The organism is Paraburkholderia panacisoli, assembly GCF_008369935.1.
In the GTDB taxonomy this organism is placed as follows: domain Bacteria; phylum Pseudomonadota; class Gammaproteobacteria; order Burkholderiales; family Burkholderiaceae; genus Paraburkholderia; species Paraburkholderia panacisoli.
Genome location: NZ_VTUZ01000017.1, coordinates 56,033 through 112,779 on the forward strand (window position 1 = coordinate 56,033; position 56,747 = coordinate 112,779).

The 56,747-nt window shown below is 64.5% G+C and carries 52 protein-coding genes (2 of these 52 running past the window's edge); 24 read left to right on the forward strand and 28 right to left on the reverse strand.

The window, feature by feature from the left end:
• The 3 genes from FVF58_RS24465 to FVF58_RS24475 all read right to left on the reverse strand — a co-directional run.
• Window positions 1-70, reverse strand: partial view of a 4Fe-4S dicluster domain-containing protein gene (locus FVF58_RS24465; RefSeq protein WP_149672407.1) — the start only. The gene continues 674 nt to the left of window position 1, outside the view; only the first 70 of its 744 coding nucleotides appear in the window; the start codon lies at window positions 68-70; its stop codon lies beyond the left edge, outside the window.
• Between the two features lie 101 nt (window positions 71-171).
• Window positions 172-3,093 carry a molybdopterin-dependent oxidoreductase gene (locus tag FVF58_RS24470; RefSeq protein WP_149672408.1) on the reverse strand — a complete coding sequence of 974 codons (2,922 nt, stop codon included), beginning with the start codon at window positions 3,091-3,093 and terminating at the stop codon, window positions 172-174.
• A gap of 278 nt (window positions 3,094-3,371) precedes the next feature.
• Window positions 3,372-4,304, reverse strand: a complete 933-nt coding sequence (locus FVF58_RS24475) for a 2-hydroxyacid dehydrogenase (protein WP_149672409.1) — start codon at window positions 4,302-4,304, stop codon at window positions 3,372-3,374.
• A gap of 253 nt (window positions 4,305-4,557) precedes the next feature.
• Between FVF58_RS24475 and FVF58_RS24480 the strand changes: the two genes are divergently transcribed.
• Complete coding sequence (locus FVF58_RS24480; protein ID WP_149672410.1) at window positions 4,558-6,090, forward strand: sensor domain-containing diguanylate cyclase; 1,533 nt, start codon at window positions 4,558-4,560, stop codon at window positions 6,088-6,090.
• 105 nt (window positions 6,091-6,195) lie between these two features.
• Here the strand turns inward: FVF58_RS24480 and FVF58_RS24485 are convergent, their stop codons facing one another.
• The 3 genes from FVF58_RS24485 to FVF58_RS24495 all read right to left on the reverse strand — a co-directional run bounded on the left by FVF58_RS24485 (window position 6,196) and on the right by FVF58_RS24495 (window position 8,705).
• The gene (locus tag FVF58_RS24485; protein WP_149672411.1) at window positions 6,196-6,498 is read right to left on the reverse strand and encodes a putative quinol monooxygenase; all 303 of its coding nucleotides are present in this window, start codon (window positions 6,496-6,498) and stop codon (window positions 6,196-6,198) included.
• 111 nt (window positions 6,499-6,609) lie between these two features.
• Window positions 6,610-8,037, reverse strand: a complete 1,428-nt coding sequence (locus tag FVF58_RS24490; protein WP_149672412.1) for a heavy metal sensor histidine kinase — start codon at window positions 8,035-8,037, stop codon at window positions 6,610-6,612.
• Window positions 8,034-8,705, reverse strand: a complete 672-nt coding sequence (locus tag FVF58_RS24495) for a heavy metal response regulator transcription factor (RefSeq protein WP_149672413.1) — start codon at window positions 8,703-8,705, stop codon at window positions 8,034-8,036. Before FVF58_RS24495 ends, FVF58_RS24490 begins: the two co-directional genes overlap by 4 nt.
• A 220-nt stretch (window positions 8,706-8,925) precedes the next feature.
• Here FVF58_RS24495 and FVF58_RS24500 point away from each other — a divergent pair, with 220 nt between their 5' ends.
• The 3 genes from FVF58_RS24500 to FVF58_RS24510 all read left to right on the forward strand — a co-directional run bounded on the left by FVF58_RS24500 (window position 8,926) and on the right by FVF58_RS24510 (window position 11,054).
• Window positions 8,926-9,555: a DUF5666 domain-containing protein gene (locus tag FVF58_RS24500; protein WP_149672414.1), complete on the forward strand. Its 630-nt coding sequence runs from the start codon at window positions 8,926-8,928 to the stop codon at window positions 9,553-9,555.
• A 96-nt stretch (window positions 9,556-9,651) separates the two neighbouring features.
• Entirely contained in the window at window positions 9,652-10,284 is a 633-nt protein-coding gene (locus tag FVF58_RS24505) for a cytochrome b/b6 domain-containing protein (protein ID WP_149672415.1), read from the forward strand.
• Window positions 10,281-11,054, forward strand: a complete 774-nt coding sequence (locus FVF58_RS24510) for a molybdopterin-dependent oxidoreductase (RefSeq protein ID WP_149672416.1) — start codon at window positions 10,281-10,283, stop codon at window positions 11,052-11,054. The genes FVF58_RS24505 and FVF58_RS24510 overlap by 4 nt, the downstream gene beginning before the upstream one ends.
• Window positions 11,055-11,088: 34 nt before the next feature.
• On the opposite strand, the gene FVF58_RS24515 is transcribed toward FVF58_RS24510, so the two are convergent.
• On the reverse strand, window positions 11,089-12,057 hold the full coding sequence (locus FVF58_RS24515) for an AraC family transcriptional regulator (RefSeq protein WP_149672417.1): 969 nt from the start codon (window positions 12,055-12,057) through the stop codon (window positions 11,089-11,091).
• Between the two features lie 331 nt (window positions 12,058-12,388).
• Here FVF58_RS24515 and FVF58_RS24520 point away from each other — a divergent pair, with 331 nt between their 5' ends.
• Window positions 12,389-13,441, forward strand: coding sequence for an NAD(P)-dependent alcohol dehydrogenase (locus FVF58_RS24520; RefSeq protein ID WP_149672418.1), 1,053 nt, complete (start codon window positions 12,389-12,391; stop codon window positions 13,439-13,441).
• Between the two features lie 792 nt (window positions 13,442-14,233).
• Entirely contained in the window at window positions 14,234-15,190 is a 957-nt protein-coding gene (locus FVF58_RS24525; protein WP_149672419.1) for a LysR family transcriptional regulator, read from the forward strand.
• A gap of 53 nt (window positions 15,191-15,243) precedes the next feature.
• Here FVF58_RS24525 and FVF58_RS24530 read toward each other — a convergent pair whose 3' ends face one another.
• Window positions 15,244-16,386 (reverse strand): nucleoside hydrolase, encoded by a 1,143-nt coding sequence (locus tag FVF58_RS24530; RefSeq protein WP_149672420.1) that lies wholly within the window; start codon window positions 16,384-16,386, stop codon window positions 15,244-15,246.
• A gap of 97 nt (window positions 16,387-16,483) precedes the next feature.
• Window positions 16,484-17,542, reverse strand: a complete 1,059-nt coding sequence (locus FVF58_RS24535; protein ID WP_149672421.1) for an SDR family oxidoreductase — start codon at window positions 17,540-17,542, stop codon at window positions 16,484-16,486.
• Between the two features lie 131 nt (window positions 17,543-17,673).
• Here FVF58_RS24535 and FVF58_RS24540 point away from each other — a divergent pair, with 131 nt between their 5' ends.
• Complete coding sequence (locus FVF58_RS24540; protein WP_149672422.1) at window positions 17,674-18,582, forward strand: LysR family transcriptional regulator; 909 nt, start codon at window positions 17,674-17,676, stop codon at window positions 18,580-18,582.
• Between the two features lie 87 nt (window positions 18,583-18,669).
• Here FVF58_RS24540 and zwf read toward each other — a convergent pair whose 3' ends face one another.
• The 5 genes from zwf to FVF58_RS24565 all read right to left on the reverse strand — a co-directional run bounded on the left by zwf (window position 18,670) and on the right by FVF58_RS24565 (window position 24,176).
• Window positions 18,670-20,151, reverse strand: coding sequence for a glucose-6-phosphate dehydrogenase (gene zwf, locus FVF58_RS24545; RefSeq protein ID WP_149672423.1), 1,482 nt, complete (start codon window positions 20,149-20,151; stop codon window positions 18,670-18,672).
• 249 nt (window positions 20,152-20,400) lie between these two features.
• Window positions 20,401-21,330, reverse strand: a complete 930-nt coding sequence (gene lhpI / locus FVF58_RS24550; protein WP_149672424.1) for a bifunctional Delta(1)-pyrroline-2-carboxylate/Delta(1)-piperideine-2-carboxylate reductase — start codon at window positions 21,328-21,330, stop codon at window positions 20,401-20,403.
• Between the two features lie 416 nt (window positions 21,331-21,746).
• Window positions 21,747-21,998 (reverse strand): hypothetical protein, encoded by a 252-nt coding sequence (locus FVF58_RS53000; RefSeq protein WP_246217193.1) that lies wholly within the window; start codon window positions 21,996-21,998, stop codon window positions 21,747-21,749.
• 166 nt (window positions 21,999-22,164) lie between these two features.
• Window positions 22,165-22,797 (reverse strand): C39 family peptidase, encoded by a 633-nt coding sequence (locus FVF58_RS24560; RefSeq protein WP_149672425.1) that lies wholly within the window; start codon window positions 22,795-22,797, stop codon window positions 22,165-22,167.
• A gap of 38 nt (window positions 22,798-22,835) precedes the next feature.
• Complete coding sequence (locus FVF58_RS24565; protein WP_149672426.1) at window positions 22,836-24,176, reverse strand: NAD(P)/FAD-dependent oxidoreductase; 1,341 nt, start codon at window positions 24,174-24,176, stop codon at window positions 22,836-22,838.
• Window positions 24,177-24,441: 265 nt separating this feature from the next.
• On the opposite strand from FVF58_RS24565, the gene FVF58_RS24570 reads away from it, so the two are divergent.
• The 3 genes from FVF58_RS24570 to FVF58_RS24580 all read left to right on the forward strand — a co-directional run bounded on the left by FVF58_RS24570 (window position 24,442) and on the right by FVF58_RS24580 (window position 27,241).
• Entirely contained in the window at window positions 24,442-24,696 is a 255-nt protein-coding gene (locus FVF58_RS24570) for a helix-turn-helix transcriptional regulator (RefSeq protein ID WP_149672427.1), read from the forward strand.
• A 2-nt stretch (window positions 24,697-24,698) separates the two neighbouring features.
• A complete protein-coding gene (locus tag FVF58_RS24575; RefSeq protein ID WP_149672428.1) occupies window positions 24,699-26,039 on the forward strand; it encodes a type II toxin-antitoxin system HipA family toxin in 1,341 nt (446 codons plus the stop codon).
• Between the two features lie 347 nt (window positions 26,040-26,386).
• Window positions 26,387-27,241, forward strand: a complete 855-nt coding sequence (locus tag FVF58_RS24580) for a helix-turn-helix domain-containing protein (protein WP_149672429.1) — start codon at window positions 26,387-26,389, stop codon at window positions 27,239-27,241.
• A 136-nt stretch (window positions 27,242-27,377) separates the two neighbouring features.
• On the opposite strand, the gene FVF58_RS24585 is transcribed toward FVF58_RS24580, so the two are convergent.
• Together FVF58_RS24585 and FVF58_RS24590 are read right to left on the reverse strand one after the other, a co-directional pair.
• On the reverse strand, window positions 27,378-29,228 hold the full coding sequence (locus tag FVF58_RS24585; protein WP_149672430.1) for an ATP-binding response regulator: 1,851 nt from the start codon (window positions 29,226-29,228) through the stop codon (window positions 27,378-27,380).
• Window positions 29,198-29,677 (reverse strand): putative pterin-binding protein, encoded by a 480-nt coding sequence (locus tag FVF58_RS24590; RefSeq protein WP_149672533.1) that lies wholly within the window; start codon window positions 29,675-29,677, stop codon window positions 29,198-29,200. The genes FVF58_RS24585 and FVF58_RS24590 overlap by 31 nt, the downstream gene beginning before the upstream one ends.
• Before the next feature lie 364 nt (window positions 29,678-30,041).
• Between FVF58_RS24590 and FVF58_RS24595 the strand changes: the two genes are divergently transcribed.
• Window positions 30,042-30,989: a phosphoribosyltransferase gene (locus FVF58_RS24595; RefSeq protein ID WP_149672431.1), complete on the forward strand. Its 948-nt coding sequence runs from the start codon at window positions 30,042-30,044 to the stop codon at window positions 30,987-30,989.
• 115 nt (window positions 30,990-31,104) lie between these two features.
• Here the strand turns inward: FVF58_RS24595 and FVF58_RS24600 are convergent, their stop codons facing one another.
• A complete protein-coding gene (locus FVF58_RS24600; RefSeq protein ID WP_149672432.1) occupies window positions 31,105-32,796 on the reverse strand; it encodes an ATP-binding domain-containing protein in 1,692 nt (563 codons plus the stop codon).
• Window positions 32,797-32,978: 182 nt separating this feature from the next.
• Between FVF58_RS24600 and FVF58_RS24605 the strand changes: the two genes are divergently transcribed.
• Window positions 32,979-33,605 carry a glutathione S-transferase family protein gene (locus FVF58_RS24605; protein ID WP_149672433.1) on the forward strand — a complete coding sequence of 209 codons (627 nt, stop codon included), beginning with the start codon at window positions 32,979-32,981 and terminating at the stop codon, window positions 33,603-33,605.
• A gap of 207 nt (window positions 33,606-33,812) precedes the next feature.
• Entirely contained in the window at window positions 33,813-34,406 is a 594-nt protein-coding gene (locus tag FVF58_RS24610; protein WP_149672434.1) for a Fur family transcriptional regulator, read from the forward strand.
• A gap of 165 nt (window positions 34,407-34,571) precedes the next feature.
• On the opposite strand, the gene FVF58_RS24615 is transcribed toward FVF58_RS24610, so the two are convergent.
• Entirely contained in the window at window positions 34,572-35,084 is a 513-nt protein-coding gene (locus FVF58_RS24615; RefSeq protein ID WP_149672435.1) for a response regulator, read from the reverse strand.
• A gap of 515 nt (window positions 35,085-35,599) precedes the next feature.
• Here FVF58_RS24615 and FVF58_RS24620 point away from each other — a divergent pair.
• Complete coding sequence (locus tag FVF58_RS24620) at window positions 35,600-36,319, forward strand: ribonuclease activity regulator RraA (protein WP_149672436.1); 720 nt, start codon at window positions 35,600-35,602, stop codon at window positions 36,317-36,319.
• 129 nt (window positions 36,320-36,448) lie between these two features.
• Here FVF58_RS24620 and FVF58_RS24625 read toward each other — a convergent pair whose 3' ends face one another.
• Window positions 36,449-37,138 (reverse strand): TetR/AcrR family transcriptional regulator, encoded by a 690-nt coding sequence (locus tag FVF58_RS24625; protein WP_425468965.1) that lies wholly within the window; start codon window positions 37,136-37,138, stop codon window positions 36,449-36,451.
• Window positions 37,139-37,302: 164 nt separating this feature from the next.
• On the opposite strand from FVF58_RS24625, the gene FVF58_RS24630 reads away from it, so the two are divergent.
• The 3 genes from FVF58_RS24630 (at window position 37,303) to FVF58_RS24640 (ending at window position 41,858) form a co-directional block, all read left to right on the forward strand.
• Window positions 37,303-38,838, forward strand: coding sequence for an MDR family MFS transporter (locus FVF58_RS24630; RefSeq protein ID WP_149672438.1), 1,536 nt, complete (start codon window positions 37,303-37,305; stop codon window positions 38,836-38,838).
• Window positions 38,839-39,233: 395 nt separating this feature from the next.
• On the forward strand, window positions 39,234-40,577 hold the full coding sequence (locus FVF58_RS24635) for a hypothetical protein (protein ID WP_149672439.1): 1,344 nt from the start codon (window positions 39,234-39,236) through the stop codon (window positions 40,575-40,577).
• Window positions 40,578-40,769: 192 nt separating this feature from the next.
• On the forward strand, window positions 40,770-41,858 hold the full coding sequence (locus FVF58_RS24640; protein ID WP_149672440.1) for a TAXI family TRAP transporter solute-binding subunit: 1,089 nt from the start codon (window positions 40,770-40,772) through the stop codon (window positions 41,856-41,858).
• 30 nt (window positions 41,859-41,888) lie between these two features.
• Here FVF58_RS24640 and FVF58_RS24645 read toward each other — a convergent pair whose 3' ends face one another.
• Entirely contained in the window at window positions 41,889-43,337 is a 1,449-nt protein-coding gene (locus FVF58_RS24645; protein WP_149672441.1) for an aminotransferase-like domain-containing protein, read from the reverse strand.
• Between the two features lie 114 nt (window positions 43,338-43,451).
• On the opposite strand from FVF58_RS24645, the gene FVF58_RS24650 reads away from it, so the two are divergent.
• The 4 genes from FVF58_RS24650 (at window position 43,452) to FVF58_RS24665 (ending at window position 46,585) form a co-directional block, all read left to right on the forward strand.
• A complete protein-coding gene (locus FVF58_RS24650; RefSeq protein WP_149672442.1) occupies window positions 43,452-44,339 on the forward strand; it encodes a DMT family transporter in 888 nt (295 codons plus the stop codon).
• A 144-nt stretch (window positions 44,340-44,483) separates the two neighbouring features.
• Window positions 44,484-45,386 (forward strand): sap1 transcriptional regulator SapR, encoded by a 903-nt coding sequence (gene sapR, locus FVF58_RS24655; RefSeq protein WP_149672443.1) that lies wholly within the window; start codon window positions 44,484-44,486, stop codon window positions 45,384-45,386.
• A 146-nt stretch (window positions 45,387-45,532) separates the two neighbouring features.
• Complete coding sequence (locus FVF58_RS24660; RefSeq protein ID WP_149672444.1) at window positions 45,533-46,180, forward strand: GNAT family N-acetyltransferase; 648 nt, start codon at window positions 45,533-45,535, stop codon at window positions 46,178-46,180.
• A gap of 207 nt (window positions 46,181-46,387) precedes the next feature.
• Window positions 46,388-46,585, forward strand: coding sequence for a hypothetical protein (locus tag FVF58_RS24665; protein WP_246217191.1), 198 nt, complete (start codon window positions 46,388-46,390; stop codon window positions 46,583-46,585).
• Here the strand turns inward: FVF58_RS24665 and FVF58_RS24670 are convergent.
• Complete coding sequence (locus FVF58_RS24670; protein ID WP_149672445.1) at window positions 46,546-47,100, reverse strand: putative glycolipid-binding domain-containing protein; 555 nt, start codon at window positions 47,098-47,100, stop codon at window positions 46,546-46,548. The two genes, FVF58_RS24665 and FVF58_RS24670, sit on opposite strands and share 40 nt — an antisense overlap.
• Window positions 47,101-47,359: 259 nt before the next feature.
• Here FVF58_RS24670 and FVF58_RS24675 point away from each other — a divergent pair, with 259 nt between their 5' ends.
• The 3 genes from FVF58_RS24675 (at window position 47,360) to FVF58_RS24685 (ending at window position 49,375) form a co-directional block, all read left to right on the forward strand.
• Window positions 47,360-48,298 carry an urea transporter gene (locus tag FVF58_RS24675; protein WP_149672446.1) on the forward strand — a complete coding sequence of 313 codons (939 nt, stop codon included), beginning with the start codon at window positions 47,360-47,362 and terminating at the stop codon, window positions 48,296-48,298.
• Between the two features lie 66 nt (window positions 48,299-48,364).
• Entirely contained in the window at window positions 48,365-49,141 is a 777-nt protein-coding gene (locus FVF58_RS24680) for a class II aldolase/adducin family protein (RefSeq protein WP_149672447.1), read from the forward strand.
• A gap of 24 nt (window positions 49,142-49,165) precedes the next feature.
• Window positions 49,166-49,375: a 4-oxalocrotonate tautomerase gene (locus FVF58_RS24685; RefSeq protein WP_281291272.1), complete on the forward strand. Its 210-nt coding sequence runs from the start codon at window positions 49,166-49,168 to the stop codon at window positions 49,373-49,375.
• A 172-nt stretch (window positions 49,376-49,547) separates the two neighbouring features.
• Here FVF58_RS24685 and FVF58_RS24690 read toward each other — a convergent pair whose 3' ends face one another.
• From FVF58_RS24690 to garD, 7 genes are all read right to left on the reverse strand, one after another.
• Window positions 49,548-50,768: a porin gene (locus tag FVF58_RS24690; RefSeq protein ID WP_149672449.1), complete on the reverse strand. Its 1,221-nt coding sequence runs from the start codon at window positions 50,766-50,768 to the stop codon at window positions 49,548-49,550.
• Window positions 50,769-50,850: 82 nt separating this feature from the next.
• The gene (locus FVF58_RS24695; RefSeq protein WP_149672450.1) at window positions 50,851-52,203 is read right to left on the reverse strand and encodes a TRAP transporter large permease; all 1,353 of its coding nucleotides are present in this window, start codon (window positions 52,201-52,203) and stop codon (window positions 50,851-50,853) included.
• On the reverse strand, window positions 52,194-52,706 hold the full coding sequence (locus FVF58_RS24700; protein ID WP_149672451.1) for a TRAP transporter small permease: 513 nt from the start codon (window positions 52,704-52,706) through the stop codon (window positions 52,194-52,196). Before FVF58_RS24700 ends, FVF58_RS24695 begins: the two co-directional genes overlap by 10 nt.
• Window positions 52,707-52,867: 161 nt before the next feature.
• Window positions 52,868-53,860, reverse strand: coding sequence for a TRAP transporter substrate-binding protein (locus tag FVF58_RS24705; RefSeq protein WP_149672452.1), 993 nt, complete (start codon window positions 53,858-53,860; stop codon window positions 52,868-52,870).
• A 592-nt stretch (window positions 53,861-54,452) separates the two neighbouring features.
• On the reverse strand, window positions 54,453-55,388 hold the full coding sequence (locus tag FVF58_RS24710; RefSeq protein WP_149672453.1) for an SMP-30/gluconolactonase/LRE family protein: 936 nt from the start codon (window positions 55,386-55,388) through the stop codon (window positions 54,453-54,455).
• Window positions 55,385-56,227 (reverse strand): NAD-dependent epimerase/dehydratase family protein, encoded by an 843-nt coding sequence (locus FVF58_RS24715; protein ID WP_149672454.1) that lies wholly within the window; start codon window positions 56,225-56,227, stop codon window positions 55,385-55,387. The genes FVF58_RS24710 and FVF58_RS24715 overlap by 4 nt, the downstream gene beginning before the upstream one ends.
• A 65-nt stretch (window positions 56,228-56,292) precedes the next feature.
• A protein-coding gene (gene garD, locus FVF58_RS24720) for a galactarate dehydratase (protein WP_149672455.1) crosses the window boundary here: on the reverse strand, window positions 56,293-56,747 show its 3' end. The gene runs 1,135 nt beyond the window's last position; only the last 455 of its 1,590 coding nucleotides appear in the window; its start codon lies beyond the right edge, outside the window; the stop codon is at window positions 56,293-56,295.

A 56,747-nucleotide genomic window follows, 5' to 3' on the forward strand; every position in this document is an offset into this window, starting at 1 on the left:
TGCAACTCGTCACGCACGCCTGGCACCCCACGCACACGTTCAGATCGATCACCAATGCCATCTGGGTCATCAAAAGCTCCTTGCTGCTGTCGACACTGACAGCGCCTGCGCCGCGATCGCTACAACCCTCGCAGCCACCTTCCCTGCAACCATCGCCGCCATCGTGCCTCGCTACTTGCGCCGGTTCGCGCCGCGCAGGCGGGCGGCGAACTCGCCGCGTCCCGCGAAGTAGGTCTGCACGATCCGCGAGATCACGCCGTTCGATCCCGGCAGCGCGGGCATCGCCGCGAACTGGGGCAGCGTGTGCCGCGCATCCGCCTCAGCCGGATAGATGCGCACGCGCACGTCGTACCACGCGGCCTGGCCGGTCACCGGATCGGAGTTCGACATCCGCGAGGCCGCCTGGTCGTGGCCGGGCAGTTCGTCGGTGATCAGGTGATTGAGCAGGAAGCCGCGCCGCGCTTCGTTCGCGCCCGGGCCGAGATTCCACGCGCCCGCCGCCTTGCCGATCGCGTTCCACGTCCACACCGTGCCCGGCTCCACGGTCTCGCTGAAGCGCGCCATGCAGCGCACGCGGCCCCATTGCGACTCGGCGTAGATCCAGCTGCCGTCGGCAATGCCGTGTTCGGCGGCCATCAGCGGATTCATGTACAGATAGTTTTCGCCGTGAATCTGCCGCAGCCATGCGTTTTGCGAGTCCCACGAGTGGTACATCGCCATCGGCCGTTGCGTCACCGCGGCGAGCGGGAAGCGCTCGAGATCGGTGGCCGCGCTTTCGAGCGGCGCGTACCAGAACGGCAGCGGGTCGAAATACTTTTCCACGCGTTCGCGCAAATGCTCCGGCGGCTGCCTGCCGCTCGTGCGCCCTTGCGCGGCGAGCCTGAACTTCTGCATCACATCGGAGTAAAGCTGGATCAGGATCGGCTCGCTGAATTTGCGAAGGCCGTTGCTGACCGCCCACTCGAGGTACGGTCCGTTGCAGTTGCGCATGTACTGCAAGGTTTCGGGCAGCCGGTAATGGAACACGCAATTGTTCTTCGCGTACTGCTCCCATTGCCGTGGATTCGGCTCGCCCACCAGCGCCTTGTCGCCGTCCTTGCCGCGCCAGCCCATCAGAAAGCCCACGCCGGAGTCCGGCGCGGTCGTGTGATTGATGATGAAGTCGGGATAGTCGCGAAAGCGCCGCGCGCCGTCGGCCGTGGTGAACGCGGGGAACTTCAGCCGCGACGCGAGTTCGATCAGCACTTCCTGGAACGGCTTGCACTCGCCCGTGGGCGGCACGACCGGCACACGCACCGAATCCACCGGGCCGTCGAATTCGGAGATCGGCCGGTCGAGCATCGACATCGCATCGTGCCGTTCGAGGTAGGTCGTGTCCGGCAGGATCAGATCGGCGAACGCGGTCATCTCCGACTGGAACGCGTCGCACACCACCAGAAACGGGATCTTGTACTCGCCGTTCGCGTGCCTGTCGGCCAGCATCTCGCGCACTTTCATCGTATTCATCGACGAATTCCACGCCATGTTGGCCATGAAAATCATCAGCGTGTCGATCGGATACGGATCGCCGCGCCACGCGTTGGTGATCACGCTGTGCATCAGGCCGTGCACGGCGAGCGGATATTCCCACGAGAACGCCTTGTCGATTCGCACCGGGCCGCCGTGTTCGTCGATGAACAGATCCTCGGGCGCGGCGGGCCAGCCGAGCGGACCGGTGGCGAGCGGCGTGTTCGGCTTGACGGCATTGGGGCTGTTCGGCGGCTTGGCCGACGGCGGCACTGCGCGCGGGAACGGCGACTTGTGGCGAAAGCCGCCGGGACGATCGATCGTGCCGAGCAGCGACATCAGCACGGCGAGCGCGCGGATCGACTGGAAGCCGTTGGAGTGCGCGGCGAGTCCGCGCATCGCGTGAAAGGCGACCGGGTTGCCGCTGACCGTTTCGTGCGTCTCGCCCCACGCGTCGGTCCAGCGGATCGGCAGCGTGATGCGATGCTCGCGGCTCGTCTGGATCATTTCGCCGGCGAGGCGGCGAATCGTGTCCGCCGCGATGCCGGTGATGGCGGCGGCCCACTCGGGCGTGCAGTCGGCCACGCGCTCGCGCAGCAACGCGAACGACGGCGTGACGGGCGTGCCGTCGTCGAGCGTATAGCGGCCGTCGAGCGCGGGCGTCACGCCGCTCGCGTGATGCGGCACCGCGCGCCCGGCTTGCGCATCCCACCACAGATGATTCTGCGGAAACAGCGGATTGCCGGCCGGCCGCTGCGGATCGCGCACGAACAGCCCGAAGTTTTCGCTGGCCTCGTCGAGATCGACGAGTTCCGCCGCGTTCGTATAGCGGCGCACGAACTCGTGATCCCACGCGTCGGCGGCAATCAGTTCGTGCAGGAACGCCATGAACAGCGCGCCGTCGGTGCCGGGTTTGATCGGCACCCACTCGTCGGCAATCGCCGCGTAGCCGGTACGGATCGGATTGATCGCGATGAACCGGCCGCCCGCGCGCTTGAACTTCGAGATTGCGATTTTCAGCGGATTCGAATGATGGTCCTCCGCCGTGCCGATCATGAAGAACAGTTTGGCGCTGTCCAGATCCGGGCCGCCGAATTCCCAGAACGAGCCGCCTATCGTGTAGATCATGCCGGCCGCCATGTTGGCCGAGCAGAAGCCGCCGTGCGCGGCGTAGTTAGGCGTACCGAACTGCTTCGCGAAGAGGCCGGTCAGCGCCTGCATCTGGTCGCGGCCGGTGAAGAGTGCGAATTTTTTCGGATCGGTGCTGCGGATCGCGCCGAGGCGCTTTTCGAGTACGTCGAAAGCGACTTCCCACGACACCGGCTCGAACTGTGCGCTGCCGCGTTCAGCGCCGGGCTTGCGCATCAGCGGCTGGGTCAGGCGCGCGGGCGAGTACTGCTTCATGATGCCCGAGGCGCCCTTCGCGCAAATCACGCCCTGGTTCAGCGGATGCTCCGGGTTGCCGTCGATGTAGCGCACCTCGCCGTCACGCAGATGCACGCGAATGCCGCAGCGGCAGGCGCACATGTAGCAGGTGGTGGTCTTGATGTCGAGCCGTTCGTTCTGCGTGCGGGGGTGGTGTTCCATACGGAATCTCCGTCACTGCTGGGAGGGTGTCAAAGCGGGATGCAATGACGACCATCCTATGCGCACCGGCCTCAGAAGAGAAATCGCGATTTGCGAGAGAAACTATAGGCGGCGCTGATAGTTTCTGACTGGCTTTCAGTTGGAGGCTTTTTTTCAACCAGCTGTTTTCGAGCCGCGCGCCTTCAATCGCGTCTTCGGAGATCGGCTTGCCGTCACGCAGTGGCGAGCCGACTGCCACAGCAACGCGCGCGCGGCCGGCGTCGCACGCATCGCATGCATCAGATCGGTGTCAACACGGGCTCGCCCGCGAAATGCCGCTTCGCGTTGCTGATGAAGTTGTCGACCGAGGCCTTGATCGCCTCCGGCGAGCGGCCGCCCACATGCGGCGTCAACACCACGTTGCGCAGCGCCAGCAAGGCCTCGGGCGGATGCGGCTCGCCTTCGTACACATCGAGCGCCGCGCCGGCGATCGTCTGCGCGCTCAGCGCCCGCGCCAACGCAGCGGTATCGACCACGCTGCCGCGCGACACGTTGACGACGAACCCCTGCGGACCGAGCGCGTCGAGCACGCGCTCGCCGATCAGATGCCGCGTGCCCGCTCCGCCGGGCGTCGATACCACCAGAAAGTCGCACCAGTGCGCGAGTGCTTCCACGCTGTCGAAGTAACGCAGCGGCGAGCCTTCACGCGGCTTGCGATTGTGATAGCCGATCTCCATGTCGAAGCCCGCGCCGCGCCGCGCGACCTTCTCGCCGATATTGCCGAGTCCGACGATCCCCAAACGTTTGTTCGAAACGTTCGGGTGCAGCGGCAGCGCATCGCGCCAGACGCCGGCGCGTGTGGCCTGGTCGAGTTGCGGCACATCGCGCACGACCGCGAGCAGGAGCGCGAACGCATGATCGGCGACGCAGTGATCGTTGGTCCCCGCGCCGTTGACGACTACGATGGCGCGCGCACGGGCGTGGTCGACGGCGAGATTTTCATAGCCTGCGCCCAACGCGCCGATCAGTTCGAGTTGCGGCATCCGGTCGATTTCCGCGGCGCTCAGCCCGGTCGTGCCGTTGGTCAGCACGGCGCGGATCGTGGCGCCGTGCGCGGCGATCGCAGCGTCGCGCAGCGAGGCATCGGGCGCGTACACGATGTCGAACGCCGTCGCGATGCCGGCGCGGCTGTCGTCGTTCAAGTGGATCAAGACCAGCAGGGATGGCTTCATGGTGAGGTTGGTGTCGGTGGCGTGGATGGTCGGGCTTCAAGGCTTTCGAGTGTAGCAAGGCCCATGCAGGCTCGCAGCCACGACCACGCCTAAGCGCTGACGCGCCGAGCGCAACGCCGCACGCGCCTCAAGTCCATTCAGGCCGGGCCGTTATCCTGTTGGACGGCCCTGCGAAAAGAGGCGTGGTGCCTTTTCTTTTCTGTCGCCGCCGAAATCGTCTTAACATAGCCGCAACTTCGACTCAGAGAAACCCATGCTGGATACCCTCCCGCGCGGCCCTGCGCCCATCAAAGACGCCCCGAAGGAAGTCCCCTTGCGGGACGCCCCGAAGCACGTCGCCCTAGGGGACGACTCCGAGATGTTCGAACTCGCGCCGGTCTCGCTCTGGCTCGAAGACTTCAGCGGCGTGCGTGCGCTGTTCGATGCATGGCGAGCCGAAGGCGTGACCGACCTGCGCGCGCATTTCGCCGAAGATCCGAGCCGGGTCGCCCAATGCGCGCACAGCATCCGCGTGATCAAGGTCAATCAGAAGACCCTCACGCAATTCGAGGCCGCCGATTTCGATGCGCTGACCAGCAATCTCGAGTCGGTGTTCCGCGACGATATGCTCAAGACACACCTCGAAGAGCTTTGCCAGCTGTGGGCCGGCAAAGCGCAGTTCACGAGCCAGACCGTCAACTACACGCTCGGCGGCCGCCGGCTCGACGTGCTGCTCAAGGGCGCGGTGCTGCCCGGCCACGAAGCGAACTGGGACCGCGTGCTGGTGTCGGTCGAGGACATCACCGAACTCGAAGGCGCGCGGCATCGCGTGACGCTCGCCGAGCAGTACGTACGCGGCCTGTTCGAGCATTCGCCGGTGTCGCTGTGGGTGGAGGATTTCAGCGCGGTCAAGCGCCTGCTCGACGGTGCGCGCGCGGCCGGCATCGACGATTTTCGCGTGTTCACCGACGTGCATCCCGAGTTCGTCGAGCGCTGCATGCAGGAGATCCACGTGCTCGACGTGAATCAGCACACGCTCGACATGTTCGCCGCGAAGGACAAGAAAACGCTGCTCGCGCACCTGCCCGACGTGTTCCGCGACGACATGCGCCCGCATTTCCGCGAGCAGCTGATCGATCTGTGGGACGGCAAGCTGTTCCAGCAGCGCGAAGTGCTCAACTATTCGCTCGACGGCAGCGAGGTGCACGTGCACCTGCAATTCTCCGTGCTACCCGGCCATGAGCGCGATTGGGACCTGGTGCTGGTGGCGCTCACGGACATCACGGCGCGCAAGAAGGCCGAGGCCTACCTGGAGTTCCTCGGCAAGCATGACGTGCTGACCAAGCTGCGCAACCGCTCGTTCTATGTGGATGAGCTGAACCGTCTCGAACGCAAGGGTCCGTGGCCGGTGACGATCATCATGGCCGATCTGAACGGTCTGAAGCGCGTGAACGACCAGCTCGGCCACGCCGCCGGCGACGCGCTGCTGCGGCGCGCGGGCGAAGTCCTCGCGAAGGCGATGGAAACGCCGTTTCACGCGGCGCGCATTGGCGGCGACGAGTTCGCGATCCTGATGCCGGACACCGACGAGCGCGGCGGCGCCGCGATGGTCGATGCGATCCGGCAACTGGTGGAGATGAACAACCAGTTTTACCCGGGTTCGCCGCTGAGCTTTTCGATGGGCGCGGCGACGTGCCAGCGCGGCGACCGGCTCGAAGCGGGCGTGCGGCGCGCCGACCTGCTGATGTACGACGAAAAACGCGCGCACTACGCGAATCAGCCGGCGGCGGACGCGGGCGGCAATTGACGGGCGATCGAACGTCGAGAAGTGCTGAAAGGCGCTACAGGTCCGCGCGGCCTGGCTGCAATGCCGCGCCGTGTCAGCACACTGCAAGCCCATCCACCCGCCCGATCAACCCGGCAACTTCGCCGCCAGCACATCCACCTTGTTGATGCTCGGCGGCGACGCGAGCAGCTCGCCGGCCTTCGCCATCAACGCTGCTGCGACCTTGCCGTTCAGATGCGCGTCGCGCCCGGCTTCATCGTCGAAGGCGTCGAAAATGCCGAAGGCGGACGGCCCCAGCTTCAGCGCAAACCACGCTGCGGTGGCCGGCTCCTGCTCCACCAGCGGCAGGCCGCCGAGCAGAAAATCCTCGACCTCCTGTTCCTTGCCGGGTTTGGCTTCGAGATGAACGTACAGAGCGAGTTTGACCATGACACGACTCCCGATGTGAGACGCAGACCGTGGATACGCTTTGCGAGCCTTCGCAAAGCGCGACGAAACGGCCGGGACCGTTTCGCCATCAAACGAGTATAGGCCGCGGCTTCATTGCGGGCGCAGCTCGTGGCGCGCATCGGCGCGAGGAAAACGCAATTCGAAGCGCACCACCCCTTGCGCCGGACACACCACGCGCGCCGTGCCGCCATGCAGGTGCATGATCGCCTTGACGATCGCAAGCCCCAGTCCGCTCGATTCGGTGAACGCGCTGCGCGCCGCGTCCGCGCGATAAAAACGATCGAATAGCCGGTTCAGTTGCGCCTCGGGAATCGGCTCGCCGTCGTTTTCAACCGCCACAGTCGCGCCCTCTGCGTCCTGCGTGCCGCGCAAACGCACGACCGTGTCGCTCGCGCCGTAACGCACCGCGTTGACCACCAGGTTGTTGATCGCGCGCCGGCACAGCAGCGGATTGACCGAAACTATGCCTTCGGCTTCGACTTCGAAGCGCATCCCGCGTTCGTCGGCAGGGCCTTCGAAATAGTCAGCGATCCTGACGAGTTCCGCACGCAGATCGACCGGCTCCCGCTCGACGGACAATGCCGCGTGATCCGCATGGGCCAGAAACAGAATGTTCTCCGCGATATGGCTCAGGCGGTTCAGCTCTTCGAGATTCGATTCGAGCAACTGCTGGTATTCGTCGGGTTCGCGCGGCTTGGCGAGCGTCACCTGGGTCTGCCCGATCAGCGCGCCGACGGGCGTGCGAATCTCATGCGCGAGATCGGCGGCAAACTGCGAGAGCCGCTGATAGCCGTCGGCGAGACGGTCGAGCATCGCGTTGAATGCGTGCGTGAGCTGCCGCAATTCGACCGGCGCCGCGTCGCTGTCGAGGCGCACCGACAGGCTCGCCGGGCTGATCTGAGCGGCCCGCGCGGCAATCGCGCGCACCGGCCGCAACGCGCGACGCAGCACGTACCAGGCGAGCAGCGTCGCGGCCAGCATGCCGGTCAGCGTCGCGAGCACGATCCGATTGCGGTACGCGGCCAGCATCCGCACTTCCTGCGTCATCGGGTGGCCGGCGATCACTTCGACCTCGCTGCCGTTCTCACGCGCTCGCGCGGTGGCAATCGCCCAATGCACCGGCACGCCGTCCGGCAAGCGCGTCTGATGAATGTCGGCAAGGCTTGGCGGGCGGTCCACGGTGCCGGCGGGTAATGCAGGCACCTCCACGTGAGCCGGGTTCACATCGACGAACGGCACTTCGCCGGGCCGGCGAAACAGCAGCACGTCCTGCTCCGCGCCGAGCATGGTCTCGAACAGCAGCGGCCGCTTCTTCAACTCGCTCACCGAATAAAGATCGTGCACGATCCGGCTGAAATGCTCGACGCGGCCCGTGAGCACGACATCGGCGCGGCGTTGCAGCGACACCTGCGCGGAGTGGTAAAAATACGCGCCGAGCGTGCCGATCACCACGCACGCGATCAACGCGAACAGCAGCGTGGTGCGCACGGTCAGCGAGCGTTCGGTCCAGAGTTTCATGCGCCGTCGCCGAACGTGTAGCCGATGCTGCGCACCGTATGGATCAGCTTCTTTTCAAACGGATGATCGACCTTGGCGCGCAGTCGTTTGATCGCGACGTCGACCACGTTGGTGTCGCTGTCGAAATTCATGTCCCACACTTCCGAGGCGATCTGCGAACGCGAGAGCGCTTCGCCCTGCCGGCGCACCAGCAGATGCAGCAGCATGAACTCCTTGTTGGTCAGCGGAATCTCGACGCCTTCGCGTGTCACCTTGCGGCGCAGCACGTCGAGCTTGAGGTCGGCGACCTCGAACAGGTCGCTCTCGCGGATCACGCCGCGGCGCAACAGCGTGCGAATGCGCAGCACCAGTTCGGTAAACGAAAACGGCTTGACGAGATAATCGTCCGCGCCGAGTTCGAGGCCGCGAATGCGGTCGCTGACCTGATCGCGCGCGGTCAGGAAAATCACCGGCAGATCGCGCCGCGCGCGCAACGTACGCATGATTTCCCAGCCGTCGATGCCGGGCAGCATCACGTCCAGCACCACGAGGTCATAGGCGTGTTCGAGCGCCATGTGCAGGCCGTCCGTGCCGGTGCGCGCGAGATCGACTGCATAGCCGCTCTCGCGCAAACCCTTTTTCAGGTAGTCGCCGGTTTTCGGATCGTCTTCGATGACGAGGATGCTCATGGTGCTCGGTGCTCCAACGCAGGCTTCGGCCCGAGGTTGGGCTCAGGCCGTGATTCAGCGGCGCAGTCCGGCCCACGGAGCGGCGCGGGACTTCACCATGGCGGTCATTCTACGTGGCGCCGCCGCGCCGTTCATGACGTTTTTGTCATCCATCTGTCACCCTGCCGAGCCGATTCGCCGCCTAATCTGTCCCTACCGTTCACCACCCCGGAGCAGATTCATGAAGATCGTTTCCGCGCAGGCACTACGCGCACTCGTCGCCCCCGCGCTCGCCGCCGCCTTGCTCGTGACAACCGCTGCGGCTCATGCGCAAAACGCCGCACCCACCGGCGTGCGCGGCACGGTGACCTCGCTCGCGGGCGATCTGCTCAAGGTCCACACGCGCGACGGCAAGGATGTCGACGTGAAGCTCGCGGCCAACACGCCGATTCGCGGCGTCACGCTCGCCAACGTCAACGACATCAAGCCGGACAGCTACGTCGGCACCGCCGCGATCCCGCAGGCCGACGGCACGCTGAAGGCGCTCGAAGTGCACGTGTTCCCGCCCAGCATGCGCGGCTCCGGCGAGGGTCATCGTCCGTGGGATCTCGGTTCGAACAGCTCGATGACCAACGGCACGGTCGGCTCGCTCGTGGTCAGCAACGGCCGCACGATCACCGTGAAGTACAAGGACGGTGAGAAGAAAGTGCTGATTCCGCAGGACGTGCCTATCGTCAGTCTGGAACCGGGCGACCGTTCATTGCTGGTGCCGGGCGCGAAGGTCGTGCTGTTTGCGCACAAGGAAGCGGACGGCTCGATGGCGGCGAACTTCATCTCGGCCGGCGAGCATGGTGTCACGCCGCCGATGTAAAGCGGCGCTTTAGCCAGTCTTTGCCCGACCATTCGAACAGCCGCGTTGCGTCATGACGCGGTCTGCCACTTTCCGTTCGCCCCGCCGTCCTCGCTCATGTCCGAATCGCAAGCGCGCCTGCTCGTTCACCCGTTCGTCGTCCGTTTGACGCATTGGATCAACGCGTTCGCGATGGTCTGCATGGTGATGAGCGGCTGGGCGATCTATAACGCCTCGCCCTTCTTTCCGTTCCGGTTCCCGGCGTGGGCGACGGTGGGCGGTTGGCTCGGCGGTTCGATTGCGTGGCATTTCGCGGCGATGTGGCTGCTCTGCGCGAACGGGCTGCTGTATCTGGCGTACGGCATCGGGAGCGGGCATTTCCGGCGCAAGCTGCTGCCGGTTCATCCACGCGATATCGCGCACGATGCGGCGTTAGCGATACGCTTTCGCCTGCCGCACGATACCGGCAAATACAACGCGGTGCAGCGTGCGCTTTATGTGCTCGTGCTGTGCCTCGGCGTGCTGCTCGTCGCGTCCGGGCTGTCGATCTGGAAGCCGGTGCAATTCTGGTGGCTGACCGCGCTGTTCGGCGGCTTCGATTTCGCGCGACGCGTGCACTTCATCGCGATGGCGGGCGTGGTCGGCTTTGTCGTCGTGCATCTGGCGCTGGTGCTGCTGGTGCCGCGCACGTTGCCGCCGATGCTCACGGGCCGCGCCCGTCGCACCGCGCATGAAGGGACTCAGGCATGAGCGCATCAAAACCCGCCGCCGCGCGCAAGACGCGGATCGTTCTAGCCGATCATCAACCGCAAATCGAGCGGCTGCAACGGCGCCTGTTTTTGCGCTCCTCGCTGTCGATCGGCGCGCTCGCGATGCTCTCCGGCTGCAACATGCAGGACAACGATTCCTTCGACAAGGTGCTGTGGGCGATGTCGCGCTGGAACGATCGCGTGCAGGGCTGGCTGTTCGACCGCAACCGGCTCGCGCCGACCTATTCGGCCCGCGACATCACCGACCCGTTTCCGTTCAACGCGTTCTATCCGGAGTTCGACGCGCCGGACATCGACGGCTCGACGTATCGGCTGGAAGTGTCGGGGCTCGTGTCGGACAAGCGCAGTTGGAACCTCGACCAGTTGCGCGCGCTGCCGCAAGCTTCGCAGATCACGCGCCACATCTGCATCGAAGGATGGAGCGCGATCGGCCAATGGCGCGGCGTGCCGTTTCGCACGTTCCTCGAACGCATCGGCGCCGATCTGACTGCCCAATACGTCGGCTTCAAATGCGCGGACCGCTATTACTCGAGCCTCGACATGGCGACGGCGCTGCATCCACAAACGCAACTGACGCTCGATTTCGGCAACGCCCCGCTGCCCGCGAAATACGGCTATCCGCTCAAGCTGCGCGTGCCGACCAAGCTCGGCTTCAAGAACCCCAAACATATCGCCGCGATCTTCGTGACCAATACGAATCCCGGCGGCTATTGGGAAGATCAGGGGTACAACTGGTTCAGCGGCTTATAACGGTTCGCAAGCCGCCGCATTGCCTTCAACGCGCCTAAACGGCGGTCACATAGCGCGCCACCGGCTTCTGCACGCGCGGCGGCGGCGCATCGTAGACAGTGCGCATGCGTTTGACTTCATCGACCGGACTGAGGCCGAACAAGCGCTTGAACTCGCGGCTGAACTGCGATGCGCTCTCGTAACCGACGCGCGCCGCGGCCGCACCCGCATTCAAACCGTCCTGCACCATCAGCAAGCGCGCGTGATGCAAGCGCGTGGTCTTCACGTATTGCATCGGTGAAGTCGCCGTGACGGCCTTGAACTGCGCATGAAACACCGCGAGGCTCATGCCCGCTTCAGCGGCCAGCGTATCGACGTCGAGTTCGCCGTGGTAGTCGGCGTGAATGCGGCGCAGCGCTTTGGCAATGCGGCCGAAATGATTCTGATGCGTGAGCGCCGCGCGAATCGCATCGCCCTGCTCACCCGTCAGCACCCGATAACAGATCTCACGCACCACGCCAGGCGCGAGAATGCGCGCGTCGAGCGGCGAAGCCAGCGCTTCCATCAGACGCTGCACCGCATTGCACAGCGCCGGGTCGAGCGGCGTCGAGTAGATGCCGACCGGCTCGTTTTGCGCAGCGCCCTGGGTTTCGTTCAGCGCCATCAGCAATTCGGCGACCATGGTCAGGTCCACGCGCACGGAGATCCCGAGGAACGGCTTCTCCAGACTCGCCTCGGTCTCGCATTCGAACGGCAGCGGCACCGACAGCACGAGGTACTGCTGCGCGTCGTACTGGAACACCTGATCGCCGAGAAACCCGCGCTTGCGGCCCTGACAGACAATCACGATGCTCGGCTCGTACATCACCGGCCTGCGCGACATTGGACTATTCGCGCGCATCAGGTTGACGCCTTCCAGACTCGAATGCGTGATGCCTGGAACGGGAGCGAGCAGATCAAACAATTCGATCACACGCTGCTGCGCGGGATCGGTCGTAGTGGGTTCAGCGGAACGGGTCGACATGACGGTATAGTGACGGTCAGGAGAATAATGCTTGAAATTTAGCACCAAACGGCCTATCGCGCTTCTCGCCAGGAGTTTTAGGCAAATCTTCAAGACATTCAGGTATTCCCGCACTCGCTACCGGCTCCTATGATGGGAACCCTGCCGGATCGACTTTTCCCCGCGCCGCACTGGCCCGGTTGGCCGTTCAACGCTTCGGCGAATTGGCCAACATCGCGTCAACCACCGTCAGCGCCGTGATCCCGGTTCAATGCCAGGCTTCGCCGCACCGGCAACATGCGTTGCCCATCGCGGGCGCCTTACACGATCACCCTCTTTGCTGGAGCTACCCATGAGCACGACTTATGCCTATGCAGCGACCGCCGCTACCGCGCCGCTCGCCCCGTTCGAAATCCAGCGCCGCGAACTGCGCGCCAATGACGTGCAGATGGAAGTCCTGTTTTGCGGTGTGTGCCATTCCGATCTGCATCAGGCGCGCAATGAATGGAAGAACACGGTGTTTCCGGTCGTGCCGGGTCACGAGATCGTCGGCCGCGTGACCGCGGTCGGTGCGGACGTGACGAAGTACAAGGCCGGCGACCTGGTCGGCGTCGGCTGTCTGGTCGATTCGTGCCGCACGTGCGCGAGTTGCGAGGAAGGTCTGGAGCAGTATTGCGAAAACGGGTTTGTCGGCACGTACAACGGCGTCGATCGCGTCGACGGACAGATCACATACGGCGGCTATTCGACGCAGCTCGTCGTGGACGAAGCGTTCACGCTGCGCGTGCCGGACAATCTCGACCCGGCGGGTGTCGCGCCGCTGCTGTGCGCGGGCATCACCACGTATTCGCCGCTGCGCACGTGGGGTGCGGGTCCTGGCAAGAAAGTCGGCATCGTCGGCCTCGGCGGACTCGGCCACATGGGTGTGAAGCTTGCTCGCGCGATGGGCGCGCATGTGGTGCTGTTCACCACGTCGCCGTCGAAGATCGAGGATGCGAAGCGGCTTGGCGCGCACGAGGTGGTGATTTCGAAGAATCCGGAAGAGATGGAAGCGCATCTGAACAGCTTCGATTTCATTCTGAACACCGTTGCCGCGCAGCATGACCTGAATCCGTTTCTGGATCTGCTCAAGCGCGATGGAACGATGACGCTGGTCGGCGCGCCGGAGCACGATCATCCGTCGCCGCAGGTGTTCAATCTGATCATGAAGCGCCGGCGTCTGGCCGGGTCGCTGATTGGCGGGATTGCCGAGACGCAGGAAATGCTGGATTTCTGCGGTGAGCATGGGATTACTTCTGATATTGAGGTGATTCCGATGCAGGGGATCAATGAAGCTTATGAACGGATGCTGAAAAGTGATGTTAAGTATCGGTTTGTGATTGATCTGGATTCCTTGCGGAAGTAAGTGGTTTTTTTGCCCGCGCAGCGGATTGGTTTTTTCGCCTGCGGCGCGGGCTTTTGTTGAGACTGTTTTTTTGTTGAACCCGTATGGCGTTTTTTGGTTGTGCTCTTTGGGGTGTTGGCCTTTCCTTGAATTCACGGTGGTCTATTAGCGTTGCCCCTGTGCGGGGCGGCACTTACTTTCTTTGCATGCCGCAAAGAAAGTAAGCAAAGAAAGCGGCTTCAAACCGCTAATTCTTAAGTGGATCCCCTGGCTTGGAGGGGGTAGTGGTGCATCTGGAATCTGTGCGCTCGCACATTCCGCGTTAGTGACAAAGCCGTCATCCGCTCCCACTCCGCACTGCGTGCGTCGCGGCCGGGTCTGCAACGGAAACCCGACGATCATTCATTGTGTAGCGGGGCCATCGGCTTCGCCTCGGCGAGGCGCCGAATAAAACCAATGACTTTCTGAAGTACCGCGTCGGCGCGCGTAGCGCCGCCGGAAGTATGACTGCCTTGTCACTGACGCTGAATGCGCAATGACACAGATTCCAGATGCACCACTGCCCCCTCCAAGCCAGGGGACCCGCTTAAGAGTTAGCGGTTTGAAGCCGCTTTCTTTGCCTACTTTCTTTGCGGCTGCGCCCCGAAGGAAGTCCCCTTGGGGGACAAAGAAAGTAGGTGCCGCCCCGGACAGGGGCAACGCTAATAGACCACCGTGAATTCAAGGAAAGGCCAACACCCAAAAGAGCACACCCCAAAGCGCCGCAGGCAAAAACCAAAAACCCAAACCTTAACCTCGACTGGAGTTTGCACCGTGATTGACAGAATAACTGCAATGCGCACATTCATCCGAATCGTGGACACCAACAGCTTCACCCGCGCAGCGGAGTCACTAAACATTCCGCGCGCGACGGCGACCACCATCGTGCAGAATCTGGAAGCCCTGCTCGGCACGGCGCTCCTCGCCCGCACCACGCGGCGTCTAAGCGTCACGCCCGAAGGCGCCGCCTACTACGAACGCTGCGCACAGATCCTCGCCGACATCGACGAAATGGAAGCCAGCATCCGTTACGCAACCGACAACCTGACCGGCCGTCTGCGCATCGAAATGCCGGGCGCCGTGGCAAGCGGCATCGTCCTGCCGGCACTCGACGACTTTCACGCCCGTTACCCGAACCTCGATCTGGCGATCGGCGTGAGCAACCGCACCGTCGATCTGATCTCCGAAGCCATCGACTGCAGCATCCAGCTCGGCGAATTGCCCGATTCGAATCTGGTCGCGCGGCAACTCGGCACGATCGAACACGTGACCTGCGCAAGCCCGGCCTATCTGGCTCGCTACGGCACGCCCGTCGCGCTCGACGATCTGCGCGGACACGTCGCGGTCAATTGCATGTCGCCGCATAACGGCCGCGAAGTGGACTTCGATTTCGAAGTGGACGGCGAAGCGCAAAACGTCAAGGTCGAAGGCTTCGTCAAGGTCAGCGACGAGCAGGCGTATCTCACCTGCGGACTGCAAGGCCTCGGCCTGATTCAGCCCGCGCGGATCGCCGCGCAGCCCTACCTCGCTTCAGGGCTGCTGCGCGAAGTACTGCCGCAATGGAAGCCAGTGCCGATGCCGGTCTCGGTGGCCTACGTGAAGAACCGCCGCGTGTCGCCGCGCGTGCGCGCCTTCGTCGACTGGCTGGCGGAGCTGTTCGAAAATACCGAGCACGTCGATCAGGATCTCTCGCGTGTGCGTCAATTGCTGCGCGGCCTGCATCCCGCCTGAGGCGGGTCGTATGCAGGCGCGCAACGCGAAGCGAAACGACGCAAAACGGCGCGTCAGTTCGGTAGCGTGACCGGCACCGGCCGCGTCAACAGATCCACGTAGAAATTGAAAAAGCCCGGATTATCGAAGCGTTTGACGATCTTCATCTTCTGCAAACCCGCCGGCGGCGAACTCGTATAACCAGTTGCCTTGCCGTCATTGGCGCCGAAGCTGGTATCCACGTCCACCCACTCGTCCACGGTCTGCGTCGCGAACGAAGGATGCATCAGATACGCGAGCGTCAGCGTGTCCCAGATGTTCGTCGTGTAGTTCGGATTCGTCTCGAAGCCGTTCTTGCCGTCGAAACCATAGCCGTTCAACGTTTTGAACAGTTGCGTGATGATGGTCTGCTTGGTGGGGTCGTGCGCGACCCGGTCATAAAGCGTCTTGTCCATCTGCACGGTGTCGGTCACGTCGAGCGGAATCACCACCTGTTTGATCGGCAAATGCAGCACGGTCTTGGCCGCTTCCGGATCGAACCACCAGTTGAATTCCGCGGTCGGCGTGGTGTTGCCCGGCACGTCGATTGCGCCGCCCATGTAGATGATCTGTTTGATGAGTGGCACGATCTCCGGATGCTGGCGCGTGGCGAGCGCAATGTTGGTCAACGGGCCGATGGCGAGAATCGTCACTTCGCCGGGATACTGCTTGACCGAATCGACAATGAATTCGACCGCGCTCCTGCTCTGCACTTTGGTATGAGTCGCGAAACCGTCCGGCGGCGCGACGAGGTCGCTATCCGAGGTCGGCTCGGGCGTGCTCCAGGCGCCCAGATAACCATCGCCGCCGGGGAATTGCTTCTGTTCGGCCTGAATCGTCGCGAAGTCATGGGACAACGCGTAATCGGCGCCCGCATACACGCCGATCTGCTTTTCGACGCCGAGACGCTCGACCGCTTTCAACGCGTCAGACGTGCCCTGCTTCAACCATTGATTGCCGGACACCACCGTAATACCCAGTACTTTCAGCGAGCCTTGCGCCTGCAATTGCGCGGCCATCACGCCGAGCTGGCCATCGTCGCTCAGCGTGTTGTAGTCGCTGTCGATAATCACTTTGGGTGTGTTGGCGGCGGTGAGGTTATCCCCGCCGCATGCCGGAATGGCCAGAACGGACGCGACGATCGCCATGCACTTCAATGCCACGAGAACTCGCCTCATTGATGTCTCCGTTTTTATCTCGCCGTGCCACGCGAGCAAGGAAGGCCATCATAGACGTAATCCCATTGAAATCAACTCGTCATGCCCGATGGGTCATTCATGGAATCAGCTTGCGGCGGCGGAGATTATCGAAGATGCCGATAAACATCGTCTCCGTATCGATGAATTCGTGAAACCCAAAGCGCCGCGCTTTCGAACCGTCGCCGAACATGTCGTAGTCCCAGGAGAAAACGAAATCGGCAAAACGCCATGACGAAACGTCCTGATACGCAACCGGCTGCAAGCCGTGCTTGTGCGTCATCGCATTCCACAACGGCGCCTTGTCGGCCATCATCGTCTCCAGCGACATCGGCAGCGGCGGCGCCACTTCGAGCTCGAAATAGCGGGCGATCTTCGGCCACATGTCATTCCAGCGGAACACGTCGCCATTACCGATGTTGAACGCCTGATTCGCAGCGCGCGGCTCGGTCGCGGCCCATACGGTCGCGCGTGCGAGCAACCCGGCATCGGTCATTTCGAGCAGCTTGTCATAAGCGCCCGGTCTGCCCGGAAAGCGCAACGGCAAGCCGAGTTCTTTCGACATCGATGCATACACGGCAATCGCCAGCGCCAGATTCATCGGATTGCCGAGCGCGAATCCGCCCACCACCGCGGGGCGAAGCGCCGACCAGTTCCAGCGCTTGCCCGCGTGACGCGTTTCGAGAAAGCGCTGCTGATCGAACATGAACTCCGGCGGCATGAAGTGCGCGTCGTCCTCGCGCGCCGGTGTTTTGAACGGACCAAGATGGCCGCCGTATACCTTGTAGCCCTGCATCAGGCTCACGTGCTGCAAATCAGGCGCTACCGGTTCGATCGCGGCGAGCGTGTTGACGAGCATGGCCAGATTCGGCGGCACCAGCTCAGTCCAGCTCGAGCGGTCCTGATAAGCCGCGTAGAACACATGCGTGACATGATCGAGGCCACGCAGTTTTGCCCGCGCGTCGGCCGGGTCGAGCAGATCGGCAGCGATGTATCGCACGCGTTGGCGGTCCGCGCCGCCGCGCCGCGCGAGGCCGATCACGTCCCAGTCGTCGAGCGTGGCGAGATGCTCGACCAGATTGCGCCCGATCACTCCCTGCGCACCCACCACCAAGGCCACCTTCTTCGCTGCGTTCATTGCGGAACTCCGATCGTTCGTTCGTTGCGACGGCGCGTGTTGTGCTGGCCGCTCGGTAGCTGAAAGATATCGGCGCAACCGCGCTTTCGGTAGACTGCCCGCTGGCATATCACCTGTGAATTGAACTCACGATGGCACGTTTGGACGTGAACCGTTCCGGCGAACTCGAAGTGTTCGTGCGCTCGGTCGAACTAGGCGGCTTTTCGGCGGCGGCGCGCGCGCTGGGGATGACGCCGTCGGCGGTCAGCAAACTGGTGGCGCGCCTCGAAGCCCGCCTGGGCGCCCGTCTTCTGAACCGCTCCACCCGCAATCTGCAACTCACGCCCGAGGGCTGCGTGTTCTATGAGCGCGGCGTGCGCGTGCTTGCCGAACTCGACGAAACCGAGCGCGGCGCGGCCATCGGCGCCACGCCGCGCGGCCGTGTGCGCGTGCATGCAAACGTGCCGCTTGGCCGGCACTATCTGCTGCCGCTTGCGCCGGCGTTTCTCGACGCGCATCCCGACATCACGCTCGATATCGTGCTGACCGATCAGGTCGTGGACTTGCTGGAGCAGCGTACCGATGTCGCGATCCGCAGCGGGCCGCTAAAGGATTCGCAACTGGTGGCGCGCAAGCTGGGCGACGCCAGCATGGTGATCGTGGGCGCGCCAGCCTATCTCGCGCGCCGCGGCACTCCACGGACGCCTGCGGATCTGGATGCGCACAACCGGCTCGGCTTCGGCTTCGCGAGAACGCTCAACGGCTGGCCGCTACTCGATGCACGACGCGCGAGGATCGAGGTGCCCGTCGAGGGCAACGCGCTCGCGAGCGACGGCGAGACGCTGCGCCAACTGGCGCTGGCCGGTGTGGGACTCGCACGGCTTGCCGCGTTTCAGGTGCGTGACGATGTAGCCGCCGGACGCCTCGTCGTGCTGCTCGACGCGTTCAATCCCGGCGACACCGAACCAGTCAACGCGCTCTATCTCGGCCAGGGCGGTCATCTCCCCGCACGCGTGCGCGCGTTGCTGGATTTTCTGATGGAGCACATGCGCGTCGATTGATACGCACCGCTAACGACCGGGCCACAACGGGGCAAAGCCCGTTGCGGCCTCCGTCGTCGCCGTCGAAGCATCGACGATTGCGACGCTTTATTGCGACTCTTCGGCCCACACGGCATTCTCGCGGGCCATCAACGCGGTCGACGCCGCCGGCCCGAAGGTGCCCGCCGTATACCCGCGCGGCCGCTCGCCCGACTTGGCCCAGCCTGCCAGAATCGGCTCGGCCCACGCCCATGCGGCCTCCAGTTCGTCGCGGCGCATGAAGTGCGTGAGGCGCCCGCGGATCACATCGATCAGCAAACGCTCATACGCTTCCGCGCGACGCTCGGTGAAGGCCTGTTGCAGATCCAGATTCAGATTCACCGGCAGCATGTGCATGCCGCTACCCGGCTCCTTCGCGAGCATCTGCAACTGGATCGATTCTTCCGGCTGCAACTGGATCACCAGACGGTTGCCATAGTTGCGCGTGCCGTTCGGAAAGATCGAGAACGGCAGTTCGGAGAACTCGATGACGATCTCCGACACCTTCTTCTGCATCCGCTTGCCGGTGCGCAGGTAAAACGGCACGTTGGCCCAGCGCCAGTTGTTGATATGCGCGCGCAGCGCGACGAATGTTTCGGCGCGGCTGCCCGCCGGCACATTGTCTTCTTCGAGGTAGCCCCCCACCGCCTCGCCGTCCACGGCGCCCGCGGTGTACTGGCCGCGCACGGTATCGCGAGCGATGTCCTCGGGCGTCATCGGACGGAGCGAGCGCAGCACCTTGAGTTTTTCGTCACGGACCGCGTCCGGATCGAGCGATACCGGCGGCTCCATCGCGACGATGCACAGCAATTGCAGCAAGTGGTTCTGCACCATGTCGCGCAGCGCGCCGGTCTTGTCATAGAAGCCCGCGCGACTGCCCACGCCGACCGTTTCCGCGACCGTGATCTGCACGCGCTTGATATACGGCGCCTGCCACAGCGGACCGAAAATCGGATTGCCGAAGCGCAGCACCATCAGGTTCTGCACGGTTTCCTTGCCGAGGTAGTGGTCGATCCGGTAGATCTGCGCTTCGCTGAAGTGATTGCCGACCGCCCTGTTGATCTCCTGCGCGGAGGCCAGATCGTGGCCCAGCGGCTTTTCGAGCACGACGCGCGAATTGGCGTCGACGAGCCCCGCCGACGCCAGGTGATCGCAGATGTCCGTGAACAGATCCGGCGAGGTCGCGAGATAGAACACGCGGCGCACGCCGTCGCGCGACGCGGTCTTCAGACGCTGGTAGTCGTCGGCCGAATCGACATCCATCCGCACGTATTCGAACAGCGCGAGAAATTTGTCCCACGCGGCCGCGTCGAACGCTTTCTTTTCGATGAAGGGCTTGGCCTTCTGCTCCATGAATTCGGCGATGTACTCGTCACGCGACCAGGGCTTGCGGCCGATCGTGACGATGCGGGTCTCGGGTGGCAGATTGCAATGCAGATGCGCCATGTACAGCGCGGGCAGCAGCTTGCGGAACGACAGGTCGCCGGTGCCGCCGAAGATGATCATGTCGAGCGGCAGGTCGGGTGTGGCTGAAGCGTGTTGGGTCGTCATAGCGCGGTCGCAGCGTCGTGATGAAGAGGCATCGGTCAAGGGGACAGAAAAAGCGTGGGCGAACTGCCCCGCGCCGGCGGACCGGCTTTTTTCTGGCAAATGCCTATGGTGCAACGTTTTGAGATAGTTTGCACGGCAACATCTGCCCCAGGTTGGCGCAAGATGCCAACCGGTGGCGCCAAGGGGCTGTTTGGATGGGGGTTTTGCGCCGTTCGCCCTTCCCCCGGGCCGCCCCCTCTCCCAAAGCCTTCAGCCGCCTGACAATGCCGCGCGCGCCACCCGGCACGCCGCCAGATCCCACGCCGCGCAGCCGACAGTTTTGAACACCACCGGCGTCGCCGCCGGTAACAGCGCGGCGTTTTCCAACACCCCGGCAATCCCGCCGACCGTCGCCCAATCCACGCCGGCCTGGATGAAGTCGCCGGCCTCGTGCTTCGCGCCGGCCGGGTCGTCGACGAACAGCGCGCTGGCGCCGAGCGTGCGCGCGCCGATCTCGGCCATCGCCGGCGTGAAGGCGCCGACCCCGATCACGAGCCGCCCGGCACGCGCCGCTTCGTCGTAGACGGGCTGTTTGCTGGTGGTCAGTGCGATCACCACCTCGGTCGAGTCGGGAATCGTCGCGCCTGCGAGCGGTTGCAGGTCGATCGCGCTGCCGCGATGCGCGGCGCAAAACGCTTCGGCTCGCGCGGGCGCGCTGCCCTTCACCCGCACGCGCGCGTCGGGAAACAGTTCGCCGATCGCCTGCAGATGGTTGAGCGCCTGCGTGCCCGTGCCGATCAGCAGGAACTCGCGCGGCGCGCTCGCGGCGAAAGTCGCGACGCCGAGCATCGACATCGCCGCGGTACGGCGGCCCGTCACGGCCGGGCCGTCGAGGACGAACAGCGTCTCGCCGGTATCGGCGTCGAAGGCCATGACCTGGCCGTGGATCGTCGGCAGATTGCGTGCGCCGTTACTTGCGCACACGTTGACGAGCTTGTGGATCGCGAGATCGGGCGCGGTGGCCGGCATCGACAGCATGATGCCGCCTGCGTTGAGCGGCACGACGAGCCGCTCGGGACTCACGATGCGCTGCGCCGCATAGTCGATGCTCGCGCGCTTCAGGGCGTCGACGAGCGCCGCATAGGGAATCAGCCGCGCGGTCGCGGCGGCGTCGAAAATCTGCGTGGTCGGGCGGGTCATGAGCGGGGTCGTTCCAATCCTGGTGAGAGGGTGAGTTCGGATTCGGCGCATGACGGACACCGGGTCGGTGGACCGCATGCGCGCGGACTGAAGCGTGGTTGAGCCGCGGGCGAGTCATTGCGGGCACGACGTCACCGTAACCGAGCGCGGCGCCGATGACCAGTCACACTGAACATGCCAGCGGTTTTACGATTGAATGGGCAATTGGTTTTGGGGATGAGGGAGCGCGGCCGGTCGCGGGCAGCTCGCGGCCGGTCGAGACGAAGTTCGACCAGCACGGGAACGCGCGGCGCTTACGCTGCGATCAGGGCCACGACCCAAGCCACGGATCGAAACCCCGATCAACCACGATTCGAGCCGCGCACAACGTCTGCGCGCTGCGCTTGCGCGTCGATGCGCAAATTCCTGAGCGCCCGTCACTGCGACGCGGCCTTATCGTCGCCCTTCTTGCCACCCTTGAACATCGCTCGGCAGGCGGGGCTCAGTTCGTCGATGTGCTGCTTCATGCAGGCGGTGATCTTTGCTTTGTTGGGAATATGGACTGCGCAGAAATGGATCGCGTCGCCGCGACAGGCTTTGGCCTGGTCGTCGCTGCTGGCGGCGTTCGACGAGGCGGCGGCGCCAAGAGCGAAAAGGCTGGCAGCAAGCAGGCAGTGGGATCGTTTCATGTCAGGCCCGAAATCGCGAAAGACAACGAACAAGCTGAAGCAGAAAACGGGCCCGATCACTGCGCGTGGTGCGCCGGCGTGTCGGGTAACACGTTGCCCGATTGTTGCCCGATCGTAGCCCGACGACTCGCCGGACACCGCCCCCGCCACCCTGCACTCGCCGCGCCTAACTGACGATCCGCCTCAGCACCATCCCGCGCCCCGCATAGAAGCGCGCCATCGTGACGAACGGCAGGTACACGTCGGCCTGATGTGGCGCGATCCCCGATGGATTATGAAACCACACGCCGTCGCGATCGCGTCCGTGCAGCAGAATCAGATGGCCGCCTTGGCGCTGATTCGGCCGGTCGGGATAGCGGATCTCCGGGCTTACCGAGACGATCGCCAGCGTATCGGCGGCGAGCCGCGCGGCGATCTCTTCGAGCGGCGCCTTCGGCAGCACCTCGACCCGCACGCCAAACGCGCCGCCCACCCAGTCGCCAAACGGCTGGTAGATCAGACCGTCGACTCCGCCGTCCGCACGCATCCGGTACACGCCATGCCGCAGCGCTTCGTCGAGCAGCGCGGCGCGCGGCGCGTGCCCGATGCGCCAGTAGTCGAGCGCGGATTCGAGGCAGGTCAGACCGCACAGGCGCTTGGCCCAGAAGCGGTAGCGCTGCCGGTCGGCGAAGCCGCTGCGCTGCCAGTGCGGATCGTCGCACGGGTCGCCCTGCTGCTCGACGATGTGCCGAACCCATTCCGGGCTGCCCCATTGCGTGTAGTACGGGACGCCGGCGTGGCGGAGGGTCGGTTCGTTCATTGCGTTCATCGGTCGTGCGTCAGGATGAGGGGCGTTTTTCACAGCATGCTGCGCGGCCGTTGCATCGTGCCGTCGAAGAAGCGCTGCAATCGGAACGCCGACAGGTCGAGCGACGCCTTGTCGCCGTCGTTCATTTCGGCGAGCAGCTTGCCGACGATCGGCCCCATCGCGAAACCATGGCCGCAAAAGCCGGTGGCGATCGTCAGTCCGGGCACCTGTGGCGGCGCATCGATCACCGGAATGCCGTCGGGCAGCACGTCGATCAGGCCGGCCCACGATTCGACCACCTGCGCGTCTTTCAACGCGGGGAACAGCGTGCGCAGCTTTTTCAGTGCGTGCGGCGCGTGACCCACGTTCGGCTGTGGATGCGGATCGCGCGGATGCAGCACGCGCTCGCCTGCCGGCACGATGCCCGGCAGGCGTTCACGCAGATCGCGCAGACACGCGCCATTCAGATGGAAGCTAAACTTCTCGCGCTGCTTCCACAACTCGGGCAAAAACCACTTGAGCGCGCGGAAGTGGCCGAACGTCATGTCGACGTCGACCTGCATGTCGTCGGCCAGATTGATGGCGCCGTTCGCGCGCTGGCGCACGCCGAGGCCGTGGCCCCAGAACGTGGATGCGGTGAGGCGCGGCAGCGGGTTGGTGCGCATGCAGGTGCCGCGCACTGCCTGCTGCGGCAGTTCGAGTCCGAGCGTGTCGAGCAGCCGCCAAGTGCTGGCGCCCGCCACGCAAATCAGACGCGAGGTGCGCAGCGTGCCGCGCTCGGTGACTACGCCGGCAATCGCGCCGCCCGCCCGTTCCACGCCGAGCACGCCGCAGCCTTCGAAAAACAGCGCGCCGGCTTCGGCTGCCCGCGCCGCGAAGGCGGCCGCCACGCGGCGCGGCTCGGCCTGGCCGTCGCTCGGGGTATAGAGACCGCCGAGCGCCGGGCCTTGCATACCGGTCACGACCGTGTCGATCTGCTTGCGATCGAGCGTGCGCGTGTCGAGTCCGTACTGGCGCGCGACGTCCATCCATTGCTGGAACGAAGCCCAGTCCTCTTCGTCGGACGCGACGTAGAGGCAGCCGCCCTGACGCCACTCCAGATCGAAATTCAACTCGCCTTCAAGTTCTTTCCACAGCGGGATGCTGGCCATCATCAGCGGCACTTCGGCGGCTTCACGGCCCTGCTGGCGCACGAAACCCCACGCCCGCGACGACTGCTGCCCGGCGATCCGCGATTTGTCGAGCACCACCACCGACAAGCCGCGGCGCGCCAGATAATAGGCGGCCGCGCAGCCCATGATGCCGGCGCCCGCGATCACCGCGTCGGCTCGACTGGGGAATGGTTGATCGGCGCGGGTGAAGCTTGCGTGCAGCGGGTAAGTCGTGGTCATCGGGCGGGTCGGTTTTAAGTGTGAGCATAATCTTCGCAGGCACCCGCGTTATCCGCAATGCCGCCGCACCGGGCACAGCAGGCCGAGAAGCGCCGGGTGGCGCGGACCGCATATTGAATGCCGGGGTGAACGACATTTATGCGTCACACAGATATTTGCAAAATATTCGTCTGGCAGATATTCGCAAAATATTTGTGAGGCGAATATTTGACAAATATTCGTGCGACGCATAAATTGCATTTATTCGTCTCACAGATAATCCGCCATGCTCCACCTCCTCGCCACACCGGATCAGATGGCCCAGCTGCTCGCCGCCAGCCGGCGGCAAGCCGGCCTTACGCAGGCCGAGGCCGCGGCGCGGATCGGCGTCAGCCAGAGCCGCATTTCCGCACTGGAAACCGATGCCGAGTCCCTCACGCTCGCCCAGCTGCTGGCGCTGTGTGGCATCTACGGCCTGCAGTTGCAATTGCGCGACAGGAGCCAGCCGGCGCCCGAGCCGGCATCCGGCGTCGAGTGGTGATCATGGCGCGGCAAACCCATTCACGGGCGCTTTCGGTATGGGCCAACGGTGAACGCGTCGGCGTCTGGCGCCTGCCCGCGCGCGGCCCGATGGAATTCGCCTACGATCCCACGTGGGTCGCGTCGCCCGCGGGCCGGCCGCTGTCGCTGTCGCTGCCGTTCACGCCGGGCAACATGGCGCACAAAGGGCCGCGCGTGCTCAACTATTTCGACAACCTGCTGCCCGACAGCGAGGCGATCAGAAAGCGCATTGCCCAGCGTTACCAGACCGAAACGCTCGATGCGTTCGACCTGCTGCAAGCCATCGGCCGCGATTGCGTGGGCGCTGTCCAGTTGCTCGCGGAAGACGACGCACCGGCCGGCGTCGACCGGATCGAGGGGACGCCGCTTTCGGACACCGAGATCGAAGCCCTGCTGGCGCGCACGGTCAGCAGTCCCGCGCTCGGCGCACGCGACGAGAGCGACGACTTCCGCATCTCGCTCGCCGGCGCGCAGGAGAAAACCGCGCTGCTATGGCACGACGGCAAATGGCAGCGGCCGCATGGCGCCACGCCCACCACGCATATTTTCAAGCTGCCGCTCGGTCTCGTCGGCAACAAGCTCGCCGATCTCAGCACTTCGGTCGAAAACGAGTGGCTGTGCCTGCGCATTCTGCGCGCCTATGGCTTGCCGGTGGCGAACACGGAGATCGTGACGTTCGGCAAGCAGCGCGTGTTGAGCGTGGAGCGCTTCGACCGGCAAATGCATTCGAGCGGGCAATGGCTGTTGCGCCTGCCGCAGGAAGACTTCTGCCAGGTGTACGGCGTGCCGTCGCATCGCAAATACGAAAACGAAGGCGGCCCCGGCGTGCTCGACCTCGCGCGGATTCTCCAGCAGTCGGTCGCGGCGCGGCAGGATATCGAAACGCTGCTGGCCAGCCAGATCCTGTTCTGGATGCTGGCGGCGCCGGACGGCCACGCGAAGAATTTCAGCATCCGCCTGCTGGCGGGCGGCCAGTTCCGACTGACGCCGCTTTACGACGTGATGTCGATCTGGCCGGTGGAGGGCAACGGCCCCAATCAATGGTCATGGTTCAAGGCCAGACTCGCGATGGGTATGTGGTCGCGCAGCAAGCACGATGCGTTTCGCGACGTGCAACGGCGCCACTTCAACACGATGGCGCTGAAATGCTCATATGGCGCGCACGCCGAGCCGCTGATCCAGCGGCTGATCGATGCGACGCCCGACGTGATCGCGCGGGTCTCGGCGGAATTGCCCGAGCGCTTTCCGGGCAAGGTCGCCGAGCGGATTTTCAAAGGACTGCAAAGCTCGGCGGCCAGGCTCGAAGAAATGCCGGCGGCGTAGGCTCATGTAGGCGGCGGCGCGCGGCGCACGCGGACGATCCGGCGCCGCGAGCCACGCCGGCCATCCAGCGCCGCACCCGCCGAACGCATTTCCTTACAGATATTCACCGTTTCACCGGTAAAATAGCTTCTATGCCAAACAGATAAAAATCGATCGAATGTCGGTTGTTCTCTTGCACTCGTCGCCCCAGCGGCGGTCCTACAAAAATACAAATCGCGAAAATTATTACGGTACATTTGCGGTCCCCCAGCAAAGCCGGTCGACCTGCATCGACGATGCATGCTCGGGCTGCGCGTGCCGTATCGCACTCCCCCAGCACACTTTAAGACGGCGGATTCTCACGCAGTATGGCCAACGAAACGAACTCACCTGACTCAATCGCAGTTGCCGAGCGCGTGCGCGAGTTGATGAGCCGGCACGGAATCGGCAAGCGCCAGCAAACTACGGAGCTTTGCCGCATCCTCGAGCTGAGTTTTTCACAGGGGCACCGCAAGCTGCGCGGCAACAGCCCGTGGACGCTGTCACAGATCAAGAAAGTCGCCGAGGTATTCGGCGAACCCGCCGCCCAGCTGTTCGGCGCGCAATCGCTCGATCCAGGCATGGTCGGCGCGATCGCCCAGGAAGCCGTGTTCTGCATCGGCGCGGTCGAACTGGCGTGCACCGCCTGGATCGGCGCCGCGCTCGAACCGGGCAGCCGCCCGGAATTCGTCGCGTATTCGAAGCTGGGCCAGTGGCGCGTGGCGCGTCACGACGGCACGCTCTACCAGAGCGCGTACGAGGTCCACAAGATCGAGATCTATCCGCGCCGCGCCGAGACCGACAAGCCGACCATCGCCGTGGTCGACGACGATCAGGCGAGCGCCGACAACCTGCGCGACTATCTGGAGCGCAGCGGTTTCGCGGCGGTGGCGATCTATGGCCTCGCGGGTTTCGCGGAACAACTGCAAACCCAGGTGTTCGACGGCGTCGTGATCGATTGGCTGTTCGGCGCGCAGACTTCGGCGGCCGCCATTCAGGCGGTGCGCGCATCGGAGAATCCGGACGCGCCGATTTTCGTGCTGACCGGCGAATTGCTGACCGGCAAGGCCAGCGAATCGGAGATCAGCCAGGTGATCCGCGATTACGATGTCGCGTGCTATGAAAAGCCCGCGCGCATGGCGATCCTGGTCGCCGATCTGTCCAAAAGGCTGAACCGGCCGTAACACCGGTCACTACAGCGGCGCTCAAGGCCGCGCTGAAGGTGCGTGCTCAGGTTGATGCCCACTTTCACTCCCGCACTCCGCGCTTCACAAGTACAAAACGCACCAGACGCACCGCTCGCACCTCGCGCGCCAGGCATCACACCGTATGCCGCGAAGCCAGCGCCCGCTGCAACGCGCTGCGCAAATCCTCGTAATGTACCGGCTTTAACAACGCGTCGAAGAACGGCTGCGAGCCGTGCGCGTCCCCGCTATTGCCCGCCGTACCTTCATCCGGCACATAAGCGCTGACCACGATCACCGGCACCCCCGACGACGGCTCGCCGCGGCGCGCGAAATCCGCGAGGAACGTATAGCCGTCACGCTCCGGCATATGTAGATCGAGCAGCACCACGTCGCAGCGGCCCGTGTCGAGCCACGCGAGCGCGGCGTCGGCAGTGGCGACGGCGTGAGCGTCGAACCCCATGTGCACGACCATTTCGCAGAGTGATTCGCGAATCAGCCGGTTGTCGTCGACGATCAGCACGCACGGCCGCGCGCCGCCGGGCTCGGCTTGCGCCGCCACGCCGGCTGGCCGCGCGGCTGCGACCGGCGTGACCGGGATCGTCACGGTGAAGGTGGTGCCCTCGCCCAGCGTGCTCGCCACGCCGACCGTACCGCCGAACAGTTTCACCAGCCCCTGCACGATGGCGAGCCCCATTCCCGCGCCTTCGAAGCGGCGCGTACGCGACGCGTCCAGTTGCGTGAACTCCTGGAAGATCAGCGGAATCTGCGCCTGCGGCACACCCGGCCCGGTATCGCTGACGACGAAAAGCAGCACTGCCAGCTGCTGCCGCAATTGCACCCGCACCGTGCCGGTCTCGGTGTAGCGGATCGCGTTGGTGACGAGGTTGTTGACGATCTGGCGAATCCGGTGCGGATCGGAATCGACCAGACCGCTCATGCCGCTCGCGTCGCTTTCGAGCATCAGCCCGCGCGCGGCGGCCGACATCGCGTGTTCGTCGACGATCGACACGAGCAGCTCGCGCGGCTCGAAATGCTCGTAGCGCAACTCGAGCTTGCCGGCGCCGAGACGCGCGTAGTCGGTGAGGTCTTTCATCTGCGCTTCCAGATGCCGCGCCGCGGTTTCGAGCCGCTGGATCACCTTGCGGTCGGCCTCGGAGTGATAGTTGAAGCCCAGCAATTCGATCGACGACACGATCGCATGCAGCGGCGTGCGCAGCTCATGGCTGATCATGCCGAGAAACGCGTCCTTGGCGAGACTCGCCTCGCGCGCGGCCAGGCTCGCCTGGTGTTCGGCGGCGAGCGCCGCGTGTTGCTGGTGCATCAGACGCGTGCGGCGCCGGCCGTTGAGCACCAGCAGCAGCGTCGCCGCCGCCGACAGCAACAGCAGCAGCAGGCCGCCCGCAAACAGCATGCGCCGCTTGTCGATGAAGTCGCGGTTCATCGCCTCGCGGTCGGCGACATCGGCGAAGCGGCGGCTCAGCGCCAGATCGTTGATTTCGTTCCAGTGCTCGCGCATGCGCGCGACGATCTGACTCGCGCGAGCGTGGTCCTGCGGCAATGCGTCGACCTCGGGTTGAATGTCAGCCAGCAAATGATCGATCGAGTGGATTTCGTCCAGTTGCCGTTGCAGCAACGCCAGCTGCGTGGTCAGCCGGTGCGTCGAGCCGGCCATCACGTGCAGCTTCGATTGCAGCAACTCGAAGCGCAGCATCAGCCGCTGATAGTCGTCGTCCACGCCCGACTGATACAGCAGCAGCTGGTTTTCAAAGTGCGCGTAGGCGATCTGCAACTGCGCGGCGTCCCAGTAGAAGCCGTCGTAGGTGCCGGTCAACTGCTCGGTGGCGCGCGGGTTGAGCAGGTTCGCGTACAGCAGATAGCCGATCGCGCCGGCCGGCGCCGCGAGCGCGGTCAGCCAGATCAGCACGTAGAAGACGCGGCGCCACGGACGGCGCGCTATTTGACGATGAGGGCCTTGATCTGCCATACGAATTTCGAATCGCCCAACGCGCCCGTCAGTTCATCGGGGTACGCGTCGCGCGGGTAGATAAGGAACAGCGGCCCGAAATCGCTGATCTTCAGACGCTGGCCGTTCATGCTGTACGCGACGACCACGTCGTAGCGGTCGCAGTCCGACACGGGCACGGTGTAGGTGTAGTCGTCGAGCGTGCGGAACTCGACCTGGGTGCCATAGGCGCCGACGGTCTTCAGGATATCTGCGAGCAGCGGTCCTGTGAAGGTGGAGCGCGGCGTCCACGTGGTCGCGGTCGTGATCGAATGGACCGGCAGCGCGAGCAGTTGAGCCTCGGTGAAGTGATAGGCATGGTGTGAAGCATCGTTGGTCTTGCCGATCTTGCCCTCGACGTCGAGTTCCAGCGTCGAAGCCGCCGGCTGGGCCTGCGCACCCCATGCGCCCAGTGCGAGGAGCACGCCCATCGCCCAGCGTGCGCGCCTGGATGCGCTGTTTCTGTCATGCCGCAATGCAATCACCGTGGTCACCTGTTTTTATCTGTTGTGTTATCTGTAATTTTTTTGCTGGAGGGGTCGCGCACTGCGCCGAGGCAGTCCGTCGCCGCTCCTGTATCGATTCGTTGCCCGCGAAGGCGCCGCCGGCACGCCATGCCCGACGGTGATGCGCGTCACCCCGACACGCGATCTTTGAACCGCATGCATAATATCGCCAAAAATTCTTTGCCTCAAAGCAGCACTGCCGCCACTTCGCCGCCGGGCCGGTCACCGAGCCGGGCCGCGACTGGAAAAGACACCCGCCCTACGCGCGCCACGCGGCGCCACCAGAGCCATGATCAAGCCGGTTTTGCCCCTCACGTATGAACAGCTCGATCACTGGATCGAATCGCTGCAACCCACGTTGCTGGCGGAGCGCTTCACCATGGCGATCGGTATTCTGCGCGGCGGTGCGCCGCTCGCGCTGATGGTGTCGCATGCGGTCGGCACGCCGGTCGCGTTTCTGCGCTATGAGCGCCAGTCGCGCGCGGTCGCGTGGGATTCGACGCTGCCGGTTCCGCCCGCGGGTTCGAAGGTGCTGCTGTGCGAGGACATTGCGGGGCGCGGCTTCACGCTGACCGACTGCATCGCGTTCCTGCGTCAGCAGGGACTCGATGTCAGGACGCTGACCGGCGCGGTGGACGACCTGAGCCGCACGCAACCCGACTACGCGATCGATGCGCGCGGCTACTTCGCGCTGTTTCCGTGGGAGCGCCAGGCTTACACCGAGCGCTATCGCGCGGACTGGGAACGCGTCGAAACCGGCACTGCACCAGCGATGGCGGATGACCACGAATACGCCACGTATGCGATCGACCTCGACGGCATTCTGCTGCCCGACGTGCCGCTCGCTCGCTACGACGAGGATCTGGCCGCCGCGCTTGCCGAACGCGATGCGCTACTGCCGTTCGACGTGCTGCCCGGCATCGATCTGCAGCGGGTTCGCACGATCATCACCGGCCGCCCGGAGCTGGATCGCGCGCGCACCGAGGCATGGCTCGCGCGGCATGGCTTCGGTCATATGCAACTGGTGATGCGCACGCCCGACGCGCACGACGAGAGTCCCGCCGGCGCCGCCGCGCACAAGGCCACGGCGGCGTTGCGCGGCGGGGTCACGCACTTTGTCGAGAGCGATCCGGTGCAGGCTCTGCTGATCGCGCAGCAGGCGCCGCTGTTGCGCGTGATCTGGTGGGATGCGCTTACGCGCACCGGGATGCTGGTGGGTGCGCGGGCGTGGAGTTGATCGAGTGACGGGCGGGCTGAAGTTTCGGCGCGGGGTTGAGGGCGTTGGACGCCGCGCCTTCAGGTTTTAGTTTGGGCTCGGGCCGAATGACCCGCCGTGAGCAAAGCAGCCTGAACTAGCGCTCGCTCTCCCTCGCTTCCCTGCTCTCCTTCCCATCGCGCAACCCCAAATGCCGCGCCGCCCGCTGCGACGCGACGACGATCAGCTTCATCGTCGCCCGCGTTGCGCCGACGAACAGCTTGCGCGCAATGCGCTCGTCGAACGCGTCGAAGTCGATTTCGGTGAAAATCACGCACGGCGCGGCCTGACCCTTGAAGCGGTAGATCGATTCGAACAGCACGTCCCCTTCGCGGTACTCCGGGTTGCCGAACAGATCGTACTTGCCGGTGAAGCTGCGCAGCCGATGCGGTCCAAGCTGATCCTGCGCGGTCAGCGCCGAGCCTTCGCGGCCGCGAAACGACAGCACCACGATGTCCTGCTTGCGAAAGCCCAGCGACAAAGCCTGCGTGATCGCGCGCTTGGTCGCCTCGATACCGGCGTCGGCTGCGTGCGCTTCGTCGTAGACGGACAGTGCAATCTCGGAGCCGTCGAACGGACTGCCCGACGCGAGCGCGGGCGCGAGCGGCACCGATGCGCCGACCACGTCGCGCACGAAGTCGAGAATGTCACGCGGACTGCGATAGTTGGTGGTCTCCGTCAGCGTGGTCCAACCCGGCAACGCCACCGGCTCGCGCATATACAGATTCTGCAGCGGGTCTTCGAGCCACCACCACGCGGCGCCGGGGCGCAACAGCCGCTCGAGCGCGGCGACCCACGGCTGCTGGAAGTCCTGCCCTTCATCGACGATCAGCACGTCGAACTGCCAGCGCGGCTCGATCGGCGTGTCGGCGAACATCGTCTCCAGTTGCTCGAACACCTGGCCCGACTGGAACTCGGGCTTGAGGCCCGCGTCGCGCGCAATCCAGTCGCATAGCTGATGATAGTTGGCGACCTTCGCCTCGGGCGGCGCGACCCGCGCGATGTGATCGGCGAGCGGCCGGTTGAAGCACACGTATAACGGCCGCTGGCCGCGCGCCACCGCATCCCTCATCACCTGCACTGCCAGTTGCGTCTTGCCCGAGCCCGCGGTGCCGATCACGCGCAACCGGAACGGCGCGAACTCGAGCCGCCGCGCCCATGTCGCAAGTCCGCCCGCGAGGCGCGTGACGAGCGTGCCCGCCTGGCCGACCAGCGCGCTCGTGTCCGGCGTGAGCGCGAGTTCGTCGGCGAGAAAATGATGGATCTTCGACGCGCACGCAAGGCGCGGCTCGTCGGCCGGCAACGCTTCGCGGACCACCGCCGCAAGCCGGTCCTTACGCGCCGCGTCGACGATACGCGATGGATTCACGCCGGCAATCGCCGCATTCCGGACAACGTGGTCGGGGCAGTACAGCAGTTCCTCGATGAAATAGGTGCCCGCGCCGAACGCCGCGGTAAAGCGGCGATGCAAGCCTTCGATGGTGTGCGCAAGCGCGATCGCCACGTTGCGCTCGGTCTGCAGATAGACCTTGACGAGCCCCTTCGGCGTCTCGCGCAGGAAGCCGGTTTTCTGCTCGACGATCATCACGCGCCCAGCGGGACTGACGATCACGAAGTCGGCCTCGCCGAACACCGAGAAATTCTGGTTCAGCCGCGTCCAGTGGACGCCGTGATAGACCGTGTAGTCAGCGGGGAGCGCCTCCTCGAGCAACGCGAGGGTCTCGCGTTCGCGTGCCGCCGCGCCGGTGGCGGCGAGGCTCTTCCAGTCGTCGGGGACAATGCGGGCCATGCGGTGCCTCGTCGTATTCGGGTGCGGTCATTGTACGCAACGCTGGGACCCCGGCGCGCCGCGGGAATGTGCCCGGGGCGCCCCTTACGGCGCGTAAACCGCGCGCATCGTGTATCGTTGCTGGTTGAACGCCGCGCGCCGCGCGCGGCTTGCCAACCGTGAGAGAAAAAAGGATTTACCGGATGATTACGATCTGGGGACGTGCCAACTCGGTCAACGTTCAGAAAGTCTTGTGGTGCTGCGACGAGCTGGTGCTGCCATACGAGCGCATCGATGCGGGCCTGCAATTCGGCCGTAACAACGAGCCCGACTACCTCGCGATGAACCCGACCGGCAAGATCCCAACCCTGGTCGACGACGATTTCGTGCTGTGGGAGTCCAACGCCATCCTGCGTTATCTGGTGCTGCAATACGGCGAATCGGGCCTGCTGTATCCGTCCGAGCCGCAACGGCGTGCGAGCATCGACCGCTGGCTGGACTGGTCGCTGTCCACGCTGCAACCCGCCGAGCGCCCGGTGTTCTGGGCCATCGTACGCACGCCGGACGCGCAACGCGACACCGCCAAACTCGCCGCCGATCTGAGCGCGGTCAGCCTGCTCTGGCGGACGCTGGATACGCATCTGCAAGGGCGCTTCTTTCTCGAAGGCGAAATGTTCACGCTGGCCGACATCGTGATCGGCGCGTACGCGAAACGCTGGTTTGGACTGGACGGCGTGCAGCGCGCGTCGCTGCCGAATCTGGAGCGCTGGTATTCGCGCATTGCGACTCGCTCGGGGTTCAAGAAGTACGTCGATTTTCCGCTGACCTGAGTCGTTCGGTTAGCGTTTGGGTTTGGCCGCACAGGCTCGGCACGGGTTTTGTCGAGCCACTTGCCGGCCCGCTTGTCGACCTGTCATACGGCCGCGCAAGTGTCCTGCGGCCTGCCTCGCCAACGCGCACAGCCGCAACGGCAATGCGCATCTCGCATGGGCGTCGCGCGAGGCACAGCAAAAACCGCGCACCTTTATAATCGACGCATGAAGAACTCCAAGCCCACCGCGCCCGCCGCTCAGGCCACCTCCGCCCACTCCGCTGCTGCCCATGCGCCGGTGCACGTACACGGTGATTCGCAGGAAGGGGCACTGACCCTTGCGGAAGAATATTGCCGCGAACGCGGCGAGAAGCTCACACCGATTCGCCGCAAGGTGCTCGAATTGCTGCTGAATTCGGGGCGCGCGACCAAAGCGTATTCGCTGCTCGACGAGATGCGCCAGATCCATCCGGGCTCGGCGCCGCCCACGGTGTATCGCGCGCTGGACTTCCTGCTGTCGGCGGGGCTCGTGCATCGGATCGAGTCGATCAACGCGTTCACTGTGTGCCACGATCTGACGCAATGTCAGCACGGCATTCTGGTGGTCTGCCAGCAATGCGGCAGCGTCACCGAGCTGCATCAGCCGAAGCTGCGGCAGGCGCTCGTCGCGCAAATCGAAGACGCGGGCTACCGCCTTGCAAGCGATGAAATCGAACTGAAGGGACTGTGCGCCGCCTGCCAGGCAGCCGAAGCGGCGGCCAATGGCGAAGGCGGCAAAGCCGGCACGGTCGCGGCGCCACCTGTGACCACCGCGAAGTAACGCTGTCTCCGGCGGCCCGGATCGCGGGCCGCGAGGGGAGTCCGGCTGATGACCGCCGGCTTCTCAACGCTCGCGAGGCCGGATCCGCCTTCAAACGCGCGGCGCCCACGCGCCGCGAGCCCACCGCGCATCCACCACGCTCACCCTCGATCACGCAACCCGCGATCAACCCGCCGCGCGAGCGACGATCGCATCGTGCAGTAACGTCACCAGGTCATCCGGCAAAGCGGGCTTGGTCATGAAGTGCTGGAAGCCTTCGCCGATACTGCGCAAGCGATACGCGTCGTCAGTGTGGCCCGTGAGCGCCACCGCGACCGAAGGCGTCTGATCGCTGCGAATTTCGTGGTCGCGCAACCGCTGGATCAGATAGAAGCCATCCATGGCCGGCAAGTCGAGATCACAGACGACCGCGTCGGGTGACAACCGCAGCGCCGCTTCGACGCCTTCTTCCGCATCCGCCGCGGCGCAGACATGCGCGCCTTCCGCCTCGAGTAACAAGGTCAGCGATTCCCGGCTATCGGGGTCGTCTTCTACAAGCACGATCGTGGCCTGATCGAGTCTCAATGCTCCGTTCATGTTCTGTTGTTGCTCTAAAAAACCGGTTAGGCCGTCAGAGGTGGCCAATGTTTCGTTCTGCTGCTTGCCGCCGATTTGCGCGGCTGCGAGGTTGGTGTTCATGGTTCCGACTCGATTTCATGCGCCGAGTTGCAAACAGACCGAGATTGTAGAACAGGGCCCGAACGCAACGAGCGTATACGGTAACGCGCCAAATTTGCACGCCGATGAAAACCCGGCTCCCGGCGCCACAGCCCGACAGGCCTGGCAGACCCGACGCCGACTCCCGATGCCTCGCCGCAATGCGCGTGAACCCCGTTCACACGCATTGCCGTCTGGCGTCTTTTCCGTGATTCGTATGCATTTTTTTGCGCCGCCGGCGGGCGTGTTCAGCGGGCGCGGCGTGCAAATCCACATCTTTTGTAGCACGTAGCGTGCCGCGCCCGGCTGTGAGTTTGCATGACCCGATCGCACGATGGGTATTGCCACCCTTACGCGATCTTCGCGAGCATCGCGTGAGCGGAACCTGCGCAGCGCTATCATCGTGGGCGCACGAGCCGCCTCTGCGGCTTCGCTTTTTGCGTTGCCGCGCCGCGCGCGTGCCAATTGCCGACCCCAACCAGAGGCCATCCGACACCATGTCCGATCTCGACTTCGCGACGCTCGAAGCACTTCGTCATGTCAGCACCGCCACACTGACCACGCAGTTGTTCAAGCGCGGCTTGCGCAATACGTTCATGCAGGGCGTCGCGCCGCTCACTGCGCACAGCGGCGCGAATCTGGTGGGACCCGCGTTCACGTTGCGCAACATCCCGTCCCGCGAAGACATCGACGTGCTCGAACTGTTTGCGGACCCCGAGTACGCGCAGCGCAAATGCGTCGAAACGATTCCGGCCGGTCACGTGCTCGTGCAGGATTGCCGCGGCGAGCGCGGCAGCGCGTCGTTCGGTTCGATTCTTTCGCTACGTTTGCGGGTGCGCGGCGTCGCGGGCATGGTGTCCGACGGCCCGGTGCGCGACAGCACGACGATCGCCGCGCTCGGCATGCCGGTGTTTTGCGCGGGCGCGAGCGCGCCGCCCAATCTGATTCGCCACCATGCCGTGGATATCAATGTGCCGATCGGCTGTGGCGGCGTCGCCGTGTTTCCGGGCGATGTGATCGTGGGCGACGCGGACGGCGTGGTGGTGATTCCGCTCAAAATGGCCGCCGATGTCGCGCAAGCCGCCGCCGAGCAGGAAGAACTGGAGACGTTTCTCACCGAGCGGATTCGTGATGGCGCCGCATTGCCCGGCACCTATCCGCCGAACGAAACGACGAAGGCGGCTTTCGAGGCATGGAAGAAGCGCCATAAGGCGTGAGGCGATCACGCGCGTCCTGGACGTGGCGTGCAAGATTGCGAAAGGTTGAAACGAGGCAACGCGGCAAATCACGAGCGCGGCGGCCATGGAATCCGGCGAACCTCCGCGCACTACAAGGTGCGAAGCGCTTCAGTCCGCCTTAGCCGGACCAATCCCCTGAACCAGCAAAGCGACTGCATGCCGCGCGATCTCTTCCCCGCCGATGTTGCGCCGCAGAGGATCATTGCGCCACAACTTCGAGGTGGCTAGCGGCAGAAGCGTCAACCCCATCAACGTGACGAACACGAGCGCGGGCTCCAGCCCCGCATTCAGACGCCCTTCCTTCTGCCAGCGTGCGATGGCCGCCAGCGATGCCTTCTGATGCGTGTCGCCGAATCGCTCATGGATGCGCTGGCGCAGCAGGCCGCCATCGCTGATGACCTCGCGCACCCACAGCGGCGCAAACCACGGGTGCTCGCTCGCCGCTCGCACCAGCCGCTGCGTGAGTTGCGTGATCGCCGCGACGGCGTCGTCGGGATTCTCCTGGAACGGCACCCCGAGCCCCGCGCGCAATGGCGCGAAGCGTTCTTCGACGAGCACGTCGAGCAATTGGTCGCGGGTCTTGAAGTAGTAATGCATCATCGCCGGCGTAAAGCCCGCCTCGCGCGCAATCTCACCGAGCGTGGTGTCGACGATGCCCTGCCGCGCGAACAACTCCAGCGCGGCGTCGAGCAGGCGGCTGCGCTGTTCCAGCCCGCGCGCGGCCCCCGTCGGCCTGCCCGGCCGCCGTGCGGGCACGGCAGCGGCCACGCTCGTCGATCCGCCTGACGCGGCTTTCACCGGGCGTTTCGACGTAGTGTCCGCTTTGACTGCGGCCGTGCCGCGCGGCGAATTTTTCACCGTTTGGTCATCTGATGGAATCCTTGCCATTGCATTCAATTTGACGAGTGAGGCGATGTCGCATATATTAATCTCCGAATTAATTAATTTCAATGCCCGGTGCCATGGAACAATCGACTCCGACTCACCCCGCCGCCCCTGCGCCGCAGGATTCACGGGCGAATTCGCCAGCGGCAGACCATCCGCCGATCCGCCTGCTGTTTCCGGCGCTGCTGCTGGTCATGCTGCTCGCCGCGCTCGATCAGACGATCGTCTCGACCGCGCTGCCGACCATCGTCGGCGAACTCGGCGGGCTCAACAACCTGTCGTGGGTGGTGACCGCCTATCTGCTCAGCTCGACCATCGTCGTGCCGCTGTATGGCAAATTCGGCGACCTGTTCGGCCGCAAGATCGTGCTGCAGACGGCGATCGTCGTGTTCCTCGCCGGCTCCGCGCTGTGCGGGATCGCGCAGAACATGAGCCAGCTCATCGTCCTGCGCGCGCTGCAAGGACTCGGCGGCGGCGGGCTGCTGGTGGTGACGATGGCCGCGATCGCCGACGTGATCCCGCCGGCCGAACGCGGCCGCTATCAGGGCGTATTCGGCGGCGTATTCGGTCTCGCGACCGTGATCGGGCCGTTGCTCGGCGGCTTCCTCGTCGAGCACCTCACGTGGCGCTGGATTTTCTATATCAACCTGCCGCTCGGCATCATTTCGCTCGTCGTGATCGGCGCGGTGTTCAAGCCGCACGTTCGCCATGTGAAGCACACCATCGACTACATGGGCGCCGCGTTTCTCGCCGGCGCACTCACCTGCATCATCCTGTTCACGAGCCAGGGCGGCACGATCCTGCCCTGGTCGTCGCCGCAACTGTGGTTCACGCTAGGCATGGGCCTCGTCGCGATCTGGGGTTTCATTCACGAGGAACGCAGCGCGGTCGAACCGATCATGCCGCTCGAACTCTTCAAACAGCGCACGTTTTTGCTGAGCAGTCTGATCGGCTTCATCATCGGCGTGTCGCTGTTCGGCTCGGTGACGTTCATCCCGCTGTATCTGCAGGTGGTGAAAGGCTCGACGCCGTCGGAAGCCGGCATGCAGATGCTGCCGATGATGGGTGGCCTGTTCCTGATGTCGATGGTGACGGGCCGCATCATCAGCAAGATCGGCAAGTACCGGATGTTCCCGATCATGGGGACCTTGCTCGTGGCAGTTGCGATGCTGCTGCTTTCGCGTCTGCAGATCGATACGCCGATTCATATGATGTATCTCTACATGGGCATCCTGGGCTGCGGTCTCGGCATGGTGATGCAGGTGCTGATTCTCGCCGTGCAGAACACCGTCGAGTTCCGGCACATGGGCGTGGCCACTTCGGGCGCGACCTTGTTCCGTTCGATTGGCGGCTCGATCGGCGTGGCCGGCTTCGGCGCGGTGTTCTCGAACGGCCTTGCCGCGCGCCTCGAAAAGCTGATCCCGCCCGACACCGAATTGCCACATGCGCTGGGGCCCGCCGCGATCCGCCAGTTGCCCGAAGCGTTGCGCAACGACTATCTGCACGCGTTCGCCGGCGCGCTGCATACGGTCTATCTCGCGGCCGCCTGTGTCGTGGTACTGGCCTTCGTGCTCGCGTGGTTGCTGAAGGATCATCCGCTGCGCAAGCACTGATCGCTGCCGCGCTTTTTCCGGCGCTTGATGCAAGCGCTTAATGACGAGGTCGAACGCACGCGCGTCGACCTCGTGCTGTTTCTACGCCACGCCTTCGTGTATTGCACCCGCACAAAACAGTGCATTAAAAAACGGTGCATCCGCTCGTCCTGATGGCATTGGCACTGTTTCGTCCTACTTCAAAGTGTGCGGTAGCGTACACAGAATAGGGGCCAACGCACATTGACGTTCTGAGCGAAACCCCACATATTGAAAGCGACGACAACGCAAGCCTGCGCTTGCGGCTCCAAGACTCTCCGGCGCATGTGGATCGTGATTCCGCGGACAAGGCTCCTGCCTCAACACGATCCGGAACATGCCGTAATGGCATCGTTTTCCACAGGTGGGTCCACGATATGTCCACCCAGACAGCACTTGGTCATAGTTTTCCTACACTTTGCAAACGTTGCGGCGGCGCGTTGTACCGCCAGGTCAACTATTGCCCGTATTGCGGCGCGGCACATCCGCTCGACGAAAGCCCGCATAAACGCAGCGCGCTTTCCGGCAGCCGCGCCGAAGCGATGAGCCCGGCCGGGCAGCACTTCGACGACGAGCCAGACGTGCGCGGTGAAACCGACCTCACGACTCGCGCCGCGCATCCCGCCGACGCGCTTGCGCGCCAAGCGGTGCGCCCCACCTCGCTCGTGTCGACCGCTGCGCCAGTTCCACCGCCGCAGGAGTTCGACGACGACCCGCCGCCCTATCCTGCGTACAACACGGGACTGACCGCTCGCAAAGTGCTGCTCGCCATTGGGGCGGTTTTCCTGCTCGCTCTCGGGTACGCGCTGTATGTGCTGTTCAGCGACAGCAGCGATACGGAAGACAACGTCGGCGATCAGACCACTGTCGCAACTCAGGACGCCCGCTCGACGACCGGCACGATCGCGCCGTTCGCGGCACCGGCTCAACCCGACCGCCCCGTCGCCACCATCAAGCCTGCGATTTCGGACAACGCGGTAAAGGCCGCGCCGGCCGTCGCGGTCAGACCTGCAACTCCGGACAACGTCGTCAAGGCCACGCCAGTCGTTCCGGCGACGCCCGCCCCGCCGCCTGCGGTCACCGCGCCGCCGGTGATCGCCGCGCCAGCCAAACCGGCGCAGCAGTTCCGCGACGCGTCGCAAGCGTTGCAATCGGCGCGCCTCGCATTCCGCGCCAACGATCTGTCTGCCGCGCAAGCCTCGCTCGCCGCCGCGCAGTCGCTGCAGCCAGGCAACGCCGATGTGCAGAATCTCGCAGCCGATTTGCGGCCCTTGATCGCGCGCCGCGACAGCGCATTGCAGGCGGCGCAAACGTGCGTCGCGCAGCAGTCGTGGCCCTGCGCGCGCCAGCACGCGAACGAAGCGCTCGCCATCGACACCGGCAACGACACGGCGAAGCTCATCCTCGCACGCGTGATCCGCGAGACTGGCTGGGCGCCGCTCAACCCGCACGCCGGGGGCGCCGCACCGGCTCAAGGCAAGCCGCTCGCGCAAGCGCAGCCCGCCCCGGGATCGCAAGCGGTCCAGCTGCAAACGCCGTTGCCTCCAGGCATGCCGGCAAACGACCAACTCATCGCGACCGCGCCGAGCGCAACGGCCGCGGGCGGCGGTGCAAACGGCAACAGCCTCGTCGCGCACGAACGCGCGATCAAAGGCTCCGGCTGGCACCGCTCGCCGTCGATCGGCGGCAAGCTCGCCGCGAACCCCTCACCCAGCCAGTAGAAACATTGTTTGGATACCGAATTACATAGCAGCTAACGGTGCCGACCGCACACAATATTGTTCGCTCTTTGAGGGGCAACACACGGACACGGCCGTCGCGGCGCATTGAACATGACATGGCAACCGGCTCACCGGCGCTTCGTGCGCATCGCGCGCGAAGCTGTACAAACCTGACCGAAAGGTAGATAGACCATGCTGAAGAGACTTCTGGCAGGATGGCTGGGGCTGGCGCTGATGGTCGTGTCTTCGCTGGGTGGCGCGGCGGAACCGGCGCACTACAAGATCGTCACCGGGCCGGAGCGCGGCACGTATATCCAGATCGGTCAGGACCTGTCGAAATGGGTGGCGCAGCCGGTGGGGATCGATCTGGACGTGGTGGCGTCGAAGGGCTCGGCTGAGAACGTGCAGCGCATGCGCTTCGAGCCCGGCGTGAAGCTCGCGCTGGTGCAGTCCGACGTGTACCAGGCCTACATCGACATGGCTAATGCGGGCAACCCCGACGCGGGTACCACGATCCGGCCGCTGCGGCTCATCATGCCGCTCTACGACGAGGAGATCAACGTCGTGGTGCGCGCGGACTCGCCATTGAAAACCCTGACCGACATCAAGGACAAAACCATCAGCGTCGGCCTGATCGGCAGCGGCACTGCGCAGTCGGCCACGACGCTCTATCACCTGATGTTCGGCCAGTCGATTCCCGAGCAGAACGTCGTGCACCTGAGCAACGAGGACGCACTGGCCGCGCTGATCGTGAAAAAGGTGGACGTGGCGATCATCGTGGTCGGGCAGCCAGCGAAGCTGTTCAACGACATGAATCCCGAACTGCTGCAACAGATCCGCCTGCTGCGAGTCGATCCCGCCGCGCCGGAAACGGCGCGCGCCAAGCAAACCTACTTCCCCGCGACGATCCGCGCGACCAGCTATCCGACCTGGCTCAAGGAAGACGTCCCCACGCTGACCGTGAAGGCTTTTCTCGTCACCTACGATTACGGCTTGCGCGATACCGTCGGCAATCTGAATCGTTTTGCCGACTCGCTGTGCGCAAACTTCGACAATCTGCAGGAGCACGGGCATCCGAAATGGAAGCAGGTGAAGCTCGAATTGCCGACGCTCGTGCGCGGCTGGAAATACTACGGGCCGGTCGAGAAGCACTTGCGCGCGTGTCTGACGAACAGGAGCGCGGCAATGAGCGCCACGGCCGCCACGGCCGCCACGCAAGGAACACCGAAACCGCGTCCCACCTGCACCGAGCAGGAACGCCTGCTTCTGCTGTGCAAGTAGCGTCGGCTCGATAGCGGGACGCGCGCGCGTTCAGGCGCGCGCCCGCTCCTTTGCGCCTGACACGCCCGACACGGCCGACGCTTCCATCGCCCGTTGCAACGCCTCGTACACCTTCGGCCGGTTGCATTGCGATACGTTAAAGCGCAGAAAACCCGCCGCCGATTGCGACGCGCTGAACACGTTGCCCGGCGCGAACACCACGTTGTCGGCGAGCGCGTGACGCGCGACATCGGCGGCATCGAGCGAATCGGGCAGACGCGCCCACACGAAGATGCCGCCGCGCGGGCGCGTCCAGATGTCGAGGCCCGCGTAGCCCAGGCGCCTGATCGTCTCGCCCATTGCGTCGGCGAGCTTCGCGCGCATTCCTTCCACGTGGCGCCGGTAAGTGCCGTCCACCAGCATGCGGTGCACGACGCTCGCCGCGAGCTGGCCGTTGCCGAACGTCGTAGCCAGCTTCAGATCGATCAGCGGCTCGATCCATTCGGCGCGCGCGGCGATGTAGCCGCAACGCACCGCAGCGGACAAGGTCTTCGAAAAGCTGCCGATCGACACCACGCGCGCGAGCCCGTCGAACGCGGCAAGACGCGGCGCGGCTTCGTCTTCGAAGTCGGCGAAGATATCGTCCTCGACGATCAGCAGATCGTGCTCGCCCGCGAGCTTCAGCAGCCGATGCGCGACAGCCGGCGCAAGGGTCGCGCCGGTCGGATTGTGGATCGCCGAATTGGTCACGTACAAGCGCGGACGATGCTCGGTCAGCACCCGCTCGAAGGCTGCGAGATCGGGCCCGGACGGCGTGTACGGCACGCTCACGACGCGCGCGCGATGCGCGCGCAGCAGCGCCTGAAAATTGAAGTAGCACGGATCGTCGATCAGCACGGTGTCGCCCGGTTCGAGCAGGAAGCGGCACACCAGATCGAGCGCATGCGTGCCGCCGTCGGTCAGCACGATCTGCTCGGGCGGCGCCTCCACGCCATGCTGCGCAAGCCGCCACGCGAGCTGCTGGCGCAGCGCGGGCAAGCCGCCCGGGCTCGCGTAGTCGGCGAGCGGCGAATGCGGATCGCGCGCCACCGCGCGCAATGCGCGGCGCACGCCGTCTTCCGGCAGCCATGACGGCGGCATCCAGCCGCAACCGGGCTTCAGCACTTTCGCGCCGGTCTCCAGCGACTGGCGCGTGAGCCACAACGGATCGACCTCGCGGTCCAGACGCGGTCCGAGATCGGCGAGCGCGAACGGCGGCGCATGCCCCGACACGAAAAACCCGGACCCGCGCCGCGCGACGATCACCCCTTCCGCGACCAGCCTGTCGTAGGCTTCGACCACGGTCGACTTCGATACGCCGAGTGTCTCGGTCATTGCGCGAATCGACGGCACGCGGGCGCCCGGCATCAGCAAGCGGCTTGCAATGCGCTCGCGCAAGCTGTCCATCACCGTGCCGACGCGCGTGCCCGATGTAGCTCGACTGTTCTCACCTTCCGCCATCTGTACTGCTCCATGTTCCGTACAGTTCGTACAAAGTGTACTGATCTGTAGCTTACCGTTTTTGGCGGCAAAGCGGATGCTATACGTTCTATTTCATGGCCGTGGACTCTTCAGATGGACAAGACAACGAACGGCTGGCTGAGCGGCCTCGCAGGCGTATTGATTTTCAGCGGCTCGCTGCCGGCCACGCGTCTTGCCGTCCAAGGACTCGACCCAGTCTTCCTGACCGTCGCGCGCGCCACGATTGCAGGGACGCTTGGCCTGTTGCTGTTGCTGGTGTTCCGTCAGACGCGCCCCGCCCGCCGCGATGTGATTCCGCTGGTGGTGGTCGCGCTCGGCGTGGTGGTCGGCTTTCCGCTGCTGACGGCCTTGGCGCTGCGCCACGTGAGTTCCGCGCATGCGGTCGTATTCGTCGGGCTTCTGCCGCTCGCCACCGCGATCTTCGGTGTGCTGCGCGGCGGCGAGCGTCCGCAACCGGCGTTCTGGCTGTTCTCGGCGCTCGGCAGCGGCGCGGTGGTCGCATTCGCCTTGCGCCACGGCCTCGACGCATCGCCGGTCGGCGACGCGCTGATGCTGGCCGCGATCGTCGTCTGCGGGCTGGGCTATGCCGAAGGCGCGCGCCTGTCGCGGCACCTGGGCGGCTGGCAGGTGATCTCGTGGGCACTGGTGCTGTCGCTGCCGCTCATGCTGCCGCTCGCATGGTGGACCCGGCCCGCTTCGTTCGACGGAATCAGCCATGCGGCGCTGTGGGGCCTCGCCTACGTGTCGCTGTTCAGCATGCTGATCGGCTTCGTGTTCTGGTATCGCGGGCTGGCGCTCGGCGGCATCGCCGCAGTGGGACAGCTGCAGTTGCTGCAGCCGTTCTTCGGGCTGCTGCTCGCCGGCTTGCTGCTGCACGAGCAGGTGCCGCCCGCGATGATTCTGGTCACCGTCGTGGTGGTGGCCTGCGTGGCGGGCGCGCGGCGTTTCTCGCGAACCGCGCCGGTGCGGCCGGCGGTTTGAACAGAGCACAGGCGAGGTTTGCGGTTGCGCCACGCGCGCCGCTGCTGCCGCACTTACCGCGAGTTGCATGCGCGACCGACACGGGCAGCCGGTTGAATATGTCATCATCCCGATGATCGACCCACCACCGCGCCGCGACTCACAATGCCGACCGCTTTTGCTCAAACCGTAGAAGCCCGCTTTGCCGAACTCACGCCGACCTCCAAGCGCGTCGCCAGCTACATGCTCGCGAACCTCGACCGGCTCGGCCTCGAAAACGCCGATCAGATCGCGCAGCAAGCCGGCACCAGCGGCATCTCGGTCGGGCGCTTCCTGCGCAGCATCGGCTATCGGAATCTCGACGATCTCAAGCGCGAATTGCGCGGCGCGCAGGAGCGTCCGTGGCTGATCACCGACCGGCTCGACGCGTTCCGCCGCGCGGCCGGCACCGTCAGTCAAGCAGACGAAACCGCCACGCACGCCAGCGCGCCGACCGCTCATCAAGCGGCGCTCGCCCATTCGCTCGAACTCGAGACCGGCGCAATCCAGCATGTCTACCAGCTCGCGCAATCGCCGGTGTTCGCCCGCGTGGCGGAGCGCATTGCGAACGCCGACGCCGTCTACATCCTCGGCATTCAATCCACGCGCGGCATCAGCAACGCGTTCTATAGCTACCTCGAATACATCCGCCCGCGCGTGTTCTATTCCGATGGCATGTCGGGCTCATATGTCGACTCGTTGAACTCGGAATTCAAGTCGCCGTACCTGATCGTCACCGACACCCGCGCTTACTCGAAGGCGGCGCGCCGCTATTGCGAGGCCGCCGCGCGTCGCGGCCTGCCGTTCGCGCTCGTCACCGACATCTACTGTCCGTGGGCGCGCGATTTCGAGGGCGATCTGCTGCAGGTGAAGACCGACGTCGGACAGTTCTGGGATTCGCTCGCGCCGCTCACCTGCCTGTTCAATCTGCTGATCTCGGCGATCGTGGAACGGCTCGGGCCGGCAATCGACGAACGCGTCGCGCGAAACCGGCAATTGCAAAGCGAGTTCGATCAGTTCGATTTGTGAAGCGCGCCGCTTCGTTCGACGCGGAAATCGCACCACGACAACGGCAAGCGCCCATTGCGCCGATTTTTGACGCGCTTCAAATCGGCGCGCGCGGCAGCGCATAGTAATACGTCTCGTCCTATTCTCCGGCCACGACAGGAACATGTATGAGTAACACCCACCCCGCGCCGTCGCCTTCCGCAGCAATGGACGCAACCAGCGGCAGCCCGGTCGCCGCCGCGCGAATCCGCGACGCCAGTGAAGCCGATCTCCCGGCGATTCAGGCAATCTACGCGCACCATGTCCTGACCGGCGTCGCGTCGTTCGAAGAAACGCCGCCTTCCGTCGACGATCTGCGCGCGCGGCTCGCGTCGGTGCGCAGCCACGGCTTGCCGTACATGATCGCGGAAATCGATGGCCAGGTCGCCGGCTATTGCTACGCGACGCCCTACCGGCCCCGCGCCGCGTATCGCAACACGATCGAAGATTCGATCTACGTGAGCAACGCCTATCGCGGACGCGGTATCGGCCGCGTGTTGCTGCAGGCGCTGATCGAGCGCTGCGAAGCCGGGCCGTGGCGTCAGATGGTCGCCGTGATCGCCGACGGCGGCAGCGGCGGTTCGCTGTCGTTGCACCAGCAGTTGGGCTTCGAGTTGACGGGCACGTTGAAGGCGGTGGGCTTCAAGCACGGCCGCTGGCTCGACACCACGCTGATGCAGCGCACGCTAGGCCGCGGCGACTCCACCGTGCCCGACGACGTGGCCGGCGATGTGGCCGGCGATGTGGCCGATAGCGCGGCGCAGCGGCGCGGCTGAGGCACCACCGCGCTGGTGGCTCGCCTCGCCGCCGTATTGGCCACCAGGTTGGCCACCGCGTTAAAAATCCCGCGATGCCCAAGACGCCGCTCTCTCCGCCTTCGCCCGCAGGCTCCATCGAACCGGCAATCGCCACACCTCGCGACGAATACACCGTAGAGGAACTCGCCGCATGCGCGTCATGAGCATGCGTCGGCGCGATTCATCATGCCGCTGCGCGACCGCTGCGTGGGTCCGGCTTCGGCGCCTGGACTAAAAGGCTGGATCGGCGCGTACCAGCCTATCGAAATCGATGCGGGCCATCGGGTCGTGCTGCGCGAGCCCGAGCGCTTCGTCGCCGGGCATCGGGAAGACAGCAGCAACGGTCAACGCATGCGCGGCAAGCGTGTGAACAAGGTCGGGTAGTCGATCACGAGGCCGTCATGGTCGACCTGCATGTTCGCCGTGAAGTTGCGGAAGATGCCCTCGTAGCGATACTCGCGATGCAACGCGATACACGAGTACGCCTGTTCGACGCGCGTGACCTGCAAATCCGGCGTCGAGATATAAGCGACTGAAATCGGCTGACGCTCGCCCTCGGCCAGTTGTAGTCGGCGGATCGGCAGCGTGTTGGTGAACGGCGTCGCGGCGATGTCGATGTCGACGCAGCCTTCGATCGTGCTCAGCACGAGGCCGTGGCCGTCGTGCCAATGGCCGGCGCCGTCGCCGTGCAACTCCAGTTCCGCGCCGCCGACGATCTTCAGCCACGCATGCCGCGTGCGCCAATGCTCGTCACAGCGCACCGTGTAGTGCAACCCGTACGCATGACCGTAGCGCTGCCCGACCACCACGCTCTCCACCGCGAAGCCGTCCGCGTGCTCGTCGAACGCCAGATGCTCGATACCGTCGCCCTCTTCCGATACCCACCGTAGTTCACGCATCGATCTGTCTCCTCGGGAAACGGCGCGGCCTGCGCCGGGCGAGACTATCGTAGCGCGAAAGATCGCCGTGCGGCGACGTAGCGCGCGATGCGCAGGTGTTGCAAATAACCACTATCAACCCGCGATGATGCCCGATAAGGCGTAGCTGGCCTATGCTCGCGGTTCGCCCTCAACCGGACCGACCGCCGTGCCGCGCCGACGCTCGCGTTGCGGGCGGGCACGGCATCATCGAGAGCCCATCATCGAGCCGCCGTAAACCATGCACGCCGCCGCGACCGAAGCCGAATCCGCCGCCTTGCGCACGCTGTTGCGCAGCCTCGGCCAGATCGTGCTGCAACCGAACGCCTTCACCGGCGCATGCCTGCTCGCCGCGTGGCTGCTGACCGACTTGCGCCTCGCGTGCGCGGCGCTGATGGGCGCGGTCGCGGCCAACGTGAGCGCGGTGCTCGCCGGCTATCGCGACGACGACACCCGCGCCGGGCTGCACGGCTTTAACGGCGCGCTGGCGGGTCTGGCCGCCTTCAGCTTTATCGCCGACCCCGCGACCGCCGCGGCCGTGACGATTCTCGCCGCGACGGGCACCGCCTGGCTTCTGGAGCCGTGGTCGCGCTGGCTGCGCGCGCGGGGATTGGGCGTTTATTCGAGTCCGTGCCTGATCGTTACGTGGCTCTGGCTGCCCACGATGACCAGCGCCACCTTGCCAACCAGCGCGGCGCCGCTCCACGCGCACGGCGCGGCGCAATGGAGCAGCGGCGTGCTCGCAAGCCTCGCGCAAACCGGCTTTGCGCCGGGCGCGTTAGCGGGTTTGCTCGTGCTGGCCGGAATTGCCGCGGCATCGCGCCGGCATGCGCTGGGCGCGCTCACCGGCGCGGCGCTCGCGAGCGGCGCGCACCTGCTGCTCGGCGCAAGCACAGGCTCGTTCGACGCCGGCCTGTTAGGATTCAATGGCGCGCTCACCGCACTCGCGCTCGTCGATTGCGGCATCATGCCGATGCTCGGCGGCATTGCGCTTGCGGTCGTGCTGCAAGCGGCAGCCGCGTACTTCGGCTGGCCGGTCATGACGGCGCCCTTCGTACTCGCGACGTGGTGCATGCAAAGGCTCACGCAGCGCGTTACGCGCGGCGCGCTCGCAGTCAAACAGGCGCAACGCCCGAAAAGCGCCAGCTCGATCACGACTCCGGCCACGCGCGCGAATTGACATCGTGCCGCGGCATCGCACGCCGGTTCGCACGCGTTGGCGATCCGGCAACTTCAGGAGACAGACATGTCGTTCACTCACACACCGGCTGGCCGCCTTGCCGAGTCCGGACCGCTCTCCGACGCGGAGCGGCAAACGCGCGTCGACCTCGCCGCCGCCTATCGGCTCGCCGCGCTCAGCGGCTGGGACGATCTGATCTACACGCATATCTCGGCCAGCGTGCCCGGCGAACCCGGCCACTTCCTGATCAACCCGTTCGGCCTCGCATTCGATGAAGTGCGAGCGTCGAATCTCGTGAAGATCGACATCGCCGGCAACATCGTCGGCTCAAGCGACTATGCGGTGAACGCGACCGGCTTCGCCTTGCACGCCGCGGTTCACGCGGCGCGCGCCGACGCGGTCTGCGTGATGCATCTGCACAATACGGCGGGCGTCGCGGTGTCCGCGCAACCGGCCGGCTTGCTGCCGGCCTCGCAACATGCGCTGCGTTTCTACGGCCAGCTCGCGTATCACGACTACGAAGGCCTCGCGTTCACGGTGGCCGAAGGCGAGCGTCTGGTTGCGCACCTCGCCGACAAACCCGCGATGCTGCTGCGCAATCACGGCACACTGACGGCCGGCCGCACGGTCGCCGAAGCCTATGTGCTGATGGCGACGCTGATAAAGGCCTGCGAGATCCAGCTGCAGGCGCAAGCATGCGGCGCGGAACTGGTGGTGCCGAGCCACGCGGTCGCCGCGCGCACGGCGGAACAACTGTACGATGGCGGCGCAATCGAAGGCGCGCTCGAATGGCCCGCGTTGCTGCGCAAGCTCGACCGGATCGATCGCGGCTACCGCGACTGAAGCCGCGCCTCGCTCGCCTCTCTCATTGCTCAACGGAGTCATGCCATGCCCACGTTTCATATCGAACTCTTCGAAGGCCGCACGCTGGAACAGAAACGCCAGTTCGTCGAAGCGATCACCAAAGCGACTTGCGATTCGCTCGGCGTAGAACCGAATTCGGTGGATATCATCCTCACCGACGTGAAACGCGAAAACTGGGCAACGGGTGGACGTTTGTGGTCGGACGCCGAATAGTGACGTTCCTGCGGCTAAACGCGCTGGCGGGACCAACGCGCGCGAGGCCGAAAAGGCCTCGCACTGCCGAAAAGTTACGCGCATTGCGCGCGTAACTGTTGTTGCTCAACAACGCATTTCTCCAACGCGTCGCCGTGGCGGCGTCGCGAAACGCCGCCACTCCACTACCTGATCAGAACTTGTGGATGATACCCACGCCCACAGCAACCTGGCTGCGCGACGACGACGGCGAGCCGTTCTGAGCATCGCCGATGCTTGCCGTTGCGTCGATGATCGATCGGCCGTTGCCGGCGAGCGTCTGGCCGCTAGCCCGCTGATACGCTTCGAGCGCATACAGGCCGGTCCGCTTGGACAGCGAGTAGTACTGTGACAGGTTGAACTGGTTGTAGGTCGCCGCGCTCGTGATGCCGTTCGATTCCGTCGCACGGGTGTAGCTATAGCCAGCGGCCAGGTCCAGCACCGTGATCGGCTTCCAGTGCAGCACGGCACCGCCCGTGTTCCAGATCGCGGTGTTGTGGAAGAACGAGTTCACGCCCGGAGAGTACTGCACGTTCGAGTAGGCGAACGACACGTCCCACTGCGAGTTGAACGCGTAGCCGCCCGTCACCGCAATGCGCTGCTGCTTGGCAGCCGTCTGGAAACCGTTGTTGATCGCCGACACCGCCGGCTGCGAACCGTTGTTCGACGTCGTGGAGTTCCAGACCACGCCGCCATTGGACGCGTTGTCGATCCGCTGGATGCCTGCTGCGATACCGAACGGGCCGGCCAGGTACTGCACGGCCGCGCTCCAGGTCTGACCGGCGCTGAAGCTGCCCGGGTTGCCGCCCAGCGAGTACGAACCGCTGACCGTCAGACCGCTCATGCTCGGCGACGTATAGACCAGCGAGTTGTTGGCGCGGTACAGCGTATCCAGCGAGTCGATATCACCCGGGTGCGCGCCGTATGCACCGGTCAGCCACGTGGTCGGGCTGTACGGCGACAGCAGCGTGTAGTACGACGTGTACTGGCGGCCAGCCGTCAGCGTACCGAACGTGCCGTTCGTCACCCCCACCCATGCCTGACGGTTGAACGCCAGACCCGACACGCTTTGCGCGCCGGTTGCGCTGTTGAAGCCCTGCTCCAACTGGAAAATCGCCTTCGTGCCGCCGCCCAGATCTTCCGCGCCCTTCAGGCCGAAACGGCTGCCAGCCCAGATGCCGTTGATCATCTTGACTTGCGAGCTCCCGCCCGGGGACGGTCGTGCCGATGCCGCGCCGGTTGTCGGGCTCAACGTCGTCGAGCTGTTCTGATAACCGATACCCGTATCGACGATACCGTACAACGTCACGCTGCTCTGTGCATGTGCGCCCAGGGCGACCAACCCCAGGGCCGAACCAACCAGTGCCTTCTTCATTTTTACTCCTGTGTTAAAAGCTTTTTTTGTATGCGGCCTTGTACGAGCGCCGCTGAGTGCGGTATTTATTTATGAGCGTGGATCAGAACACCGGGTGCCCATTGATCAGACTTGGCAGCCAGGTCGAAAACCACGGCACGTAGGTGACGATATTGATCGCGCTGAAGATAGCGAGGTAATACGGCCACGCCACCTTGGTAGTTTCCCCGATCGACACATTGCCGATTGCGCAGCCGATAAATTGCACCGAGCCGATCGGCGGATGCACGAGACCCAATGCGCAGTTCAGCAGGATCATGATGCCGAACTGCACCGGGCCCACGCCGTTATGCATCGCCATCGGCAGGAACAGCGGCGTGGTGATCAGGATGTGTGCCGCCATGTCGACGAACGTGCCGAGGAAAATCTGGATCAGGTTGATGTACAACAGCATCAGCCAGGGCAGCGCGGTTGCGCCATCGAGCATGCGTTCGATCGCGTCCGGAATCTCCAGGTAGGCCATCTGGAAGCGCAGCATGTTCGACACGCCGATCAGCAGCAGCACCACGCCGGTGGTCTTGGCCGCCTTCGACAGCGCATGACCCAGCTTCTTCATCGACATCGAGCGGTACACCACGATCGTGAGGATCAGCGAGTATCCGACGGCAATCGCGGCCGCTTCAGTCGCGGTGGCGATGCCTTTGGCCACGCAGACCAGAATGATCGCGATCACCATCAGGCCCGGCACCGCGCCAATGAACGTGCGGCACACCGCCATCCAGCCCGGGAAGCGCTGCAGTTCGGTCGAACCGTCGGGACGGCGCGGATAGCCGTACTTGACCGCTTGCCAGTAGGCGGCGATCAGCACGAGGCCCATGACCCACAGCACCGGCAGCAGACCGGAGAACAGCAGATCGCCGATCGACACGCCGCTCATGTGCACGCCGTTCAGCGTGCCGGTGATGCCCTGCGCCGCGAACGCGTAGATGATCATGTTGGTCGAGGTGGGCATCAGCGCGCCCGCCAGCGACGAGTGGGTCGTGACGTTGACCGCATAGGCGGCGCTGTAGCCTTCGCGCTTCATCAGCGGGATCACCACGCCGCCCATCGCGGACGTGTCCGCGGTCGGCGAACCCGACACGCCGCCGAACAGCGTGCATGCGACCACGTTGGCCATGCCGAGGCCGCCGCGGAAATGCCCGACCGTGGCCTGCGCGAAACGCAGGATGCGGTCCGCGATGCCACCGTGCAGCATCAGCTCGCCGGAGAAGATGAAGAACGGCACCGCGAGGAACGAGAACGCGTTCATCCCCGAGATCATCGACTGCATCGCGGTTGCTGCCGGCAAGCCTTCATACAGATAGGTCAGGACACACGACAAGCCTAGCGCAAATGAAACCGGAACCCCGAGAAGAAGGAATACGAGAAAACTGATGGCAAGGAGGGCTAGTTCCATGATTGTTCTACTTTTGTTTCCGGGCGAGTTTGCTTCTTTGGGAAGAGCGCCAGCAGGTGCTCGAACGAGAACATCGCGATGCAGATGCTGGCAAAGACCGGAATGCAGTAACGCAATGCTTCGGGCAAGCCGAGAATCGGAATCCGGTCCTCTCGCGTGGTGATCGCCATCTCCAGACAGCCGAAGAACACCGCCACGGCAAACGCGACCAGACACAGATGCTGAATCCCCGCCGCGATGGTCTGGCCTTTCTCCGGCAACTTCTTGACGAGCGAGTCGAGACCGATATGGCCCCCTTCGCGAACCTTCAGCGCGGCGCCGAACATGGCGATCACGATCACCAGCAGCAACGCGATGGGTTCGACGAAATCGGGTGCGTCGCTGAAGACATAGCGCATCACGACGCTATAGATCACCAGCAGACAGAGCACGGCCAGGCTTGTCGATGCCACGACAGCCAGCACGCGAAAAAGAAAATCATTTGGGCGTTTCAAGAAACTCATTGACCCCGTCCTTGCTCACGACAGACCTGTCTTTAATAATCAGCAATCCTGCTCGACTGAACCGGCGCAGCAAGCCGCTGCGGCGGAACAGCCCGCGGGAATTCCCGCAAGGCCGTTTCCGCCGCTAGTACTGCTGTTGCTTCCGGTCCGGAACGCGGACTTTATTTGACTGCCTGGATTTCGTCGACGAGCTGCTTCATTTGCGGGGTCTTTTCATACTTTGCCCACACCGGCTGCATCGCCTTCACAAAAGCCGCACGATCGACCTGCGACGAAGCGACGATGGTCGCGCCACCCTTGGTGACCGTCTTGCTCGCGTCGGCTTCGCGCGCGGTCCACAGCTTCTCGTAGTAAGGCACCGAGTCAGCCGCGGCCTTCTTGATGATCGTCTGTTCCTGCGGCGTCAGCGTGTCCCAGATCTTCTTCGAAAAAACCAGCACTTCCGGCGTCATCGAATGCTGGGTTTCGGAAAACACCGGCGCGACTTCGAAGTGCTTGGTTTCTTCGTACGACGGAATGTTGTTTTCCGCAGCGTCGACCAGACCGGTCTTCAGGCCCGTATAGACTTCGGCGAACGGCATCGGGGTCGGCGTGCCGCCCATTGCCTTGATTTCGTCGACCATCAGGTCCGAAGGCTGAACGCGCACCTTCAGGCCCTTCATGTCAGCCGGCGTGTGAATCGGCTTCTTCGTGTAGATGGAACGCGCGCCGCTCTCGTAGAACGTCAGCGCGATCATGCCCTTCGCCGCGAACGCGTCGAGGATCTTCTGGCCTTCCGGGCCGTACATCACCTTGCGGAAATGGTCGATGTCGCGGAACAGGAACGGCAGCGACGGGATCATCGATTCAGGAACGATTTCGTTGAACGCGGCGCCGTTGGCGCGCGCCATGTCCAGCGCACCGATACGCACCTGGTCGATCGTGTCGTTTTCGGAACCCAGCGCGCTGTTGCCGAACACCTTCACGGAATCCTTGCCACCCGTTGCCTTGTTGATCTGTTCACCCATGTACTTCACGGCCATATTGGTCGGATAGGTGTCGCCGTGCACGTCCGAAACGCGGAACACGCGCGCTTCTGCCGACACAGCGCTGAACGCCAGCGCGGCGGCCGCGACGATCAGCGACACACGGGAAGAGGCAAACTTCTTGTTCATCGTGACATTCCTTGAAAAATTGACCATCCAATCGATTGCGGATGCGACATGGTTTTGCTGCGTCTCCCGGCTCGGCGCCCGCAGCCCCTGGGGCTAGCGACCGCGTTGCCGTACTGGCCTGTACAACTTCCCCGGCACAGATGCTCAGTACTCCTGTCAGACAACTTCACTGCATTGACTTCAATGACCTCGGCGTAATCTCGCGGACCCGGGGTCGCGCGCAGAAGCCGCCTCGTTTCCTGCAATCCCAAAATTCAAAGAAAGGAATTTGTTTGGGCTTATATGTTGTACGACGACATACGAAGAAGTCTATAAAACACGGTTTGAATTGTACAGACGGTATTTACCCGCAGAATTGAGCGGTCCGGCAGGGCTGACCTATTCGGGGTCCCGGCTAAGCCCCGCGCCGCTTGGAGGAGAAATGAGGGAGATATCGACGGCCGGTTGCGACGCTCTGTTTTTTCGTAAAAAGTCACCGTCGACCGTGGTCTATACGCCACATTGTTGTACGACGAGTGATGAATAAAGTAGCAATTTGAAAGCAAAACGCCGGGCAAAACCTCTGCCCGGCGTTCATTGCTGACTGGCTGCCTTACAGTACGCCCGCGAATTCGGGCTCCAGCAAGCCGGTTACACCCGGACGCAACGCGAACAGATGGCCGTCGTGCTCGCTCGCGCCTGCGCCGGGGCGAATCGAGGTGACGAACAGCGTATCCAGATCGCGGCCGCCGAACGCGCACATCGCCGGTTTCGTGGGCGGCACCGGCACTTGCCGGTCGAGCTTGCCCTGCGGCGTGAAACGCAGCAGCAGGCCCGCGTCGTTCGCGCAGATCCAGTAGCAGCCATCGGCGTCCACCGCCGCGCCGTCGGGACGGCCCGCGTGATGATGCAGATCGGCGAACACGCGCCGGTTGCGCGGCTCGCCCGACTCGATGTCGTAATCGAACGCCCAGATCAGCCGGCGCAACGGATGCGAGTCCGACAGGTACATGGTCGTGCCGTCCGGCGACCACCCGAGGCCGTTCTGCGTAATCAGCGCGTCGACCACCGGCGCGGACAACACGCATTGCGCATCGAAGCGGTACAGCGCGCCGGCCGGGTTGGCCGCCGCCATGTTCTGCACCATCGTGCCGGACCAGAAGCGGCCTTGCCGGTCGCAACGGCCGTCGTTAAAGCGCATGCCCTCGGCGGCGAACTCCGGCGCGGCGAGCTTGCGCATGCTTGCCGCGAGCGGCTCGCCGCTGCCGCCTTGCGCCGCTTCGCTCAGCGTGATCGCGAAGAGTCCCGTGTCACAGCCGGCCAGCACCGTGCCGTGACGGTCGAATGCGATGCAGGCGACCTGCTCCGGCAACAGCCATTCCGAGCGCTCGCCCGACTCGACCCGCAGCCGCACGATCTTGCGCGCCGGGATGTCGACCCAGTAGAGCGCCTGCTCCGCCGCGCGCCACACCGGGCTTTCGCCGACGGCCGCCGGCGCCTGCCCTGCTCCTTCGAGCCGCTCCACGCGCGGATTCAGCGTGGCGCTCACCGTTTCGGCTCCATCGGACCGGCGAGCACGAACGGGCCGCCCTGGAACAGCTGGGTCGGATCGTCGAAGTTCGTGTCGGGGGCGCCAGCCGGGAACAGGTGCTCGAATTGCGCCGAGCTGTCCTGCGGGCGGAAGCCGAGGAATGCCGCCTTCGTGTTGTCCACCCACGAGATGCGGTTGTTCGACACGCCGTAGACGATCGCGTGGCCGACGCGGTTGGTCAGCAGCGAACAGCGCACCAGTTCGATGAAGTCGCGGTAGCTCAGATAGGTGACGAGCATGCGCGAGTTCTTCGGCTGCTCGAACGACGAGCCGATCCGCAGGCACACGGTCTCGAGGCCGAAGCGGTCGAAGTAATAGCGCGACAGCGATTCGCCGAAGCACTTGGTCACGCCGTACAGGCTATCGGGGCGCAGCGGCGCGTCGACATCGACCACCGAGGTCACCGGATGGAAACCCACCGCGTGATTCGAGCTTGCGTAGATGATGCGCTTCACGCCCTGCTTCTGCGCCGCCGAATACAGGTTGTAGAGGCCGCGGATATTCGCTTCGAGCAGGTCTTCGAACGGCGCTTCGACAGAAATGCCGCCGAGATGGATCACCGCATCGACGCCTTCGAGCAGCGCGTGAACCTTGGTTTCGTCGGCGAGGTCGACGACGAACGCCTCTTCATGTGCCGCCACTTCGCCGAGCGGCGCGATGTCGGCCACGCGCACGACATCGGCCCACGCGGCGAGCGCGCCGCGCAACTGTTTGCCGAGGTTGCCCGCGGCGCCCGTCAGCAGCAGGCGGCGAAAAGGTTTGTGTGCCGCCGAGCGGTCAGGATTCGAGTCAGTCATGTCTTTCTGTTATGTGATTGCAATCGGATCAGCGTGAGGCAACGGGCCCACCGCGCCGCCGGGAATCAGGTCACCGGCGCCGGGTTGAACAGCGTCAACGCGTTGTGCAGCTTGAGCTTTTCCGCGCAGGTCTGTTTGCGCCCGCTCGCGACGTCGAGCATCAGGCGGAACAACTCCCAGCCCACGTCTTCGATCGACGCCGCGCCGGTGGCGATCGTGCCGGCGTTGATGTCCATCAGGTCATGCCAGCGGCGCGCCAGATCCGAGCGCGTCGCGACCTTGATGACGGGCACTTCGGCGAGGCTATACGGCGTGCCGCGGCCGGTGGTGAACACGTGCAGGTTGATGCCCGCGGCGAGTTGCAGCGTGCCGCAGATGAAATCGCTCGCCGGCGTGGCCGCGTAGATCAAACCCTTCTGGCGAACCTTTTCACCAGGCGACAGCACCCCGGAAATCGCCGAATTGCCGGACTTGATGATCGAGCCCATCGCCTTTTCGACGATGTTCGACAAGCCGCCCT

Coding starts and splice junctions, on each gene's coding strand:
- FVF58_RS24690 (WP_149672449.1), bottom strand. CDS start 50,768: ATGAAGAAGGCACTGGTTGGTTCGGCCCTGGGGTTGGTCGCCCTGGGC.
- FVF58_RS24500 (WP_149672414.1), top strand. CDS start 8,926: ATGAAGATCGTTTCCGCGCAGGCACTACGCGCACTCGTCGCCCCCGCG.
- FVF58_RS24590 (WP_149672533.1), bottom strand. CDS start 29,677: ATGGGCGTGCTCCTCGCACTGGGCGCATGGGGTGCGCAGGCCCAGCCG.
- FVF58_RS24700 (WP_149672451.1), bottom strand. CDS start 52,706: ATGAGTTTCTTGAAACGCCCAAATGATTTTCTTTTTCGCGTGCTGGCT.
- FVF58_RS24640 (WP_149672440.1), top strand. CDS start 40,770: ATGCTGAAGAGACTTCTGGCAGGATGGCTGGGGCTGGCGCTGATGGTC.
- FVF58_RS24680 (WP_149672447.1), top strand. CDS start 48,365: ATGTCGTTCACTCACACACCGGCTGGCCGCCTTGCCGAGTCCGGACCG.
- FVF58_RS24600 (WP_149672432.1), bottom strand. CDS start 32,796: ATGGCCCGCATTGTCCCCGACGACTGGAAGAGCCTCGCCGCCACCGGC.
- FVF58_RS24585 (WP_149672430.1), bottom strand. CDS start 29,228: ATGGCAGATCAAGGCCCTCATCGTCAAATAGCGCGCCGTCCGTGGCGC.
- sapR (WP_149672443.1), top strand. CDS start 44,484: ATGCCGACCGCTTTTGCTCAAACCGTAGAAGCCCGCTTTGCCGAACTC.
- FVF58_RS24620 (WP_149672436.1), top strand. CDS start 35,600: ATGTCCGATCTCGACTTCGCGACGCTCGAAGCACTTCGTCATGTCAGC.
- FVF58_RS24510 (WP_149672416.1), top strand. CDS start 10,281: ATGAGCGCATCAAAACCCGCCGCCGCGCGCAAGACGCGGATCGTTCTA.
- FVF58_RS24470 (WP_149672408.1), bottom strand. CDS start 3,093: ATGGAACACCACCCCCGCACGCAGAACGAACGGCTCGACATCAAGACC.
- zwf (WP_149672423.1), bottom strand. CDS start 20,151: ATGACGACCCAACACGCTTCAGCCACACCCGACCTGCCGCTCGACATG.
- FVF58_RS24635 (WP_149672439.1), top strand. CDS start 39,234: ATGTCCACCCAGACAGCACTTGGTCATAGTTTTCCTACACTTTGCAAA.
- FVF58_RS24480 (WP_149672410.1), top strand. CDS start 4,558: ATGCTGGATACCCTCCCGCGCGGCCCTGCGCCCATCAAAGACGCCCCG.
- FVF58_RS24515 (WP_149672417.1), bottom strand. CDS start 12,057: ATGTCGACCCGTTCCGCTGAACCCACTACGACCGATCCCGCGCAGCAG.
- FVF58_RS24560 (WP_149672425.1), bottom strand. CDS start 22,797: ATGAACGAACCGACCCTCCGCCACGCCGGCGTCCCGTACTACACGCAA.
- FVF58_RS24705 (WP_149672452.1), bottom strand. CDS start 53,860: ATGAACAAGAAGTTTGCCTCTTCCCGTGTGTCGCTGATCGTCGCGGCC.
- lhpI (WP_149672424.1), bottom strand. CDS start 21,330: ATGACCCGCCCGACCACGCAGATTTTCGACGCCGCCGCGACCGCGCGG.
- FVF58_RS24575 (WP_149672428.1), top strand. CDS start 24,699: ATGGCGCGGCAAACCCATTCACGGGCGCTTTCGGTATGGGCCAACGGT.
- FVF58_RS24670 (WP_149672445.1), bottom strand. CDS start 47,100: ATGCGTGAACTACGGTGGGTATCGGAAGAGGGCGACGGTATCGAGCAT.
- FVF58_RS24535 (WP_149672421.1), bottom strand. CDS start 17,542: ATGAACGCAGCGAAGAAGGTGGCCTTGGTGGTGGGTGCGCAGGGAGTG.
- FVF58_RS24715 (WP_149672454.1), bottom strand. CDS start 56,227: ATGACTGACTCGAATCCTGACCGCTCGGCGGCACACAAACCTTTTCGC.
- FVF58_RS24665 (WP_246217191.1), top strand. CDS start 46,388: ATGCCGCTGCGCGACCGCTGCGTGGGTCCGGCTTCGGCGCCTGGACTA.
- FVF58_RS24630 (WP_149672438.1), top strand. CDS start 37,303: ATGGAACAATCGACTCCGACTCACCCCGCCGCCCCTGCGCCGCAGGAT.
- FVF58_RS24495 (WP_149672413.1), bottom strand. CDS start 8,705: ATGAGCATCCTCGTCATCGAAGACGATCCGAAAACCGGCGACTACCTG.
- FVF58_RS24595 (WP_149672431.1), top strand. CDS start 30,042: ATGATCAAGCCGGTTTTGCCCCTCACGTATGAACAGCTCGATCACTGG.
- FVF58_RS24615 (WP_149672435.1), bottom strand. CDS start 35,084: ATGAACACCAACCTCGCAGCCGCGCAAATCGGCGGCAAGCAGCAGAAC.
- FVF58_RS24580 (WP_149672429.1), top strand. CDS start 26,387: ATGGCCAACGAAACGAACTCACCTGACTCAATCGCAGTTGCCGAGCGC.
- FVF58_RS24675 (WP_149672446.1), top strand. CDS start 47,360: ATGCACGCCGCCGCGACCGAAGCCGAATCCGCCGCCTTGCGCACGCTG.
- FVF58_RS24505 (WP_149672415.1), top strand. CDS start 9,652: ATGTCCGAATCGCAAGCGCGCCTGCTCGTTCACCCGTTCGTCGTCCGT.
- FVF58_RS24490 (WP_149672412.1), bottom strand. CDS start 8,037: ATGAAACTCTGGACCGAACGCTCGCTGACCGTGCGCACCACGCTGCTG.
- FVF58_RS24605 (WP_149672433.1), top strand. CDS start 32,979: ATGATTACGATCTGGGGACGTGCCAACTCGGTCAACGTTCAGAAAGTC.
- FVF58_RS24570 (WP_149672427.1), top strand. CDS start 24,442: ATGCTCCACCTCCTCGCCACACCGGATCAGATGGCCCAGCTGCTCGCC.
- FVF58_RS24660 (WP_149672444.1), top strand. CDS start 45,533: ATGAGTAACACCCACCCCGCGCCGTCGCCTTCCGCAGCAATGGACGCA.
- FVF58_RS24695 (WP_149672450.1), bottom strand. CDS start 52,203: ATGGAACTAGCCCTCCTTGCCATCAGTTTTCTCGTATTCCTTCTTCTC.
- FVF58_RS24645 (WP_149672441.1), bottom strand. CDS start 43,337: ATGGCGGAAGGTGAGAACAGTCGAGCTACATCGGGCACGCGCGTCGGC.
- FVF58_RS24530 (WP_149672420.1), bottom strand. CDS start 16,386: ATGAGGCGAGTTCTCGTGGCATTGAAGTGCATGGCGATCGTCGCGTCC.
- FVF58_RS24485 (WP_149672411.1), bottom strand. CDS start 6,498: ATGGTCAAACTCGCTCTGTACGTTCATCTCGAAGCCAAACCCGGCAAG.
- FVF58_RS24565 (WP_149672426.1), bottom strand. CDS start 24,176: ATGACCACGACTTACCCGCTGCACGCAAGCTTCACCCGCGCCGATCAA.
- FVF58_RS24475 (WP_149672409.1), bottom strand. CDS start 4,304: ATGAAGCCATCCCTGCTGGTCTTGATCCACTTGAACGACGACAGCCGC.
- FVF58_RS24650 (WP_149672442.1), top strand. CDS start 43,452: ATGGACAAGACAACGAACGGCTGGCTGAGCGGCCTCGCAGGCGTATTG.
- FVF58_RS53000 (WP_246217193.1), bottom strand. CDS start 21,998: ATGAAACGATCCCACTGCCTGCTTGCTGCCAGCCTTTTCGCTCTTGGC.
- FVF58_RS24610 (WP_149672434.1), top strand. CDS start 33,813: ATGAAGAACTCCAAGCCCACCGCGCCCGCCGCTCAGGCCACCTCCGCC.
- FVF58_RS24520 (WP_149672418.1), top strand. CDS start 12,389: ATGAGCACGACTTATGCCTATGCAGCGACCGCCGCTACCGCGCCGCTC.
- FVF58_RS24540 (WP_149672422.1), top strand. CDS start 17,674: ATGGCACGTTTGGACGTGAACCGTTCCGGCGAACTCGAAGTGTTCGTG.